General features: G+C 67.4%; 40 protein-coding genes and 1 pseudogene. 6 read left to right on the forward strand and 35 right to left on the reverse strand.

Going from position 1 to position 44,258, the window contains the following annotated elements:
- The first annotated feature begins 324 nt into the window (after window positions 1-324).
- Together WB461_RS09310 and WB461_RS09315 are read left to right on the forward strand one after the other, a co-directional pair.
- Window positions 325-1,878: a protein kinase domain-containing protein gene (locus tag WB461_RS09310; protein WP_423852454.1), complete on the forward strand. Its 1,554-nt coding sequence runs from the start codon at window positions 325-327 to the stop codon at window positions 1,876-1,878.
- 136 nt (window positions 1,879-2,014) lie between these two features.
- On the forward strand, window positions 2,015-2,395 hold the full coding sequence (locus WB461_RS09315; protein ID WP_423852455.1) for a thioredoxin family protein: 381 nt from the start codon (window positions 2,015-2,017) through the stop codon (window positions 2,393-2,395).
- A 60-nt stretch (window positions 2,396-2,455) separates the two neighbouring features.
- Here WB461_RS09315 and WB461_RS09320 read toward each other — a convergent pair whose 3' ends face one another.
- On the reverse strand, window positions 2,456-2,968 hold the full coding sequence (locus WB461_RS09320; protein ID WP_423852456.1) for a hypothetical protein: 513 nt from the start codon (window positions 2,966-2,968) through the stop codon (window positions 2,456-2,458).
- A gap of 156 nt (window positions 2,969-3,124) precedes the next feature.
- Here WB461_RS09320 and WB461_RS09325 point away from each other — a divergent pair, with 156 nt between their 5' ends.
- Complete coding sequence (locus WB461_RS09325; protein WP_423852457.1) at window positions 3,125-4,531, forward strand: GntP family permease; 1,407 nt, start codon at window positions 3,125-3,127, stop codon at window positions 4,529-4,531.
- 11 nt (window positions 4,532-4,542) lie between these two features.
- Here the strand turns inward: WB461_RS09325 and WB461_RS09330 are convergent, their stop codons facing one another.
- Window positions 4,543-5,229 carry a FadR/GntR family transcriptional regulator gene (locus WB461_RS09330; protein ID WP_423852458.1) on the reverse strand — a complete coding sequence of 229 codons (687 nt, stop codon included), beginning with the start codon at window positions 5,227-5,229 and terminating at the stop codon, window positions 4,543-4,545.
- A 44-nt stretch (window positions 5,230-5,273) separates the two neighbouring features.
- Here WB461_RS09330 and WB461_RS09335 point away from each other — a divergent pair, with 44 nt between their 5' ends.
- Both WB461_RS09335 and WB461_RS09340 read left to right on the forward strand, forming a co-directional pair.
- The gene (locus WB461_RS09335; protein ID WP_423852459.1) at window positions 5,274-5,780 is read left to right on the forward strand and encodes a gluconokinase; all 507 of its coding nucleotides are present in this window, start codon (window positions 5,274-5,276) and stop codon (window positions 5,778-5,780) included.
- Between the two features lie 62 nt (window positions 5,781-5,842).
- The gene (locus WB461_RS09340; RefSeq protein WP_423852460.1) at window positions 5,843-8,431 is read left to right on the forward strand and encodes a DEAD/DEAH box helicase; all 2,589 of its coding nucleotides are present in this window, start codon (window positions 5,843-5,845) and stop codon (window positions 8,429-8,431) included.
- 18 nt (window positions 8,432-8,449) lie between these two features.
- Here the strand turns inward: WB461_RS09340 and WB461_RS09345 are convergent, their stop codons facing one another.
- The 11 genes and pseudogenes from WB461_RS09345 to rpsB all read right to left on the reverse strand — a co-directional run.
- Window positions 8,450-9,703, reverse strand: coding sequence for a histidine-type phosphatase (locus tag WB461_RS09345; protein ID WP_423852461.1), 1,254 nt, complete (start codon window positions 9,701-9,703; stop codon window positions 8,450-8,452).
- A 41-nt stretch (window positions 9,704-9,744) separates the two neighbouring features.
- Entirely contained in the window at window positions 9,745-10,656 is a 912-nt protein-coding gene (locus WB461_RS09350) for an alpha/beta hydrolase (protein ID WP_423852462.1), read from the reverse strand.
- Window positions 10,657-10,736: 80 nt separating this feature from the next.
- Entirely contained in the window at window positions 10,737-11,864 is a 1,128-nt protein-coding gene (gene rlmN / locus WB461_RS09355; RefSeq protein ID WP_423852463.1) for a 23S rRNA (adenine(2503)-C(2))-methyltransferase RlmN, read from the reverse strand.
- A 45-nt stretch (window positions 11,865-11,909) separates the two neighbouring features.
- The gene (locus tag WB461_RS09360; RefSeq protein WP_423852464.1) at window positions 11,910-12,893 is read right to left on the reverse strand and encodes a zinc-binding metallopeptidase family protein; all 984 of its coding nucleotides are present in this window, start codon (window positions 12,891-12,893) and stop codon (window positions 11,910-11,912) included.
- A gap of 66 nt (window positions 12,894-12,959) precedes the next feature.
- Window positions 12,960-13,820 (reverse strand): transglutaminase family protein, encoded by an 861-nt coding sequence (locus tag WB461_RS09365; protein WP_423852465.1) that lies wholly within the window; start codon window positions 13,818-13,820, stop codon window positions 12,960-12,962.
- A gap of 32 nt (window positions 13,821-13,852) precedes the next feature.
- A complete protein-coding gene (locus tag WB461_RS09370) occupies window positions 13,853-16,312 on the reverse strand; it encodes a circularly permuted type 2 ATP-grasp protein (RefSeq protein WP_423852466.1) in 2,460 nt (819 codons plus the stop codon).
- 19 nt (window positions 16,313-16,331) lie between these two features.
- Window positions 16,332-17,159: a phosphatidate cytidylyltransferase gene (locus WB461_RS09375; protein ID WP_423852467.1), complete on the reverse strand. Its 828-nt coding sequence runs from the start codon at window positions 17,157-17,159 to the stop codon at window positions 16,332-16,334.
- A 28-nt stretch (window positions 17,160-17,187) separates the two neighbouring features.
- Entirely contained in the window at window positions 17,188-17,742 is a 555-nt protein-coding gene (gene frr, locus WB461_RS09380) for a ribosome recycling factor (protein WP_423852492.1), read from the reverse strand.
- 35 nt (window positions 17,743-17,777) lie between these two features.
- The gene (gene pyrH, locus WB461_RS09385; RefSeq protein WP_423852468.1) at window positions 17,778-18,533 is read right to left on the reverse strand and encodes a UMP kinase; all 756 of its coding nucleotides are present in this window, start codon (window positions 18,531-18,533) and stop codon (window positions 17,778-17,780) included.
- A 35-nt stretch (window positions 18,534-18,568) separates the two neighbouring features.
- Window positions 18,569-19,390 (reverse strand): translation elongation factor Ts, encoded by an 822-nt coding sequence (gene tsf, locus WB461_RS09390; protein WP_423852469.1) that lies wholly within the window; start codon window positions 19,388-19,390, stop codon window positions 18,569-18,571.
- Window positions 19,391-19,694: 304 nt separating this feature from the next.
- Window positions 19,695-20,606 (reverse strand): annotated as a pseudogene (rpsB, locus tag WB461_RS09395) (30S ribosomal protein S2); the annotation flags it as partial.
- Between the two features lie 298 nt (window positions 20,607-20,904).
- Between rpsB and WB461_RS09400 the strand changes: the two are divergent.
- Window positions 20,905-21,789 carry a M23 family metallopeptidase gene (locus tag WB461_RS09400; RefSeq protein ID WP_423852470.1) on the forward strand — a complete coding sequence of 295 codons (885 nt, stop codon included), beginning with the start codon at window positions 20,905-20,907 and terminating at the stop codon, window positions 21,787-21,789.
- A 5-nt stretch (window positions 21,790-21,794) separates the two neighbouring features.
- Here WB461_RS09400 and WB461_RS09405 read toward each other — a convergent pair whose 3' ends face one another.
- From WB461_RS09405 to smc, 22 genes are all read right to left on the reverse strand, one after another.
- Window positions 21,795-22,727, reverse strand: a complete 933-nt coding sequence (locus tag WB461_RS09405) for a tyrosine recombinase XerC (RefSeq protein ID WP_423852471.1) — start codon at window positions 22,725-22,727, stop codon at window positions 21,795-21,797.
- 26 nt (window positions 22,728-22,753) lie between these two features.
- A complete protein-coding gene (gene dprA / locus WB461_RS09410; protein ID WP_423852472.1) occupies window positions 22,754-23,893 on the reverse strand; it encodes a DNA-processing protein DprA in 1,140 nt (379 codons plus the stop codon).
- Window positions 23,890-25,470: a YifB family Mg chelatase-like AAA ATPase gene (locus tag WB461_RS09415; protein ID WP_423852473.1), complete on the reverse strand. Its 1,581-nt coding sequence runs from the start codon at window positions 25,468-25,470 to the stop codon at window positions 23,890-23,892. The genes dprA and WB461_RS09415 overlap by 4 nt, the downstream gene beginning before the upstream one ends.
- Window positions 25,470-25,832, reverse strand: coding sequence for a YraN family protein (locus WB461_RS09420; protein ID WP_423852474.1), 363 nt, complete (start codon window positions 25,830-25,832; stop codon window positions 25,470-25,472). The genes WB461_RS09415 and WB461_RS09420 overlap by 1 nt, the downstream gene beginning before the upstream one ends.
- Window positions 25,833-25,947: 115 nt before the next feature.
- Window positions 25,948-26,259, reverse strand: a complete 312-nt coding sequence (locus WB461_RS09425) for a DUF2469 domain-containing protein (protein WP_423852475.1) — start codon at window positions 26,257-26,259, stop codon at window positions 25,948-25,950.
- Between the two features lie 21 nt (window positions 26,260-26,280).
- Entirely contained in the window at window positions 26,281-26,931 is a 651-nt protein-coding gene (locus WB461_RS09430; RefSeq protein WP_423852476.1) for a ribonuclease HII, read from the reverse strand.
- A gap of 52 nt (window positions 26,932-26,983) precedes the next feature.
- Complete coding sequence (gene rplS / locus WB461_RS09435; protein WP_423852477.1) at window positions 26,984-27,334, reverse strand: 50S ribosomal protein L19; 351 nt, start codon at window positions 27,332-27,334, stop codon at window positions 26,984-26,986.
- A 157-nt stretch (window positions 27,335-27,491) separates the two neighbouring features.
- Window positions 27,492-28,178 carry a tRNA (guanosine(37)-N1)-methyltransferase TrmD gene (trmD, locus tag WB461_RS09440; protein WP_423852478.1) on the reverse strand — a complete coding sequence of 229 codons (687 nt, stop codon included), beginning with the start codon at window positions 28,176-28,178 and terminating at the stop codon, window positions 27,492-27,494.
- A complete protein-coding gene (gene rimM, locus WB461_RS09445; protein WP_423852479.1) occupies window positions 28,175-28,690 on the reverse strand; it encodes a ribosome maturation factor RimM in 516 nt (171 codons plus the stop codon). Before rimM ends, trmD begins: the two co-directional genes overlap by 4 nt.
- Before the next feature lie 4 nt (window positions 28,691-28,694).
- Window positions 28,695-28,934 (reverse strand): RNA-binding protein, encoded by a 240-nt coding sequence (locus WB461_RS09450; protein ID WP_423852493.1) that lies wholly within the window; start codon window positions 28,932-28,934, stop codon window positions 28,695-28,697.
- Window positions 28,935-28,945: 11 nt separating this feature from the next.
- Window positions 28,946-29,440, reverse strand: a complete 495-nt coding sequence (gene rpsP, locus WB461_RS09455; protein ID WP_423852480.1) for a 30S ribosomal protein S16 — start codon at window positions 29,438-29,440, stop codon at window positions 28,946-28,948.
- Between the two features lie 293 nt (window positions 29,441-29,733).
- Complete coding sequence (locus WB461_RS09460; RefSeq protein ID WP_423852481.1) at window positions 29,734-30,504, reverse strand: crotonase/enoyl-CoA hydratase family protein; 771 nt, start codon at window positions 30,502-30,504, stop codon at window positions 29,734-29,736.
- Window positions 30,505-30,553: 49 nt separating this feature from the next.
- Window positions 30,554-31,465 carry a sterol desaturase family protein gene (locus WB461_RS09465; RefSeq protein WP_423852482.1) on the reverse strand — a complete coding sequence of 304 codons (912 nt, stop codon included), beginning with the start codon at window positions 31,463-31,465 and terminating at the stop codon, window positions 30,554-30,556.
- Window positions 31,466-31,582: 117 nt separating this feature from the next.
- Complete coding sequence (gene ffh / locus WB461_RS09470) at window positions 31,583-33,118, reverse strand: signal recognition particle protein (RefSeq protein ID WP_423852483.1); 1,536 nt, start codon at window positions 33,116-33,118, stop codon at window positions 31,583-31,585.
- A 113-nt stretch (window positions 33,119-33,231) separates the two neighbouring features.
- A complete protein-coding gene (locus WB461_RS09475; protein ID WP_423852484.1) occupies window positions 33,232-35,523 on the reverse strand; it encodes a [protein-PII] uridylyltransferase in 2,292 nt (763 codons plus the stop codon).
- A 3-nt stretch (window positions 35,524-35,526) separates the two neighbouring features.
- Complete coding sequence (locus WB461_RS09480; RefSeq protein ID WP_423852485.1) at window positions 35,527-35,865, reverse strand: P-II family nitrogen regulator; 339 nt, start codon at window positions 35,863-35,865, stop codon at window positions 35,527-35,529.
- Between the two features lie 11 nt (window positions 35,866-35,876).
- On the reverse strand, window positions 35,877-37,157 hold the full coding sequence (locus WB461_RS09485; protein ID WP_423852486.1) for an ammonium transporter: 1,281 nt from the start codon (window positions 37,155-37,157) through the stop codon (window positions 35,877-35,879).
- A 138-nt stretch (window positions 37,158-37,295) separates the two neighbouring features.
- On the reverse strand, window positions 37,296-37,634 hold the full coding sequence (locus WB461_RS09490) for a P-II family nitrogen regulator (protein WP_423852487.1): 339 nt from the start codon (window positions 37,632-37,634) through the stop codon (window positions 37,296-37,298).
- A gap of 2 nt (window positions 37,635-37,636) precedes the next feature.
- A complete protein-coding gene (locus tag WB461_RS09495; protein ID WP_423852488.1) occupies window positions 37,637-38,887 on the reverse strand; it encodes an ammonium transporter in 1,251 nt (416 codons plus the stop codon).
- Between the two features lie 154 nt (window positions 38,888-39,041).
- Window positions 39,042-40,196 (reverse strand): signal recognition particle-docking protein FtsY, encoded by a 1,155-nt coding sequence (gene ftsY, locus WB461_RS09500; protein WP_423852489.1) that lies wholly within the window; start codon window positions 40,194-40,196, stop codon window positions 39,042-39,044.
- A gap of 83 nt (window positions 40,197-40,279) precedes the next feature.
- The gene (locus tag WB461_RS09505; protein ID WP_423852490.1) at window positions 40,280-40,759 is read right to left on the reverse strand and encodes an acyl-CoA thioesterase; all 480 of its coding nucleotides are present in this window, start codon (window positions 40,757-40,759) and stop codon (window positions 40,280-40,282) included.
- Window positions 40,759-44,258, reverse strand: a 3,500-nt coding sequence (smc, locus tag WB461_RS09510; protein ID WP_423852491.1) for a chromosome segregation protein SMC, incomplete at its 5' end; no start/stop codon positions are given. The genes WB461_RS09505 and smc, both read right to left, overlap by 1 nt.

Raw genomic sequence — 44,258 nt, forward strand, 5'->3', positions numbered from 1 at the left:
CGCCCTCGTCCCATGCGTGCCTGCCGAACTCCGCGCCGGGGGCCGTGGCGAGGTAGCCGATGTCGGTGTGGGCAACGGTGTGGCGCGGGGCGAGTCGGTGTGCGGGGAATCGCTGGGAAGTCTCGGCGATCTGGTTGGAGTCGATCTCGAATGACGATTCGTCCATGGGGGTCTCCTCTGCTCGATCGGTCTTACCTGAGGATATCCTCATGTTTGTTCGCACGGGAAGCCTTACCCATCGGTAGTTTCTGCCATCACATGACGTGTGCAGGGCGAGCGGGGTCTCGGCAGGAGAACTCAGCTGACCCCCACTATCCTGAGGGGATGCCCACCACGCTCATCGGTCGCTACCGACTCGACTCGTTGATCGGGGGCGGGGGCATGGGCGAGGTCTGGCGATCGCACGACGAAGTTCTGAGCCGCACCGTCGCAGTCAAGGTCATCCGCCCGCACCTCGCCGAGGACGCCGACGTCCGGGCCCGACTCCGGGTGGAGGCTCAGCTGGCCGGGTCGCTGCACCACCCCGGGATCGTCGATGTCTACGACTACGGTGAGGACGAGCGCGACGGCCGGCCCGTTCCCTTCCTCGTGATGCGGTTGATCGAAGGCGCACCGCTGTCGAAATTGCTGGCCGAGCGGGGGACGATTTCCAGCGGAGAGACGATGGCGATCGTCTCCGAGGTCGCTGCTGCGCTGCGCGCTGCCCATGAGGCCGGCATCGTGCACCGCGACCTGAAGCCGGGCAACATCTTGATCACCCCCGATGACCGCGTGATGCTTGTCGACTTCGGCATCGCCCACTCCTCGGGTGGCGAGCCGCTGACCCAGACCGGAGCGCTGATCGGCACCTCGGACTACCTGAGTCCCGAGCAGGCGGCCGGCCGCTCCGCCACGTCAGCCTCGGACCTCTACTCCCTGGGTGTCGTGGCCCACACCTGTCTGACGGGCACCGCACCGTTCCACCGCGACAGTGACATCGCGACAGCACTGGCTCACCTCCAGGACGATCCGCCGCCGCTCCCGGATTCCACACCTCACGACGCGGCCTCCCTCGTGCTCGCGCTCCTCGCCAAGGATCCCGACAACCGACCGCCGTCGGCCGGTGCTGTCGCGGACGCTGCGGCCGCACTGGCTACATCAGTACCTCGCCCGCCTGCACCGTCCTCGTCCGTCGGCCCGTCCAGCAACCCGTCCAGCACGGGCAACGACAGCTCGAGCACGCCGGGCAACGTCACCTCAGTGATGCCAGCGACGGGTTCTGGTGGAACCGCCAGCGGCACTGCCGCGGTGGTTGCCACCAAGGACAGCCGCTTCTCCCGGCGTTCGGTTCTGCTGAGCTCGGCGCTAGTCGTCCTGGTCGCTGCAGCCCTCGGCTGGTTGATGATTCGCGACAACTCCATCCTCGTACCGGACCTCGACGGCACCACGCAGACGGTTGCAACGGCACAGCTCAGGAAGGCGGGACTCGTCGTCGCAGTGCGTGACGTCAACGTTGCTGGCCACAAGGCGGGCGAAGTCGTCGGGCAGGATCTCGCTCCAGGTGAGGAGGTGGACGCGGGGTCGACCATCACGATTCGCGTCGCTACCGGAAGAGTCGCCATACCCGTCAAGGAGTTGTTGGGGGCCAGCTACAAGTCCGCATCGTCCCGCCTGCAAAAGCTCGGGCTCAAGGTCGCTCGCGTCGATTCACCGTCCAGCAGGCCCACCGGCACCATCACGAAGGTTGCTCCCTCATCGACTGCGGAGACAGGCGACACCGTCACGCTGACCGTCGCGGCCGCCATCGCAGCTCCACCCCCGCCACCCGCCAACACCTCCGGCCCGACCAAGAGGGGCGATCCCAAGAAGGACACGAACAAGGGGAAGGGCAAGAAGTAGGCGGGCGCCGAATGCGCCGACCGCCGTCGGCCGGGCTGCCTTCGGCGAGGCAACCGGCCCTGTCGGCGGGGCCGGGAATGCGAGAGACGCTCGATCGGTTGAACCTGACGCAAGGATTTCTCGAGAAAGGCAGCCCATGAGCACCGTCTCCCTGACCAAGGACACCATCGACGACGTCATCGGCGGCGAGGGCATCACGCTCGTCGACTGGTGGGCCGAGTGGTGTGGTCCGTGCAAGCAGTTCGGCCCGGTCTTCGAGGCCGCGAGCGAGCAGCACACCGATGTCGTCTTCGGCAAGATCGACACCGAAGCGCAGCAGGAGCTTGCCTCCGCAGCGCAGATCACCTCGATTCCGACGCTGATGGCATTCCGCGATGGAATATTGGTCTTCTCGCAGCCCGGCGCCCTTCCGGCCGCCGGTCTCGAACAGATCATCACGGCAGTCAAGGACCTCGACATGGACGACGTCCGTCGTCAGATGGCCGAGCAGGACTCTTCCGAAGCGCAGCAGGCCTGATTCAGCCCAGAGCCCGCCGACCTCCATGGTCGGCGGGCTCTGCTGTGTTCGGAGCCGACCTCACCACCGAGGACCGGGCTGCCGGCGAAACCGAGCCGGTATCTCCCGCGCTCCCACGCCAGGTCCCTGCGCAGCCGAGCGCGCCGCGAGATCGATCCGCGCCTTCCCGACTGCGGCCTCGGCATCCCGGTAGGTGCCACCGGTGAGCGAGCGATCAAGAAGCTGGTGACGAACGAGGTGCTTGAGCAGGCGCGACACCAGGCTGATCTGGGTGCGCGACTCCCCCAGGCCCGCGGGCAGCCACGGTGCCAGCAGGAACCCCGGGAGCACGCTGACCAGCTCGTCGGGCCCGAACAGTAGCCAGAACGCACCTCGATCATGGAACTCGCGTTCTGCAGACAACAGGGTCGCCTGCTGCGAGCCGAGACCAGCCCCCAGCTCAGCAGTATCGAGATAGTGGGTGAGCCGCCCGCGAACTCGGACGTAGCGGCGCTCGGTGGGGGTCGAGCGGCCGGCCGCCTCGGCACCGAAGAAATCGTCCACCAGAGGCCAGCCGGGCTCGTCGTGGTCCATGTCTCGACCCAATCATCAAGGTCAGACAATCAGAATGCGCCGATGAGCATGCCGACCAGCGCACATCCAACGCGCTCCTCGGGGATTTGCAAACGTAGTACCTTTGCGGAACACTGGCGGCGACCTCGTGACCCACCTCACAATCAGGAGTTGACCGTGGATCCCATCGATCCTGCTTACGGGACGACAACGTTGCTGCTCATTGCGGCAGCCGCTGTGGCCCTCTTGCTGTTCCTCATCATCAAGCTCCGCCTGCACGCCTTCATCTCGCTGGTTCTCATCAGCGTCCTCACCGCCGTCGTGGCGGGGATACCCCTCGTGGACGTTCCGACCGCACTCACGTCGGGATTCGGCAGCACCCTGGCCTCCGTCGCCCTGCTGGTCGGCTTCGGCGTCATGATCGGCCGCCTGCTCGAGGTGACCGGTGGGGCGCAAGTCCTCGCGGACACCCTGGTCGGGCGATTTGGCGAGAAGCGAGCCCCCTTCGCGCTGGGCGTGGCCGCGCTGATCTTCGGCTTCCCGATCTTCTTCGACGCGGGGCTGGTCGTGTTCCTGCCAATCATCCTGACCGTGGCCCGTCGATTCGGTGGCTCGGTTCTCTACTACGCTCTGCCAGCCGCTGGTGCCTTTGCTGCCATGCACGCACTCGTCCCACCGCATCCCGGTCCGGTCGCCGCCGGCACTGTCCTCAATGGCGACATCGGAATCATCCTGCTCGTCAATCTGCCGATCGCACTGATTGCCTGGTATGTCGGTGTCTTCCTCGTCTCGCGCGCTCTCGGCTCTCGGTTCGACGTCGCCGTCCCGGACCTGCTGTTCGGTGAGCTCAACGATGGCACCGATGGCACCGGTGGCACCGGTGACACTGCCATCAAGACCAGTGCGCCCAGCTTCCCGACCGTCATCAGCCTGCTGGCGATCCCGCTGGTACTGATCTCGTTCAACACTGTGCTGACGACCCTGGTCGCCAACGGGACGATCGGCGAGGGCCACCGGCTCGTCGAGCTGCTCGTCCTGCTCGGCAACACCCCCATCGCCCTGCTCATCACCCTGCTGGTGACGATCTGGGTGCTGGGAACCCGCGATCGAACACTCGGCGAGACGACGGAGCTGCTCGACAAGTCGCTCGGCCCGATCTGCTCGATCATCCTCATCACGGGTGCCGGCGGCATGTTCGGCGGCGTCCTGCGAGCCAGCGGCATCGGCGGTGCGCTGACCTCGTCGCTCTCCGATCTCGGCATCCCGCTGCTGCTGCAGGCGTTCCTCATCGCCACCGCGCTGCGCGTCGCCCAGGGTTCGGCCACCGTGGCCCTGACGACCACGGCCGGGCTGGTCGCTGCACAGGCCGGCGACCTGGGCGACCTGCGGATCGCTCTGCTGGTCACTGCCATCGCTGCCGGTGCGACCGTCCTGTCCCACGTCAACGACTCCGGTTTCTGGCTGGTCAGCCGCTTCTTCGGCATGGACGAGAAGACCACCTTGAAGACGTGGACAGTGATGGAAACGACGCTGGGGCTCTCGGCATTCGCGGTCGCCGCGGTGCTCTGGCCGATCGCCGGCTGACGATGGGCGGCTCAGCGGCGACGTTGCATCTCGGAGACGACTTCGACACAGATCGCGTGCATCGCGGCGCGTGCGACGTCGGCGTCGCCGCTGGCCACCGCCTCGGCAACCATCAGGTGCAGTCTCCTGGCCTCGGGCTTGGGTACTCGTGGCATGAGGTCATGATCGGTGCGCCCGCGAAGGACCTCCTCCACCACGTCCCCGAGCGCCGCGAACATGGCGTTGCCCGACGACCGGAGCAGGAGTCGGTGGAAGGCCACGTCGAGGTCCGCGAACGTGGTCAAGTCCCCCGCCGCGCCTGCCGTCTCCATGGCCTCGGCGAGGCGGACGATCTCGGCTCGTTCGCCGGCGTCGGCGTGCTCGGCGGACAAGGCCGCGGAAGGGGGCTCGACCGCTGCGCGCAGCTGAGACAGCTCGTGGAGACAGCCGGCGCGGTCATCTCCCTCGAGACGCCACCGGATGATGGCGGGATCGTAATGATCCCACTGGTTCTCCGGCCGGACCCGGATCCCGGTCCGGCGCCGACTCTCGACCAGGCCCATCGACGCGAGCACCTGTACGACCTCGCGAGCGATCGTCCTGGAGACCGCATATTCGGTCTGCACCCAGTCCAGGGTCAGCGTGGACTCCGGGGCGAGTCGCCCGTCCACGATGCGCAGCCCGAGCTCGGCCAGCACCCCGGTGTAGACGTTCGACATGCGGGTCAGCCTAGTCACGTGACCGATCTTCGGGGGTGTGCCACGTGACCGCCGCGCACCAGATCGTCGTGATGGGGGTGTCGGGCACTGGCAAGAGCGCGATCGGTGAGGCGCTCGCCGAGCGGCTCGGCTACGCCTTCATCGAGGGCGACGCGTTCCACCCCGCAGCCAACATTGCCAAGATGTCGGCGGGGAAACCCCTGGACAGCGAAGATCGGCGGCCGTGGCTGGAGGATCTCGCGGACAAGCTCGCCGCGAGTCGGGAGGCAGGGATCGTCTCGGTACTCGCCTGCTCCGCGCTCAAGCGCGAATATCGCGACATCCTGCGTAGCGGAGATTCCGAGGCCTTCTTCCTCCACCTCGACCTTCCGTTCGACGTCCTGCGCGACCGGATGGAACGACGGGAGCACTTCATGCCTGCTTCTCTGCTCCAATCGCAGTTCGACACCTTGGAACGCCTCGAAGACGACGAGCGCGGCCACGTCCTTGACTTCGACGCCCCGATAATCGAGGTCGTCGATGCGGCGGAAGTTGCCGTCTCGCGATCCTGAGCCGGCCATCGCTCCCCAGACCTCGACGACTGCTTCTTGGACCGGTGAGGGACAATGGAGGGATGCCCACCAGCACGGATCTGCGCCGACTTCTGCGCCATCCGGTGGAGTTCGTGGCGGCGGAGGACCCGGCCGAATCCAGGTTCGTCTTCCACGCTCCCGATGGCGACCACCCGGCCACTGCGAATGATGCGATCGGGGCGCTCAGCCAGGGCATCCGCGTCATGGCCGCCGACCCCACCGTGCGCGCATGGGCGACGCCGGCCATCCTCGCCCTGCGCATCATGGCGCGCGGGGCGCTGGGCTCCCCGGACTCGACCGAGCTCAACCAGCTGCAGGCCGCCGCCATCGGCATCGACACCAATGTCGGGCGAGGCCAGGCGACGATCAACGCCTTCCTGAAGGCCCTCGCCGTTGACGCGCCGGCAGCAGCATCGACCCCGCAGCGCCAGACCTATGTCTCGCCCCACGCCTCGCAGCCCCGCAAGCGCGAGACGACGTTCTCGTGGTCGTTCATCGTGTCGTTCCTCGAACAGCCGACGGCAGACCAGGCTGCGGTCGTACGCCTCAGGGTGCATCCGCGATCAGGTTCGTGGGCGGCCTTCGACGCGAACGACCTGTTCAACGGCTCATCGCATCCGCTCGCCACTGACGCCAAGGAGCCCACGAGCGCGATGCTCCGCCGGATCGAGAGCTGGTGGCCGGCCGCCGAACGACTCCGCGACCCGCATTCACGCGGCGCTGTGACCGTCGGCCCCGACGAGCTGGCCCGGCTCGGCGATCGCTCGCTCGCTCCGACGCTGATGGCCAACCGGATCGAAGTTCGCTGGCCTCCTGAGCTCGTGCGCGAGCTCTCGACGACGGCCGTCGTGCGTCGCGAGGAGACACCCCGCTCGGATCGCCCCTCGGCCTTCACGCAGGGCCAGCTCTTCTCGTTCGACTGGCAGGTCGCGCTCGGCGACGATGTCCTGTCGGCGGCTGAGCTTGATCAGCTGGCCGGATCGCAGAGCGGCCTGCTGCGCCTGCGGGACCGCTGGATCTTCGTCGACAAGAGCCGCCTGCAGAACGTGCTGGACCGGCGTTCTCGTGAGATCTCCCCGCTGGAGGCGCTGCGCGCCACTGTCACCGGAGAGCTCGAGGTCGACGGCCGGATGACCGAGGTCGACACGGTCGGCTGGCTCGAGGACGTCCGCAGACGGCTCGCGGTGCAGGACCGCGACATCGCCCCGGCGGTGCAGCCGGACGATCTCGAGGGCACCCTGCGCGACTACCAGCTGCAGGGGCTGCGCTGGATGACGCAGCTGGTCGACCTCGGACTGGGCGGAATCCTCGCCGATGACATGGGCCTCGGCAAGACAGTCATGCTGATCGCTCTGCACCTCCAGCGCTCTGTCGACACCTCGGCGCCAACACTCGTCGTGTGCCCCGCCTCGGTGCTGGGTAACTGGGTTCGTGAGATCGAACGCTTCGCGCCGGGGGTCAACGTCCGCCGGTATCACGGGCCCAGGCGCCGGCTCGACGACGTCAAGGACGGCTTCCTCGTCACGACCTACGCCACGATGCGATCCGACGTGATCGACCTGTCGGAGCACGAGCCGGGCTGGGGTTTGGTGGTCGCGGATGAAGCACAGAACATCAAGAACCCACACGCCCGCACCGCGCAGGCGATTCGTGACATTCCCGCCGTGGCGCGGCTCGCGCTGACCGGTACTCCGGTCGAGAACAACCTTGCCGAGCTCTGGGCAATCCTGGACTGGACCACACCGGGCCTGCTGGGTACCTACCAACAATTTCGCAACACGTGGTCACGCGCGATCGAGTCGCGCCGCGACTCCGGCAAGGCCGCCGGGCTGTCCCACCTCATCCGGCCCTTCGTCCTGCGCCGCCGCAAGTCTGATCCGGGCATCGCTCCCGAGCTGCCGCCCAAGATCGAGACCGACCACCGGATCAACCTCACCCGCGAGCAGGTCGGACTGTACGAGGCGGTCGTGCGCACCACGATGAGCCAGATCGAGAGCGCCCAGGGGATCCAGCGCCGCGGGCTCGTCGTCAAGCTGCTGACCCAGTTGAAGCAGATCTGCAACCATCCGGCCCAGTTCTTGCGCGAGCCGGATTCACGCCTCACGGGTCGCGCCGGCAAGCTCGGGGTGTTCGACGAGCTGGTCGAGGAGATCGTCGCAGAGGGCGGCGCGACGCTGGTCTTCACGCAGTACGCCCAGATGGGCCGGTTGCTCACCCGTCACCTCGAGGAGAAAAAGATCCCCCACCAGTTCCTGCACGGCGCGACCACCATCCGCGCGCGGGAGAAGATGGTGCATCGCTTCCAGAGCGGCGAGATCCCGGTGTTCGTGCTGTCCCTCAAGGCAGCTGGCGTCGGTCTCAACCTGACTCGCGCCGACCATGTCATCCACTACGACCGGTGGTGGAATCCCGCCGTGGAGGATCAGGCCACCGATCGCGCACACCGCATCGGACAGACCAAGAACGTGCAGGTCCATCGGCTCATCAGCGAGGGAACGATCGAGGAGTCCATCGACGAGCTGATCCGTTCCAAGCGGTCCCTGGCCGATGCGGTGGTCAACGGCGGCGAAGGAGCGCTGACCGAGCTCTCGGACGCCGCGTTGGCCGACCTGGTGCGGCTGCGCAAGTAGCGCGGCCGCTGTGCCACGTCACCCCAAGCACCGTTTGAGGCTGCTCACGCTGTAGAAGTACGAGCCCGGGCTCATCGGTGAGCACCTGCTGCTGAACTTCGCGGGCTGCTCGTTGTACCGCATGGTGACCAGTGCGTCGCCGCTCGCGTCGCGGTACAGCGCCCACTCGATGTTGCCCGCCATCCGGCCGGCGACAAAGCCGCGCCATGGGTTGGACCCATATGAGTACGTCCTGTTCCGCGGCACCTGTGTCTGGCTGCCCGGCGCCTTGATGAGCGCCGCGAACGGCATCGTGGTCTCTCCGTGCCCGATCCTGAACACGGCCGCAGTGCGACCTCCTGCGAGCCTCTGGTCGATCTGCGCGAAGAAGTCCTGCAGCAACGGGCGGACCTGACGGTAGGAATTGGTCTGCCCCGCGACGCCGGGTCCGTAGCGGTAGAAGTTCTTCGCATCCTTGGCGTACCCGAGCACCTTCGCATCCGCGACCGGCACGTAGCGAGAGAACGTCAGCGCCGTCTCGCCCCGCAGCCCCGGAGCGATGGAGTACAACGAATAGATGTCGAGCGCCTTGCCCACCGGATTGGTGAGGCCATCGACGTAACGGCGGGTGTAGAGCCGTCGCAGCACGTGATCTGCGGCCCTACGAACGGCGTTGGTGCGATGGGCTCGTTTGATCGCTGCCCGACCCGCGGCCGTCGAGCCGTTGACCACCAGCAGGCCGGGGTCGGTCGCGCGTGGCTGGAGATCGAGACCTGGCGCAGCGGCATCGAGTCCCGAGCGCAGCGCAGCCGAGCTCTGCTTGGTGCGATGGATGGGCGAGGAGGTGAACGCGACGGCATCACCGGCGGCCACCGCTCGGTTCCAGAACTCGCGGTAGTTGGCTGCAGTGCGGCGGCCGATGCCTGACCACTCGATGGCCCCGATCGCGCTGAGCTTGCCGTAGCCGACCCGCCGCTCGACCTTCTGAAAGGCTGCGAGGTCGTCGTCGAATCGCTTGCCGTTCTTCGTCAGCGCGCCCTTGCGCGAGGCCGCCCGCCACACCGACAGCGCGCGCCGCTCCCCATCGTCGCTCGTCTGGCTACGCGACCCGTGGCGGCCGATGGTCTCCAGCAGGACCAGCTCGTAGCCGCTGGGCGGCTGCATGATCGGCGTACTTGACGGATTGCCGTACGGGGTCTGGTTGGAGTAGTGGCGCGAGTCGCTGACCTGACTGGCCTGTGCGGCTGACACGCTGGTCAGCAATGCCACCACGAGCGAGATGATCTTCAGCATGTTCCCCGAATCCCCGATCCACGAGCTGTGATCGGCTCAGTCTAGAGGCGAACGGGCGCAAGTGACCGGAGAAATTGAACCTGCGCGGCGACGGACGTGGCGAAGGTTTGGCCGTCGTAGATCTCGAAGTGCCCGACGTCGAAGCGCTCGACGTGCACGAGTCCGCGGACGCGGCGGCCCACCCGCTCGACCGCGCCAACCGGCGCGATCGTGTCGCGACTGGCGACCACGAGGAACACCGGCATGTGCAGTCGCTTTGCCAGCGTCACCGGACGATTGGCCAGGATCGTCAAGATGCCACGCGCCTGCATCTCGTTGCGGAAGGTCGGGCCCATGATCGAGGCGTAGCCGGACTCGCCATCCGGCGACGAGATTGCAGCGAGCGAACCCGGCGGACCCACGATCGGGATGAGATGCGGCGCGCGACGCAACATGGCATGAACGACGTCCCGGAGTGCGTGCCCGGTCAGCTTCAGGAGCTGCGCCGGGCCGGCATAGCCCAAGATCAGCAGGACCGCGGCCAGGCCGTCCATCGCTGCACCCTGTGAGATGACCCCCGCGATGTGTGGATCCTTCGCCGCAACCGCAATGACGTGCCCTCCGGAGTAGGAGCTCCCCCACAGGACGATCCGGTCCGGGTCGACGCCGTCGAGCGTGCGAGCATGGGCCACTGCCGAACCGTAGTCCTCTCGGTGACGACGGTGGTCCACGTTCTGCCGGGACCCACCGTCGGAAAGGCCGAATCCGCGGTAGTCGAACACCAGCACGTCAGCACCGGCCCGCTGGAACTCCAGCGCGAAAGGCGCGAGTCCGGCGTCCTTGGTGGCGCCGAATCCATGCGCCATGACAACGCATGGCCGGCCGCGATCGCCAGTCAGGCCGGCTCCCACACCCGGAAAGTGCCAGCCGGACAGACTCGTGCCGTGGGAGTCAAACGTGACATCGGTATGCATGGGTCGAGTGTGCGTGCCGCAGGTGGGTCCGGCCACCTGAATTTGCCCGGCGGCAACATCGACCAACCCCAGGGAGCGGGTCAGCCGTCGATCGCGGCGAGCTGGCCGCAAGCGCCATCAATGTCGCTGCCGCGGGTGTCGCGCACTGTCGTGGGAATGCCCTTGGCAATCAAGCGACGAACGAACTCGCGCTCGTCCTCGGGCCGCGACGCAGTCCACTTCGATCCCGGCGTCGGGTTGAGCGGGATCAGGTTGACGTGCACCCAGCCCCAGTCGCCGTACGACTGCAGGACATCGCCGAGCAGGTCCGCGCGCCACGCCTGGTCGTTGATGTCCTTGATCATCGCGTACTCGATCGAGACCCGCCGCTTGGTCTTGTTGGCGTAGTCCCACGCCGCCTCGACCGCCTCGTGCACCGACCAGCGAGTGTTGATCGGGACGAGCTCGTTGCGCAGCTCGTCGTCCGGCGCGTGCAGAGACAGCGCCAACGTGACCGGGATGCCCTCGTCGGCAAGCTGCTTCATGCGCGGTACCAGTCCGACGGTGCTGACGGTGATGTTGCGGGCCGACATGCCGAGGCCGTCAGGGGCCGGAGCGACCATGCGGCGCACGGCCCCGATGACGGCCTTGTAGTTGGCCATTGGCTCGCCCATGCCCATGAACACGACGTTGGACAGGCGACCGGGTCCACCTGCGACCTTGCCGGTCGCCATGGCACTGGCGCCGTCGACGACCTGGTCGACGATCTCAGCGGCACTCATGTTGCGCTCCAGCCCGCCCTGACCTGTCGCGCAGAACGGGCACGCCATGCCGCAGCCAGCCTGGCTCGAGACGCAGATCGTGGCTCGGTCGGCGTAGCGCATCAGCACCGACTCGACCAGGGCCCCGTCGAACAGCCGCCACAAGGTCTTGCGGGTCGTGCCCTTGTCAGCCTCGAGCGTGCGCACGGGGTTGAGCAAAGTCGGCAGGAGCTCCGCGACGATGCGGTCGCGGCTGGTGGCCGGCAGATCCGTCATGTTGGCCGGGTCGCGCTCAAGACGGCCGTAGTAGTGGTGCGCGACCTGCTTGACGCGGAACGCAGGCTCACCGAGGCTCTCGGCGACCGCCGTGCGCTGCTCGGCAGTCAGGTCGGCAAGGTGGCGCGGGGGCTTCTTGCGTCCCCTGGGCTGCTCGAAGACGAGCGGAAGACTCTTCGGGGACTCAGACATCATCCCATTCTCGCATTCCGGGCCCCATGCCCCGAAATCGTCGCCTCACAGTCGCGGCAAGCGAGCCACGAACTCGAGCTTGTCGAGGACCGGTGAGGGGATCACGAAGGGGTACAGCGGGCCCTTGCCCATGCTGCGATTGATCTGGTTGAGCGCGATGCTCAACGGAATCCACACTCCGTTGACCAGGTCCCTGAAGGAGGTGAACGCGGACGGCGCCGACACCGTCGCCAGGCCGTGAGCGGACGCGGTCTCGATCGTGTCGCAGATGTGGAGGTAGTGGGCGAAGGTCTCGGCGAAGTCCTCCCACGGGTGCATGGTGGCGTACTGACTGATGTAGTCGTCCCGCCAGCCCGCTGGCGCGCCCGCGCTGTAGTGCCGATCGACCGCATCCGCATAGCTGGCGCGATCATCCCCGAACAGCTCGCGGAACTGCGTGAGCAGGTCGCCGGTCACCAGCTGCTGCCAGAAGAAGTGTCCGATCTCGTGCCGGAAGTGCCCCAGCATCGTTCGGTAGGGCTCATCCATCGAGACCCGCAGACGCTCACGATGGACATCGTTGCCTTCGGCCAGATCGACCGTGATGATGCCGTCGGCGTGACCCGTGACGACCTTCTCCTGGACGCTGGACAGCAGGTCGAAGGCCAGGCCGGTATCCGGATCGTCGGCACGAGCACGAATCGCGAAACCCAAACCGTCCAGCTCCACGATCAGCCGCCGCTTGGCGGTTTCGGCGATCGAGTACTCGGTCAGCCCCTTGATGTCGTCGTCGGAAGGGCGGGTGCGGGTCAGGTCACAGCTGAAGCATCGGCCGCCCGGCACGTCCGTGAGCCACGTGCATCCCGACAGCGAGAGGTTGGCGCAGACGTGCCAGACGCTGCCCGTCGCGTCGGCGTACTGCCCGTGCTGGTCGACCGGCACGATCGTCTTCTCCTCCCGGGAGAATCCGAGGTGGGACGAGCACGACATGCAGATCGAGTTCTCGAAGTACAAGGCGTTGCCACACACGCGGCAGGAGAAGGCTTTCACCGGACAAGTCTGTCAGGGTCGCTTCAGAAGGCCAGCTGCGCGGTCGTCGCTTCTCCGACCGACGGACTACATCGGCGCGACGTCGACCTCGACAGCGAGTGAGGACGCCTTCGCCTCGGTGAAGATGACGCCCTTGACCGGGGGGACGTCGGCGTAGTCCCGGCCCCACGCGAGAGTGACGTACCGGTCGTTCGCCCACTGGTCGTTCGTCGGGTCGATCGCAAGCCAGCCGCCGTAGGGGATCCATACCGCGGCCCAGGCATGTGTCGCGTCGGCCCCGACGATCCGTTCCTTGCCCGGAGGAGGCGTCGTCGCGAGATAGCCGCTGACGTACCGGACCGCCATCCCGTGAGCCCGCAGGCAGGCCAGGGTCAGATGGGCAAAGTCCTGGCACACGCCAGCGCGCTGACGAAAGATGTCGTCGATCGTCGTGGTGACTGTCGTGGCGGTCTTGTCGTACGCGAAGTCGGCGTGAATGCGATGCATGAGCTCCGTCACCGCCTCGCCAACCGGACGTCCGCGGGTCAGCGACTCGGCGGCATAGGCGTGCGCCTCCGGGGTCTGGTCGGCCAGCGACGAGGCAAGCGCGAAGTCCTGGGCGCGCCACGCGTCGTGGACGTCGGTGCGCTCGATTGGGCGGGCAGCCTCCCACGGCGTCGCCAGGGCTGCTTCGTCGTACTCAGGCAGGGCCACCTCTACGTCGCTCGTCGCCACGATGTCGAGCACCCGGTGCGGAGAGGTGATCTGGAAATAGGTCGCGGTGTTGCCGTAGTAGTCCACATCGTGGGTGCAGTCGTCGGTCGCGGGGTCCAGGGTCATCTCATGGCAGAACACGTGCTGCCACGGCAGCTCACGCGGCACCAGGTAGGTGATGCCGAGACTGTCGGTGACGTTCTCGTCGTACGAGTACCTCGTGCGGTGCGACACCCGAAATCGGCGAGTCTGCGGTGGTGAGGCGTTCACTCCCGCACTCCCGTCGCGAAGCCGAACGATCGTGCCGTCGGCCCAGGTGCGAAGTGCAGCTCGCCCACGGCGTCGGCGAGCCGTGTGAGCTGGGCCAGGTAGCCGTCGAGGAATCGTTCGAGATTTGGCCGATTCTCCCCTTCGATCGCAGCCAGTGCGGCAATGTCCGCGCGGTCCAGCTCCGCGGCCAGGTCGTCAAGCAATCGTTCGGGGCGGGTCGAACCGGTCGAGCCGGGCATCGCAGCAAGGTGCTCCCTCAGCTCGCCGATGCCGAAAGCCAGGGACCGCGGATTGTCTGCGTCAGTCAGCAACAGCTCCAGCACGCCCGCGAGTCGGACGTAGCCGCGGTAGCGACGACGATGCGTCACCGCACTCTCGGAGACCGCCAGCACGGCGTTGTTGACATCACGATCGACATCGATGCCGCGACGCACTGTGGTCGTCGACCGCAACAGGTGGCACAGCTGCAGACCCCGTTCGAGCGCCCGCCCTGCGCCGATCATGTGCCAGCCCGCGTCACGGATCATGCTCGCTGTGACACCTTGCAGCGACAGGATGCCGGTCAGCATGCGGCCGGCGCTCTCGGACACCTGATGGCTGTAGTGATAGCTCGCCAGCGCCGATGCCGCGCGGTCAGTCGATCCGAACGCCTGCCAGGTGTCGGGCGAGAGCTGGTCACGCATGCTCTGTGCGGCCCCACGCAACGCGCTGACCGACTGCGCGACCGAACCAGGACGGTGTGCGTCCAGCAGCAAGGAGCGGAAGTTGTCGTCGAGCCGACCGGGCTCGAAGGATGAACCGCTGAGCCGAGCGATGGCGTCCATCAGAACTGCCAGGCTCACTCCACCCGCTGTGTGCGGGCGAGAACTGAAGTCGTCGGCGCTCGCATGCGCTGCCAGGACGAGCCGCAGCATGTCCTCGGCCCGCTCGGCGTAGCGGCCGAACCAGAACATGTCATCGAGAACGCGGGGCACCATCGATGAGGACGCCCGCACGTTCGTGAGGGGCAGCACGTCCGTCAGGCCCTGATCGGGGTCCTCCGCCCTCTCCTTGATGACCCAGACGTCCTTGCTGGATGCTGGCAGACCGGCCTCGAAGACGCTGGCCAGGCCGCCGACCAGCGGTCGGTAGGTCGAGCCGTAACGAAGCGTGAACGTGCGCAGGGTGAGCGCCTGCGGCCGAACGCCCCGGGTGTGCAGGGTCGGCGACTGGGACAGGATCAGCTGCTCCTGCCCTACGTAGCGATGAGGTGCAGCCAGGATCGCCGCGCGTACCTGATCTGTCGACTGGTCCGCCAGCTCGGTCGGGTGGTCGATCGAACGGATGATCAGCTCGTCCAGGTGCTCCAGCACGTAGGCCCGCGAGCGTGGATCACCGGTCCAGTAGGTCTGCACGGACGGTAGGCGCAACGGCTCGTCGAGCAGCATCTCGCACATCGCCGACATGAACGGCAGCAGACCGGGATTCTCGAGCACGCCGGCACCCAAGCCGTTGACGACCCGTACGGAGCCGCGGCGGACCGCCTCCGACAGGCCAGCCACGCCCAGCTGGGAGTTCTTGCGCAGCTCCAGCGCGTCGCTCCACGCAGCGTCGACGCGACGAAGGATGACGTCTACTCGTTCGAGCCGGTCGAACACCCGCATCCACACGGCGCCGTCACGCGTCACGAGGTCACTGCCCTCGACCAGCGGGAAGCCCAGGCTCGACGCGACAAAGGCCTGATCGTAGGCCGTCTCGGACTGTGTGCCCGGTGAGAGCACCACGACCCGGGGGTTGGGACGATCGCTGGGCGCCGAGTCGATCAACGTCGACCGGAGCGCCTGGAAGAACGGCGCCATGCGGTGGAGCCCAGCCTGTCGGTAGAGCTCGGGGAGCACCCGCGAGATGACCCGGCGATTCTCCATCGCGTACCCAATGCCAGAGGGCGCCTGCGCTCGGTCAGCGAGCACCTGCCACTCCCCTGCTGCATTGCGGCCGAGGTCCGCGGCGGCAAGGAGCAGCGGCCGCGAGTCGTGGACCGAGGCCCGCGCCGAAACCCGAAGAAATCCCTCATGACCGAACACGACCGAAGCGGGCAGGAGGCCGGACGAGAGCAGTCGCTGCGGGCCGTAGAGATCGACCAGGATTGCGTTGAGCAGTTCGGTCCGCTGCGCCAGGCCAACCGCGAGCGGAGCCCACTCGGCCGCGTCGATGATCAGCGGAAACGGGTCGAGGCGCCACGGACCTGCGCTCTGCTCGGGCGGGGTGTAGGTGACGCCGTCGTTGGCCAGGAACCGATCGATGTCACCACTGACTCGGCGGAGGTCGGCCTCGGTGAGCTGAACGGCGCTCTCGGCCAGCATCTTCCACGCTGATCGCAGACTGCCGTCGGGGGCGACGACCTCGTCGTACCGCGCCGGATCCTCCGACAGGGTGGGCTGCGTGACCGCCGCGGAGTAGTCGCGCAGCGCCGTCATCGACGGGCCGACGTCATGGTCAGGTGACCGGGACCAGAGCGTGGAGGATCAGCCACGCGATCGGCGCCACCGCGATCAGCGAGTCGAGTCGATCCATCAGGCCACCGTGCCCGGGCAGCAGATCGCCCATGTCCTTGATGCCGAGATCGCGCTTGATCAGGGACTCGGACAGGTCTCCGAGGGTTGCGAAGACGACACCCGCCACGCCGAGAACGATGCCGACCCACCAGTCGCCGTCGAGCGCGTAGGTGATGGTGACGATGCCTGCCGCGATGCCGAAGAGCAACGAGCCGGCAAAGCCCTCCCAGGACTTCTTGGGACTGATCGTGGGGGCCATCGGGTGCTTGCCGAACAGCACGCCGGCCGCATAGCCCCCGATGTCCGAGGCGATCGTCGCCACGATGAACGCAACGATCCGCCACGGTCCGTCGTCCTCCACCAGCATCAGGATGACGAACGTGCCCATCAGGAACAGATAACCCAGCACGAAGACGCCCGCGCTGCTGTCGCGGACGAATCCCTCGGCCCCATCAGACAGCCGCCACACCAACGTGCCGATGACGGTCAAGGCGAGCGCCACCGACGCCGTCTCCATGCCGCCGAAGTAGGTTCCGATCAGCATGATCGTGCCGCCGACCAGCACCGGCGCCACCGGGATCCGAATTCGTGCGGTCGAGAAAGCCCTGGTCAGCTCGAACAGACCAATTCCGAGCGCGACGGCGACGACCCCGAGGAACACCTGTTTCTGGATGAAGAGCGACGCGAGGACCATGGCCACGAGGCCCACGCCCACCGCGATCGAGGCCGGCAGGTTGCGACCCGCTCGACCGGACTTCGGTGCGGCCACGGCGTGATCCGGTGTCTCCCCAGGAGACTCAGATGTCAAGGAGCTCGGCCTCTTTGTTCTTGAGCATCTCGTCAACCGTCTCGACATACTTCTTGGTGAGACCGTCAAGGCGCTTCTCAGCACCGACGTTCTCGTCCTTGCTGATCTCGGAGTCCTTCTCGGCGCGATCGAGAGCCTGCTTGGCGTTGCGCCGCTGATTGCGAACGGCCACGCGTCCCTCTTCGGCCTTGCTCTTGGCGAGCTTGATGTACTCCTTGCGACGGTCCTCGGTCAGCTCGGGCAGCGTCACACGCAGGACCTTGCCGTCGTCGCTTGGGTTGACCCCGAGGTCGGATTCGCGGATGGCCTTCTCGATCGCTGGCTTCGCGCCGGCATCGTACGGCTGGATGATCACGGTACGCGGCTCGGGAACCTGGAATCCCGCAAGCTGGTTCAGTGGCGTCTGCTGGCCGTAGTACTCGGCCGTGATCTGGGCGAACATCGCCGGGTGGGCACGACCGGTGCGGATCGCCGCGAACTCCTCACGCGTGTGCTCCACGGCCTTGGCCATCTTGGTGTCGGCTTCACGCAGGGTCTGGTCAATCACGATGTCTCCATCCGGTTCTGGGGGTCCGACGCCTAGGCGGCGTGGACCAGCGTTCCGATCTTCTCACCACGGAGGACGCGTGCGATGTTTCCCTCGCCCTCCATGCCGAACACGATCATGGGCAGGTCGTTCTCCATGCACAGCGCGAATGCGGCAGCATCGACAACCTTGAGGCCCCGTCGCAGGGCCTCGTCGAAGGTGATCTCGTCGAACTTGTGCGCGGCGGGATCAGTCCGCGGATCGGCGGAGTAGACGCCATCGACTCCGCTCTTGGACATCAACACCGCATCGGCACCGATCTCGAGAGCTCGCTGCGCCGAGACCGTGTCGGTCGAGAAGTACGGCATGCCGGCGCCGGCTCCGAAGATCACGACCCGGCCCTTCTCGAGGTGGCGGATCGCCCGTCGCGGGATGTAGGGCTCGGCCACCTGACCCATCGTGATCGCTGACTGCACGCGGGTCTCGATCCCCTGCTTCTCGCAGAAGTCTTGGAGTGCGAGGCAGTTCATCACGGTGCCCAGCATGCCAATGTAGTCGGCACGCGAGCGGTCCATCCCACGCTGGCTCAGCTCGGCTCCGCGGAAGAAGTTCCCTCCGCCGACCACGATCGCGACCTCGACGCCGCTGGCCACGGCCTCGGCGACCTGCTTGGCGATCCCGTTGACGACGTCGGGGTCGATACCGATCTTCCCGCCGCCGAAGACTTCGCCCGACAGCTTGAGCAGCACGCGCTTCAGCTCATGTCGAGAGGCCGGACCATCGACGTCCTGAGCGGTGTCAGTGTCCATGTTCCGGCCTCCGATGTTGGTCGTACGAACGGGTGTCAGGCGCCGATCTCGATGTGCGCGAAACGCTTGAGCGTCACGCCAGCCTCATCGAGCAGTGCCTTGACGGTCTTCTTGCTGTCCTGAACCGATGACTGGTCGAGCAGCACGGTGTCCTTGTAGAACCCATTGAGGCGCCCCTCGGTGATCTTGGCGATGGCCTGCTCAGGCTTGCCCTCTTCGCGAGCAGTTGCCTCAGCGATCTCGCGCTCCTTGGCGACGACGTCCGCGGGGACCTCGTCACGAGTGAGGTAGCGAGGGCGCATCGCGGCAATCTGCATCGCGACACCGCGGGCGACGTCGTGACCGGCCTCGTCGCCCTCAAACTCCACCAGCACGCCGACGGCGTGCGGCAGGTCGCTGGCGCGACGGTGCATGTAGGTCGCGACGTTGCCGTCGAAGCTGGCGACGCGCCCCAGCTCGATCTTCTCGCCAATGACCACGGCCAGGTCGGCCACAGCTTCAGCAACGGTCTTGCCGCTGGCCAACTTCGCCGAGGCGAACGCCGCCGCATCGGCCGGCTTGAGCTCGTCCGCCAGGACCGCGAGCTCCTCGGCCAACGCGATGAACTGGTCGTTCTTGGCGACGAAGTCAGTCTCGGAGTTGAGCTCGACGATCGCGTTGCCATAGTTGGCGACGAGCCCGGCTGAAGCCTCACGCTCTGCGCCGCGCTTGGCAGCCTTCGCTGCGCCCGAGATGCGGAGCACCTCGATTGCCTTGTCGAAATCGCCGTCAGCTTCGGTGAGCGCCTTCTTGGCGTCCATCATTCCCGCGCCAGTCGCGTCGCGGAGCCTCTTGACCTCTGTGGCGGTGATAGCCATTGTTTTCTTCTCGCTTCTCAGTTGAGTGATGTCGCCTGAGTCACTCGGCGGTCTTGGCCGGTGCCTTCTTGGCGGCGGGAGCCTTCTTGGCCGGCGCCTCGTCAGCAGCAGCGTCGTCAGCGGCAGCGTCGTCGGCGGCAGCAGCCTTCTTGGCCGGTGCCTTCTTGGCGGCAGCAGCCTTCTTGGCCGGAGCCTCGTCAGCAGCAGCGTCCTCGGCGGCAGCCTTCTTGGCCGGAGCCTCGTCAGCAGCAGCGTCGTCGGCGGCAGCCTTCTTGGCCGGTGCCTTCTTGGCGGCAGGAGCGTCGTCGGCGGCAGCAGCCTTCTTGGCCGGTGCCTTCTTGGCGGCAGGAGCCTCATCAGCAGCACCGGCGACCTCGGCGGGCGCCTCTGTCGCGGCGTCGGCAGCAGGTGTCTCGGCCGCGGCGGCCTCGGCGGCCTTCGACTCCAGGAGCTCACGCTCCCAGTCGGCGAGGGGCTCCTCGGCACCGAGCTCGGCGCCGGGCTCCTCTTCACCGGTCTTGCTGCCACCACGGGCGATCAGGCCCTCAGCCACAGCGTCGGCGATGACGCGGGTCAGCAGGCCAACCGAACGGATCGCGTCGTCGTTGCCCGGAATCGGGAAGTCGACGTCGTCGGGATCGCAGTTGGTGTCCAGGATCGCGATGATCGGAATGCCGAGCTTCTTGCACTCGTCGACCGCGAGGTGCTCCTTCTTGGTGTCGACGATCCAGGCGGCCGCCGGTGTGCGGCCCATGTCCCGGATACCGCCCAAGGTGCGCGAGAGCTTCGCGTACTCGCGGCTCATGTGCAGGAGCTCCTTCTTCGTGCGGTTGGAACCCGCGACGTCGTCGAAGTCGATCTCCTCGAGCTCCTTCATCCGCTGAAGGCGCTGGTGCATGGTCTGGAAGTTGGTGAGCATGCCGCCGAGCCAACGCTGGTTGACGAACGGCATGCCGACACGCTTGGCCTGCTCCTCGATCGGCTCCTGCGCCTGGCGCTTCGTGCCGACGAACAGGATCGTGCCGCCGCGGGCGACGGTGTTCTTGACGAAGTCGTAGCCGGCATCGATGTAGGCCAGCGACTGCTGGAGGTCGATGATGTAGATGCCGTTGCGCTCGGTGAAGATGAAGCGCTTCATCTTGGGGTTCCAACGTCGGGTCTGGTGCCCGAAGTGAACGCCGCTCTCGAGCAGCTGGCGCATGGTGACGACGGCCATGGTCGTATCTCCTTGTGGCACACGTGTGCCGTTCCTGGTTGACTCACCGCCGATTGGCGATGACCTGGCGCCTGCCGCGTGCGGCCCACTCCCACGGGAGACCAGGACCACATCCGTATTCAACTCTCGCGTCATACGGAAACAGGCGCGCGAATTCCACCTCCGGAGAAGTGGTTGTCTCAGTCTAGGGCACCGCACCGCCGCGGAGGAAATCCACACGGTTCGGGCGGCCGGAGCGTGTCCCCAGCACCGTCCCGCAGCAGGGCGCGAAGCCCACACACGGGAGTTGGCTGGACGCATGATCCGTCGATGTGCCACCGTCACGCTCCTGCTCGCGCTCGTCCCGGCGGCCGCGGCCGCGGCGGTCCAGGAGTCCTGGGAGTGGCCCCTGGACCACCACGCCGTCGGGCAGCGCTTCGATCCGCCTTCCGGCCCGTACGCGGCGGGCCACCGGGGGGTCGACATCGCGGCCGCGCAGGGTGATCCCATACGGGCCGTGGGGGCGGGCCTGGTCACGTTTGCCGGGAGGGTGGGCGGTACTGGCGTCCTCACGATCGACCACGGCCGCGAGCGTTCGACCTATCAACCGGTGCGGGCCCAGGTTTCGATCGGCGAGGCCGTTCACGCCGGGCAGGTCGTCGGCACGCTGCTCGGCGCCCCGAGCCACTGCGCCGACGCGTGCCTGCACCTGGGCCGGGTGGTCGCCGGGGAGTACCTCGACCCGCTCGACCTGCTCGGCGGAAGACGCTTTCAGCTGATCGACCCGACCGGCACCCCACCGGCGCCTCCGGCTGGAGCCGGGGGCGTCCTGGAACGGCCCGTCGGTGGTCCCATCACCTCGGCGTACGGGATTCGAGTGCACCCGGTCACCCGGCAGCGCAAGCTGCACGACGGCACTGACTTCGGTGCTGCGTGCGGCACGCCCGTGCACGCCGCGGAGCAAGGCACGGTGATCGGTCGCTCGCACCGCGGCAGCTACGGCAAGCAGATCGTGATCCGCCACAAGCCCGGCCTCGAGACGTCGTACAGCCACCTGAGCGTTCAGTCGGTCGATCTGGGGGAACGCATCGACTCGGGCGACATCATCGGGCGCTCCGGCAGCACCGGACTCTCCACCGGGTGTCACCTGCACTTCATGGTCATCGTGTCTGGCGACCCCGTGGACCCCCAGGATCTGCTCTAGGCGGGTCAGGCGCGAGGGTGGGCGAGCTGGTAGGCCGATCGAAGTCGCTCGGTGCTGACGTGGGTGTAGATCTGCGTCGTGCCCAGCGAAGCATGGCCCAGGATCTCCTGAACGCTGCGCAGATCGGCGCCTCCCTCCAGCAGATGGGTCGCCGCGGTGTGCCGCAGCCCGTGCGGCCCCATGTCGGGCGCACCATCGACCGCAGCGATCCGCTCATGGACCACCCGGCGGACCGCTCGCTGGTCGATCCGACCACCACGCATCCCCAGCAGCACTGCCGCACCACTGCTATCGGTCATCAGCGCAGGACGACCGTGCTCGAGCCACAGCTCGACGGCCTCGGACGCCGGTAGACCGTACGGCACGGAGCGCTCCTTGCTTCCCTTGCCGAGCACTCGCACGACCCGCCGACCACGATCCAGGTCGTCGATGTCGAGGCCGACCAGCTCGCCCACCCGAATCCCGGTCGCGTAGAGCAGCTCGAGGATCACGAGATCGCGCAGCCCACGGGCCCCGTCGTCGACCAACGAGGCGATGGCCACGTCAAGGAGCGCTCTGACCTCATGCTGAGTCAGTGCGACCGGTAGCTCGCGATGTGCCTTGGGACTGGCCAGAAGGGCTCCCGCGTCCTGTGCTGCCTGTCCCGTGCGAGCCAGCCAGGCTGTGAACACCCGTGCCGTCGTCGCTCGACGGGCGATAGTGGTCCGGGCCCTGCCCAGCGTCTGGAGGTTGGCCAGCCAGCTGCGCAGCGTGCGGAGCGACAGCTCGGCCGGGCCTGTCACGCCGAGCCGCTCAGCGTGGGTCGCGAGGCTCTCCAGATCGGTCAGATAGGCACGCACCGAGTGGCTCGACAGACCGCGCTCGGCCCGGAGGTGCTGCTCGTACGCGGCCAGTGCCGCCGACCACGCCTCGCTGAGGACCTCCGACTGTGCTGTCATCGACTCCAGTCTCACCGCTCCGCGCTTCACCCCGCGTCGGCGCGCCGAGAGAGCACCCATCCCGTCCCCACTCGCGTGGCTATTCGACCCCGCTCCAGCAAGCTCAGTGCGCTGCGGACGTCGCGGACCGTGAGCCGCACGATCGACGCGACCTCGGCGACCTGCCGTGGCGTGTGCCAGTCGAGGCCGTCCACGGTGGTGCGCGCCTCAGGGCTCAGCCGGTCGAGATCGGTCATCGGCATCGTCGGATCCTCGTCGAGCGCGGCGCCAAGTCCGGACAGCTCGGCCACGGCCTCTCGCCCACTGGTGACGAGCACGGCCTTGCCTGCCCGCACCGCTGCGTGGGCGCCAGCCGATTGGCGCGAGGTCACCGGACCGGGCAGAGCCATCGTCGTGCGGCCGAGCTGATCGGCCCAGTTGAGGGTGTTGAGAGAGCCGCTACGCACTGCGGCCTCGACGACCAGTGTCCCGCGGGTCGCGGCGGCGATGAGCCGGTTGCGAGACAGGAAGCGCTGCTTGAGCGGCGACTCCCCCGGCGCCTGCTCGCTCAGAACGACTCCTGCCTCGGCGATTCGAGCGAGCAGGGCCGCGTGTGACCGGGGGTAGTCCACGTCGACACCGCACGCCAGCACCGCAGCGGTGGATGCGCCCATCAGGAGCGCGCCGCGGTGTGCGCAGCCGTCGACGCCGTAGGCGGCTCCGCTGATCACGGTCCACCCCGCATCGGCACAATCTGCCGCGAGGTCGGAGGTGCACTCGGCGCCGTACGTCGTGCAGTCCCGCGCGCCGACGATCGCGATGCTCCGGTGGCACAGCTCACCGAGATGCCCGGCGCCCCGGAGCCACAAGCCGACCGGCGCGCCAGTCACGCCCTGCAACGGCTCGACGTGATCGAGGTCCGCCAGCCCGGGCGGCCACTCCTCGTCACCGAGAGTGATCCATCGCAGGCCCGAGGCCTTCGCCCTTGCGGCGGCCGCGTCAACCAATGACTCGATCGCCCGCCCCCGCTCCACCCATGCCTCGGGGATGACGGTGTCCGGCAGCCGGTGACGACCGAGCACCGCTGCGAGTATCTCGGTCGGATCGTGGGCCAGCAGCAGGTCGCGCAGTCGTGGGTCGCCTGGTGCAGCGATCAGGCTCAGACCGAGCCGATCCTGCCGGGTCACGACGCCTGCACCAGGTCGCGCAGCGCACTGCCCAGCGGTGTGCCTCGCCGCAAGGACAGTGCGGTGTCGACGTCATCGCCCGTCGGCACCGCATGACCGTGCAGATCGGCGATCGTCCAGCAGAGCCGAAGGATCCGATCGGCGGAGCGCGGATTGAGCTTGGCGCTGCGCAACTGCTGATCGACCAGCAGCCGTCCCTGGTCGCTGATCGGCCACCGTTTGCGCAGCTCCACCCCGGGGATCTCGCTGTTGAGCCGCCACGACGTGGCCTGCAGCCGGTGTCGCTGCCGCTCGCGCGCCTCGGCCACGTCGACAGCAAGAGCGGCGGTCGACCGACCACCTGAGAGGACTTCGACCAGCTCGGGGCGCGAGAGCGGTGACAGAGAGCGATGGATGTCGATCCGGTCGCGAATCGGGCCAGATAGCCGGTCGGCGTAGCGGCGCCGCATCAGAGGCGTGCAGCGACACTGGTCGCTGACTGCCGAGCTCAGTCCGCATGGGCACGGATTGGCCGCGAGCACGAGCTGGAACTGCGCCGGATAGGCGGCGGTCATCGCGGCCCTGGACACCACGACGTGACCGCTCTCGAGCGGTTGGCGCAGCGCTTCGAGCACATTCGATGCGAACTCAGGCGCCTCGTCGAGGAACAGCACGCCGTGATGGGCCAGCGACAACGCACCGGGCCGGACCACTCGACTCCCCCCTCCCACGATCGCCACGGCGCTGGCCGTGTGGTGCGGGTCGAGAAACGGCGGCCGATGGAGCAGCGGTGCGTCACTGGGGAGCACCCCGGCAACCGAATGGACCGCGCTGACCGCGAGCGCCTGCTCATGGGTCAGGTCGGGAAGCAAACCCGGGAGGCGCTGCGCCAGCATCGTCTTGCCGATCCCGGGTGGGCCGGTCATGAGCAGATGATGGCCGCCAGCCGCAGCGACCACCAGCGCCATGCGGGAGTCCTCTTGACCGGCAATGTCTGCCAGGTCCAGATGTCCCAGCCGGTCCGCGGACGTCCACGACGTGCTCGGCGTCTGGTCGAGCGGCGGAACGGGCGGGTCGTCGGGCTCATCACCTCCGGTCAGCAGCGCCACGGTCTGCCGCAGGGATCGGACGCCGATGACCGACGCCCCTCCGACGAGCTCGGCCTCCGGCGCGTTGACCTCGGGGACGAAGATCCGGTCGAACCCCGCCTCGACTGCCGCAAGGGTGGCCGGCAGCACACCCCGGATGGCCCGCAACCGGCCGTCCAGGGCCAGCTCACCGAGAAACACCGCGTCGGCCAGTCCCTCGGTCGGCACGAGGGACTTGGCCGCGAAGACCGCGAGCGCGATCGCCAAGTCATAGTGCGAGCCGGATTTGGGCAGGGTGGACGGGGCGAGATTGATCGTCACGCGCTGATCGGGCCAGGTGGTGCCCGAGTTCGAAACCGCCGAGCGGCACCTGTCACGGGCCTCGTTGACCATCGTGTCGGCCAGACCCACCAGCACGGTGGCTGGCAACCCTCCAGATATGTCGACTTCGACCTCGATCGGTCGGCCCGACAGCCCGTCCAGCGTCACGGAGTGGGTCGCGGCGGCCATCAGGCGACGCCCGTGATGCGGGCAACGATGGGAGCCCCGCGCGGTGGCACGACGACCGAGACCACATCGATGCGGACGCTGGGGGGCTCGATGTCGTGGACCTCGAGCCACTGCGTCGCGAGACGTCGTAGCCGCGCCGCCTTGCGGCCCGTCACGGCCTCGAACGGACCACCATGGCGTGTCGAGGTGCGGGTCTTGACCTCGCAGATGACCAACGTCGAACCATCCCGGGCCACGATGTCGACCTCACCGAAGCGACACGTCCAGTTGCGAGCCAGCAGCACCATGCCCAACGATTCGAGATGGTCGGCGGCGATCCGCTCGCCGTAGGTGCCCAGGGCCTTGTTGCGCGCGTACGTCATGGCCCCAGCGTCGACCGGGTCGGCCGTCGGTGTCCCGCGCATCCCCCACGCTGTGGACAGGCGAATCGCGGGTGGGGCCGTGTGGAAACTCAGGCCCGCCGGTCGGAGGTCGGGCTCAGTCGGTGCCAGGCACCTTGAAGTCCGAGCCCTGCAGCTCCTCGACGTTGACGTCCTTGAACGTCAGCACCTTCACGGTCTTGGCGAACCGCGCCGGGCGGTAGATGTCCCACACCCAGGCATCGTTCATCGAAACCTCGAAGTACGCGTCCCCAGTCTCGGACCGGACCTTCACGTCGACCTGGTTGCACAGGTAGAAACGACGGTCGGTCTCGACGACGTACTTGAAGATCGACACCACGTCCCGATACTCGCGATACAGCGCGAGCTCCATCTCCGACTCGTATCGATCCAGATCCTCAGAACTCATGGTTCACTCGCTGTCGCTCGCTCATGCCGGGCGCCCTTCCATTGCAGCTCGTACGTTGACATAGCGTCGGCGGTGCTCGGGGCACGGACCGTGCAGCTCAAGCGCCCGCTGGTGCACCGGGGTGCTGTAGCCCTTGTGCGTGGCGAAGTCGTAGACCGGGTGCTCCTCGTGAAGTCGCAACATCATCCGGTCGCGGGTCACCTTAGCGATGACCGACGCGGCCGAGATCGACGCCGCCACGCGGTCACCCTTCCACATCGCGAGCCCCGGGGCACCCAGACCATCGACGGGAAAGCCGTCAGTCAGGATGTATCCCGGCCGCACGGCGAGGCGCGCCAGCGCGCGGCGCAGCGCCGCGATGTTGGCCACGTGCAGCCCCATCCGGTCGCACTCGGCAGCGGGGATCACCACGACCGATACGTCCACCGCTCGATCGATGATCAGGTCGAAGCAGGCCTCGCGACGCTTCTCGGTCAGCAGCTTGGAATCCGCAAGGCCCGCGATGGGACGATCCAGGATCACCGCAGCCGCGACCAAGGGACCGGCGCAAGCACCCCGGCCAGCCTCGTCCACGCCGGCAACTGGGTGCAGACCCTGACGGGCGAGCGCTCGCTCGAACCCGTAGAGCCCGGCATCACGCCGGATCGTCGAACCCTTGGCCAGCCGTGTCACGCAGTGAGCCTAGCCGCAACCGACAGCGCTGCGACGACGGACGCGCAGGGACTCAGACGTCGCGCTTTTCCTTGATCTTGGCGGCCTTGCCACGCAGGTTGCGGAGGTAGTAGAGCTTGGCCCGGCGGACGTCGCCGCGGATGGCGACCTCGATCTTCTCGATCACCGGGGTGTGCAGCGGGAACGTACGCTCCACGCCGACGCCGAAGCTGAACTTGCGCACGGTGAACGTGCGGCCGATGCCTGAGCCCTGAACCTTGATGCAGACACCCTTGAACACCTGGACACGCGACCGGCTGCCCTCGATGACCTTGACGTGGACATCCAGCGTGTCGCCGGCCCGGAAGTCAGGAAGATCGGTGCGCAGTGCGGCGTTGCCGACCTGATCGACGATGTTGGTCATGGTCTACTCCTCGCTGGTGCCACAGGTCACCGACGGATAGCTTGCGAAAAATGATGGGGCAAAGCGGCGATGATCGAGATTCCCCTGAGGCAGAATCGTCGGCGCCAAGGGTCAATGTTGCCACATTCGGGCACCCGGAGGAAATCGGCTCCTCGGCTCAACCCAGCAGGTCAGGCCGACGCAGTCGCGTGCGTTCCAGCGCCTGCTCGCGACGCCAGGCCCCGATGGCCGCATGATTGCCCGACAGCAGGATCTCCGGCACTTCCAGCCCGCGCCAGCTGGCCGGTTTGGTGTAGACCGGGTACTCCAGCAGGCCGTCGTCGCCGTGCGACTCCTCGACCAGCGAATCCGGATTGCCCATGAAACCCGGGATCAGACGCACGATGGCCTCGATCATCGCCAGGGCGGCCACCTCGCCCCCGTTGAGCACGAAGTCGCCCAGCGAGACCTCCGCGACCTGCCACCGGCCCGTCGCGTGGTCGATGACCCGCTGGTCGATGCCTTCGTAGCGGCCACAGGCGAACACCAGGTGGCTTTCGCTGCTGAGCCGTTCGGCGGTGCGCTGGGTGAACAGGTCGCCAGACGGCGTCGGTACGACGATGACGCAGTCGGGGGTGGCCAGCGCGTCGAGCGCCTCACCCCAGGGCTCGGCCTTCATCACCATGCCGGCGCCGCCGCCGTACGGAGTGTCGTCGACGCTGCGGTGCTTGTCGGAGGTGAAGTCCCGCAGGTCATGGGTCGTCACCTGCAGCAGGCCCGAGGCCTGGGCCTTGCCCGTCAACGAGAGCTGGAGCGCGTCCAGATATGCCGGGAAGATGGACAGGATGTCGATCTGCACGGTCATTCGCTCGTCTCGGCTCGCGCCGGATCGAGCAGACCCTCGATCTCGTTGATCGTGACGAAGCCGCCCACGACGTCCACGACCGGCACGATCTCGGTGACGAACGGCACGAAGACCTCGCGCTCGTCGATGCGGACCGTCAAGGTGTCCTGGTGTGGTCCATGAATGATGCCGGTGACTGCGCCCACGACGACGTCGCCAACGCGCGCCTGGAGGCCGACCAGCTGGTGATCGTAGAACTCGTCCGGATCCACCGGCACGTCGTGCGGGTCGACGACTGCTTCGAGGATCGTGCCGTGGATGGCCTCGGCCGCGTTGCGATCCGGAATCTCCTTGAACGCCACGACCAACCGGCCGCTGTGGTGTCGCGCCGACGCGATGGTGAGGGTCCGGCTGCCGCAGATGACCGACGAGCCCGGAGCGAAACGTCGCTCGGGCTCGTCGGTACGGATGTCGACGTTCAGCTCACCGCGGATGCCATGGGCCCGGCCGATACGACCGATGACGACCTGCACGGAATCAGTTCCGGCGATCGACGTCCACGAAGTCGATGCGCGCGCCGCCACGTCCGGCGATCGCGCCCGCGACCTTGCGGATGGCGGTGGCCGTTCGGCCCTGACGGCCGATGACCTTCCCCAGGTCGTCCGGGTTGACCCGCACCTCGAACAGCTCGCCGTTACGCGTCTGCTTGGCACGCACGTTGACATCGTCAGGACTGTCGACGATGCCGGAGACGAGATGCTCGATGACCTCGATGATGGGCGCCACGGTCAGGCCTTGGCCTCGTCGGCCTTGGCCTCGTCAGCCTTCGGCTCCTCAACCTTGGCCTCGTCAGCCTTGGGCTCCTCAGCCTTGGCCTCGTCGGCCTTCGGCTCGTCGGCCTTGGCAGCGGCCTTCTTGGCGGCGGCGGCCTTCTTGGTCGTCGCGTCGGCCTTGGGCTCGTTGTGGAGCTCCTTGAGCGCGTCCTGGAAGATGTCTTCCTTCGAGCGCTTCTCCTCGGCGAACTTCATGGTGTTCTTGCCACCGATGTCACCGGTGATCTTGAGCAGCGCAGCGACGGCCTCCGTCGGCTGAGCGCCGACTCCGAGCCAATATTGTGCGCGCTCGCCGTCGACCGTGATGATCGAGGGCTCGGCCTTGGGGTTGTACGTGCCGATCTCCTCGATGACGCGTCCGTCGCGCTTGGTGCGCGAGTCGGCAACGACGATGCGGTAGAAAGGCGTACGAATCTTGCCCATGCGCTTCAGGCGAATCTTGACTGCCACGAGTGTGGTGTCTCCTCAGATGTATGAATGTGGTGACCTACCGGTGTCGCGTGGGGACACGGCCGACAGGATCGGTGAGCCGGACTGCACGGAGATGAGAGGGTCTCCGACGCGTACCGGACGCAAGGAGTCATTCTGCCAGATCACCCGCCATCGCTCCAATTCGGTGGCGGGCAAGCGGTCAGATGCGCGGTCTGCTGGCCCTGACCCTGCAGGGCACGCCACAGGCCCACCGGTTGAACGAGAACTCCCAAACCAGTCCGGTCGAGGGTCGCAACTGGCGTCCACACGGGTCAGAACGCGCCGTGGCGCCCCTCGCCATCGGTGAACCGCTTCGCCCCGTCGGCTCCCTCAGCGCGAACGATTGGGACGCCATGGACACCTTCGGAGCGAAGCGCGATGTCGAGGGGAAGGTCCCACTGCCGGTAGGTCGACGCCCGGTCGACCTTCATGCACTCGGCAGGGAAGGCAGCGATCTGCTCGGCGAGGCCATGCGCGACAGTGAGTGACTCCCCCACCGGAACGACGCGGTTCGCCAGGCCCATCTGAAGGGCTTCGTGCGCTCCCACCGGCCGGCCGGTGAGGATCATGTCCAGAGCGCGCCCCTGGCCGACGATCCTCGGGAGGCGGACAGTGCCGCCGTCGATGAGCGGGACCCCCCACCGACGACAGAACACGCCGAAGATGGCGTCCTCGTCGACGACCCTCAGGTCCGCGATCAGCGCGAGCTCTAGCCCACCGGCCACGGCATGTCCCGACACCGCGGCGATGACCGGCTTGCTGAGCTCCATCCGACTCGGACCCATGGGCCCGCTGCCCAGACCGTCCGGGTCGAGCTGATGGCGCCGCTGCGGATCATCGACCGCCGAAAGGTCCGCGCCGGCACAGAACGTCCCACCGGCACCAGTGAGGACAGCGACGGAGAGCGCGTCGTCTTCCTCGAAGCGTTGGAACGCCTCACGCAGCTCCGCCGCCATCGGGCCGTCGACCGCGTTGCGTACCTCTGGCCGGTCCATCGTGATCGTGCAGATGTCCTCGTCGACATCGAAGCGAACATGGGTCATGGGGCCATTCTTGTCATACCGGTGATCGACACAGCCGACGCGGCCATGCCTAGTGGCGCCTCGGAGCCCAACCAGGGGGCGCCAGCACATAGCCGACCTTGTCGCGCAGGCGCGGTGCTCGCCGGACGTCGTTCCAGATTCGCGCGTACTCGCCGTACTGCAACGACCACACGTTGTACGTGTCGACGGGATGCGTCAGCCCGTACGTCGGACGATGCTGCTCGATCTGGAAGCTTCCGAACATGCGGTCCCAGACGATCAGGATGCCGCCGTAGTTGCGGTCCAGGTAGATCGGGTCCGATCCATGATGGACGCGGTGGTGCGAGGGCGTGTTGAAGACCGCCTCCCACCACCGCGGGAACCGGTCGATTCGCTCAGTGTGGAGGTGAAACTGCCAGATCAGGTTGATCGAGAAGACGAAGTAGATCATCCACGGCGGAACGCCCAACAGCGGGAGGGGCAACCAGATCAGGACCTCGAACCACTGGTTCCACTTCTGTCGCAGTGCGGTCGAGAAGTTGAAATAGATGCTCGAGTGGTGCGCCTGATGCCCGGCCCAACCGAGACGGACCCGGTGCGAGAACCGGTGGTAGGTGTACCACAGCAGATCCACCCCGATGATCACCCCGACCCAGGTCCACAGGTTGCTCGCCGACAGGTGCCATGGCGCCACATGGACGTAGAGCACGGTGTACAGCAGAAACGCCGCCGTGCGGAATGCGACCGAGAACGCCAGCGATCCCACGAACATCGTCAGGCTCGCTCGAGTGTCCTCCCTGAGGTAGCCCATGGCCGGCCGATCCTGCTCACCGCTGGCCTGTGCACCGCTCGCGCCCGCCTCCAGCCGGTCGTGGGAATCCTCCCGACGTACCGCCGCCATCTCGATCAACATGAACAGCACGAAGAACGGCACGGCCGCTCCGGCCGGGTCATTCAAGTTGTGCTGGAACGCTTCCCACATCGGCTCATCGTGACACGCCAGCGGGTCTCGAGGGAGTCGATCCAACGAGATGTCCGGCCCGGCGATTCACCACCACATCGCGAGCTCGGCGCACCGATGTGGGTCTTCACGCCGGCGTCACAGCAGGTCCTTGAGCTCCTTGGGCAGCTCGAAGTCCTCGGTGCCGCCAGCCGGGAAGCCGAAGGCATTGGCGCCATCGCTCTTGGGTGCCGCTCCGGCCGCCTCGGCCGCGCGCTTGGCCGGATTGCCCGACACCCGCTTGCCCTTCTTCTTCTGCTGCGGCTTCTGCTTGGCGCCGGTTCGCTTGCCTGCACCGGGCAAGCCGGGCATGCCCGGCATCCCGGGCACCCCGCCACCCTTTGCCATCTGCTGCATCATCTTCCGGGCGTCGAAGAAACGATCGACAAGTCCATTGACGTCCTTGACCTGGGTGCCGGATCCGTTCGAGATTCGAATACGGCGGGAACCGTCGATCATCTTGGGATTGGCCCGCTCGGCCGGAGTCATCGACAAGATGATCGCCTTGATCCGGTCGACGTCGCGCTCGTCGAAGTTGGCGAGCTGATCCTTGTACTGGCCCATGCCCGGGATCAGTCCCATGATCTTGGACATCGAGCCCATCTTGGAGATGGCTTCCATCTGCTTGAGGAAGTCGTCGAGCGTGAACGAACCCCCCATGAGCTTTTCGGCGTCCTTGGCCGCCTGCTCGGCATCCATGACCTTCTCGGCCTGCTCGATCAGGGTCAGCATGTCGCCCATGTCGAGGATGCGGCCGGCCATCCGGTCGGGATGGAACGCATCGAAGTCGGTCAGCTTCTCGCCGGTCGACGCGAACATGATCGGCCGGCCCGTGATCGAACGGACGGACAGTGCCGCACCACCGCGGGCGTCACCATCGAGCTTGGTCAGCACGACACCGGTGAAGTCGACTCCCTCGAGGAACGCTTCAGCCGTGACGACGGCGTCCTGACCGATCATCGAGTCGATCACGAACAGGACTTCGTCCGGATCGATCGCGGCGCGGATGTCAGCAGCCTGCTGCATCAGCTCGGCGTCGATGCCCAGACGACCTGCGGTGTCGACGATGACGACGTCGTGCAGTGTCCGGCGGGCCTCGGCGAGGCCGTTGGTCGCAACCAGGACTGGATCGCCGACACCATTGCCCGGCTCAGGAGCGAAGACCGTGACACCGGCCTGCTCCCCGACGACCTGGAGCTGGGTGACCGCGTTGGGACGCTGGAGGTCGGCCGCGACGAGCATCGGCGACTTGCCCTGCGACTTGAGCCACAGACCCAACTTGCCGGCCAGCGTCGTCTTGCCGGCTCCCTGGAGCCCGGCGAGCATGATGACGGTCGGCGGATTCTTGGCGTATCGAATCCGCCGGGTCTCGCCGCCCAGGATCCTGACGAGCTCGTCGTTGACGATCTTGATGACCTGCTGGGCAGGGTTGAGCGCCTGACTCACCTCGGCGCCGCGGGCCCGCTCCTTGACGTTCGCGATGAACTCGCGCACCACCGGAACAGCAACGTCGGCGTCGAGCAGCGCGACACGAATCTCACGCGCGACCGCATCGATGTCGGCCTCGGAGAGTCGACCCTTGCCGCGCAGGTTCTTGAACGCTGACTGCAGTCGGTCTTGCAGGGTGTCGAACATACGTCGGTCGTCGTCCTCGGATGGAAGAATGGGGTCTGGTCAACTCTAACCGAGAGACATTCGCGGCTCTCCCGCGTGGGCGGTCGGGCCGTCTCTCAGGGCCGCCCCTCAGATCAGTCCAGGGCTGCGGTCAGCCCGTCTCGCAGGGCCGTCGCGGTTGCGTCGTCCAGCGGGAGACCGCCATCGTCGACGACGTAGAAGACATCCCGGACCTCCTCGCCGTACGTCGACATGTGCGCCGACCGGATCGAGAGGCCCCGTGAAGCGATCTGGTCGCACACGGTCCAGACCAGCCCGCGCCGGTCCTGCGCGCGAACTTCCAGCAGCGTCGCCGTGTCGGACAGCTTGTCCAGCACGCGGACTCGGGCATCCGGGGCGTCCGTGATCGAGGTCAGCTCGAGTCGACCGGCAAGGTCGAGGTCTCCGGCCATCGCCGGACGCAGACGATCGGTCAGGCGGGCCGGGTCGACGTCAGGTCGGGAGACCTCCCACAGCGACACCGCCGCGTCGCCTCGGGTCACCGTTCGGGCGGAGCGGATCGCGATTCCCGCCAACGCCAGTCCCCCGGCAAGATCGGCCATGACCCCCCGCCGGTCGGCCGTCAGGATCGTCAGCAGGGAGCCGCCCTGGTGCGGCTCGACGGTAAGCGTGAAGTCACTCGGACCGAGCGCGCCGAGATCGGGGATGGGCACGGTCGCCGGCCAGCCCTCGTACTCGTCGGCCTGGGGCACGACGGTGCCGTCGAGGATTCCGCGCACCTTCTGGACGAGCCCGTCGACCAGGCCTCGTCTCCACGCCGACCACGCCGAGGGGCTGGTCGCCTGGGCATCCGAGGCCGTGAGCGCCGCGAGCAGATCGAGGAAGTCCTCGGTGCCGACGATCTCGGCGACATTGGCCGCAGTTGAAGGATCCTCGATGTCGCGCCGGGTCGCGATCGTCGGAAGCAGCAGGTGCCAGCGCACCAACCTGCCGACGACCGCCGCGTCAGCACGGTTGAATCCCCACCGCTGGGCGATCCCGGCAGCCATCGGTTCACCCACTTCGGAATGGTCGCCCTCCACACCTTTGCCGATGTCGTGCAGCAGCGCCGCCACCGCGAGCAGGTCGGGACGCGCGACGTCGCGCTTCACCGCCGAAGCGAAGACACAGGTCTCCAGGCTGTGCCGGTCGACGGTGAATCGGTGCACAGGCGAGGAGGAACCTCGTAGCCGGATCGCGCTCCACTCAGGCAACAGCGCATCGATGACACCGGCGAAGTCGAGCTCGTCCCACACCCGGATGAGCCCCGTCCCAGCGGACAGCAGGTCGACCATCAGTCGCGACGTCGACGGCGGCCATGGGTCGGACAGCTCTCCCATCGAGCGCGCCAGCCGTGCCGCCGAGCCGGGACTCAACGGCAGCCCTGCCCGGGCCGCGGCGGCTGCCGCCCGCAGGGCAACCTCGGGATCGGCGGCCGGGTCGGCCTTGGCCGTGACGATGACCTCGCCGTCGAGCACGCCGACGCCGTCGGCAAGCGGCGCCACCAGCGGCCCGGTCGCAGTGATGGCGCGGGGGCGCGCCGGGGTCAGCGCAGCGTCGATCTTGTGCCAGGACAACGCCGCGAGGTGCGCGATGCGTCGCCCGATCTCGCGCGCGTGCAGATCGAGCTCACTGGCTCCCATCCCCAGGTAGCGGGCCACATCGGGGATGTTCTCGGCAGTCAGCCGGTCTGCGCGCCGGCCACTGGTCTCGTGCAGCGCATCTCGAACGTCGAGCAGATCCGACCGCAACGACTCGGACTCCCCATGTGGCACGTCGATCAGCCAGGTCGCGACGAGCGCACGCAGGATGACGCTGTCGCGCAGGCCGCCGCCTGATTCCTTGAGATCGGGAACTGCGGCGTGCGCCAGCCATCCCGCCCGATCGATTCGGTCACGACGCGCTTGGCGCACCTCCTCCACCCGAGCCCGCGCATCGCGTCGCCAGTCGGCCAGGACCTGCGATCGCAGCGTCAGCACGAGCCCGGCGTCGCCGGCCACCGTTCGGGCGTCGAGCATGCCCATCGCGGCACGATGATCCGTCGCAGCGGCCGCCCTCATCTGGACCGTGTCCCGGACCGAGTGGTCCAGCGCGACACCGTCGTCCCACAGCGGATACCAGATCGCCTCCGCAACCTCGCGCACGACCGCCTCGTCGATCGACGGGTCGTGCAGCAGGACCACGTCGAGATCACTGAACGGCGACAGCTCCGAGCGGCCGTATCCGCCGACCGCGACCAGGGCCAGACCGGGGCCTTCACGCGGATCGCTGCCGTCGGCGGGGACTGCGGTCGAGAACAGCCCCCGCAGACGCCGATCGGCGGCGAGCGCCCGGTCGCTGCGTCGCTGGGCCAGTTCCCGCAGGGACCCGACGCCGTGGTCGGTCACGGCCTAGAGCGCCGACTCATCGGTCTCGCCGGTGCGCACCCGCACGATCGACTCGACCGGCAGGACCCAGATCTTGCCGTCACCGATCTGCCCGGTCCGGGCAGACTCGGCGATCGTCGACGTCACGGACTCCACATCTGCATCGTCGACCACGACCTCGATCCGGACCTTCGGGACGAGCGACACGTCGTACTCGACCCCGCGGTAGACCTCGGTGTGACCCTTCTGCCGGCCGTAGCCGCTGACCTCCGTCACCGTCATGCCGGCGATCCCCGTGGCGGCCAGCGCCTCGCGGACGGATTCCCACAAGTGCGGCTTGATGACCGCGGTGACAAGCTTCATGTGTCGGACTCCTAGCCGAGGTGAGGGCCGCCGGGCGACGATCCCGTGTGATCGTATGCGGTTTCGAGGTGCTCGACCTGATCGATACCGGTGACTTCGTCCTCTTCGGTGACACGGAACCCGATCGTTCGCTGGATCACCGTCCCGATCGCGTAGGTCACGCCGAACGAGTACAGCAGCACGACTGCGACTGCCACCACCTGCCGACCGAGCTGGTCCAGGCCGCCGCCGTAGAACAGGCCGGGGCTGCCGAATCCCAATGCCTCGACGTTCGTGCCGGTCGCGAGCAGTCCGATCAGCAGCGTCCCGACCAGTCCGCCGACGAGGTGGACTCCCACGACGTCGAGGGAGTCGTCGAAGCCGAGTCGGTATTTCAGCCCGATCGCGTACGCGCACACAGCTCCCGCAACGAGGCCCACGACGATCGAGCCGAGGGGTGAGATCGAGCCGCACGCGGGGGTCACCGCAACCAGACCGGCAATCGCGCCCGATGCGGCGCCGAAGCTCGTCCCCTTCTTGTCCCGCACGACCTCGACGACGAGCCAGCCGAGCATCGCCGCTGCGCCGGCTCCGGTGGTGTTGATCAGGGCGAGCCCCGCCAGGTCTCCGGCTGCAAGTGCTGAGCCGGCGTTGAATCCGTACCAGCCGAACCACAGCAGCCCGGCTCCGAGGAGCACCGACGGGAGATTGTGCGGCCGCATCGGCTCACGCCTCCACCCGACCCGTCGACCGACGATCAGCGCGAGGGCCAGTGCAGCGCCACCGGCGTTGATCTCAACCGCTGTGCCACCCGCCAGGTCCAGCGCACCCAGGCGGTTGGCGATCCAGCCACCCGTGACGACGCCCCCGTCGAAGGCGAAGACCCAGTGTGCGACCGGGAAGTAGACCAGTGTCAACCACACCGGGACGAATACCGCCCAGGCAGAGAACTTGACCCGGTCGGCGACCGCTCCGCTGATCAGCGCGACGGTCACGATGCCGAACAGCAGCTGAAAGACCACGAACACGTACGTCGGGATGGTTCCCGTCAGCGAGTGCTGGTCCATGCCACGCAGGCCGAGCTGCCCGAACCCGCCGATCAGGCCGCCGCCGACATCGTCACCGAAGGTCAGGCTGTACCCGTAGACGATCCAGATCACCGGGGCGATCGCGAGCGCCAAAAAGCTCATCATCATCATGTTCAGGACGCTCTTCGCGCGCACCATGCCGCCGTAGAAGAACGCGAGTCCCGGCACCATCAGCATGACGAGTGCCGATGCGGCCAGCATCCACGCCGTGTCTCCTGAGTTCATGACTGCCTCCGGCTCCGAGCAGGGCGTAGCGACGTCGTCGCGAATCATCTCCCGCGTCGCTGGCGGAGACTACCGCAACATGGCGACGGCGCGGCACCTCAGTCGGTGCCGCGCCATCGCTGAACTATTCCCGAACGGCTAGAGGGCCGCCTCGTTGGTCTCGCCGGTGCGCACGCGCACGACCGAGTCCACCGGGATGACCCAGACCTTGCCGTCTCCGATCTTGCCGGTCTGCGCTGCACCGGTGATCGTGCTGACCACGCTGTCCACATCGGCATCGTCGACGACGACCTCGAGGCGGATCTTGGGGACCAGGGAGACGTCGTACTCAGCACCGCGGTAGACCTCGGTGTGTCCCTTCTGCTGGCCGTAGCCGCTTGCCTCGGTCACCGTCATGCCGGCGACCCCGGCGGCAGCGAGCGCCTCACGGACTTCTTCCCACTTGTGCGGCTTGATGACCGCTGTGACGAGTTTCATGTTCAGAGCTCCTTCAGGATGCTGGAACCGCCGGTGGCGCTCCCGGCGTAGTCGTAGGCCGTCTCGAGGTGCTCGACCTGGTCGATGCCCGTGATCTCGTCTTCCTCGCTGAGGCGGAACCCGATGGTCACATCGATCAACTTACCGATGATGTACGTCAGCACGAAGGAATAGCCCAGGACGGCGAACGCGGCAACAGCCTGCTTGCCGAGCTGGCTGAGGTCCCCACCGTAGAAGAGACCCACGTCACCCGTCGCGAGAAAGCCGATCAGCAGCGTGCCGACCAGACCACCGACGAGGTGGACGCCGACGACGTCGAGCGAGTCGTCGAAGCCGAACCGGTACTTGAGGCCGACCGCAAGGGCGCACAGCGCACCGGCGATGACGCCCAGGATGATCGAGCCGAATGGTGACAGCGCACCGCAGGCCGGCGTGATTGCGACGAGACCGGCCACAGCGCCAGACGCGCCACCGAGGCTCGTTGCCTTGTTGTCGCGGACGACCTCCACGAGCATCCAACCGCCCATCGCGGCTGCCGTCGCGACCGCTGTGTTGACGAACGCGAGACCCGCCAGGCCATTCGCGCCGACGGCGGAGCCGGCGTTGAAGCCGAACCAGCCGAACCACAGGAGACCGGCACCCAGCAGAACGAACGGCAGGTTGTGCGGACGCATCGGGTCCCGCTTCCAGCCGACTCGCTTGCCGAGAACCAGCGCGAGAGCCAGACCGGCAGCGCCGGCGTTGATGTGGACCGCTGTGCCGCCGGCGAAGTCGAGTGCCTCCAGCTTCGTCGCGATCCAACCGCCGTTGTCGCCGAAGTCGAAGACCCAGTGCGCCACCGGGAAGTAGACCACCGTGACCCAGATGGCGGTGAACAGCGCCCAGGCGCCGTACTTCGCGCGGTCAGCGATCGCGCCGCTGATCAGCGCCACCGTGATGATCGCGAACATCAGCTGGAAGGCGACGAACACATACTCGGGGATCGTGCCGTATGCCGTGTCGACGCCGATGTTGTCCAGTCCGAGACGCTTGAAGCCGCCGAGCAGGCCGTTGCCGTCCGGGCTGAAGGCGAAGGAGTAGCCGTACAGGACCCAGAGCACGGGCACGATGGCGAGTGCCATGAAGCTCATCATCATCATGTTGAGCACGGTCTTGGAGCGGACCATGCCGCCGTAGAAGAACGCCAGTCCTGGCGTCATGAGCAGAACCAAGGCCGAGCTGGCCAGGATCCATGCAGTATCGCCGGTATCCATGAAACCTCCGGTTGAAAGTGTGCGTGACAGCAGGCAGAGGAACTGCCTACCGGACTACACCTTGGGCTCCGGGGGTTTCGGTGTGCGGGCATTGATGTTGCCCTCAGGTCACAAATACCGCCGCTGCGTTAACAGCGTGTTACTCAGGCGGGGGCTAGCCCAGCAGGGCGTCGACGAACTCGTTGGCATCGAACGGCGCGAGATCGTCTGCTCCTTCGCCGAGGCCCACGAACTTGACCGGGACCCCGAGCTCGCGCTGCACCGCGATCACGATGCCGCCCTTGGCAGTCCCGTCGAGCTTGGTGAGCACAATGCCGGTGACATCGACGACCTCGCCGAACACCCTGGCCTGGGTCAGCCCGTTCTGACCCGTCGTGGCGTCGATGACGAGCAGGACCTCGGTGACCGGGGCCTGCTTCTCGATGACCCGCTTGACCTTGCCAAGCTCGTCCATGAGTCCGGCCTTGGTGTGCAGACGCCCGGCGGTGTCGACCAGCACCACGTCCGTGCCGTCCGCGATCCCGCGCTGCACGGCCTCGAAGCCGACGCTCGCAGGATCGCCGCCCTCGGGGCCACGGACGGTCGGGACTCCGACCCGCTCGCCCCACGTCTGCAGCTGGTCGGCCGCTGCGGCACGGAACGTGTCCGCGGCACCCAGCACGACGGTCTTGTTCTCGGCGACGAGGACGCGGGCGAGCCTACCCACCGACGTCGTCTTGCCGGTGCCGTTGACGCCGACGACCAGCACGACACCCGGCTTGCCATCTGTTCCTGTCGACACGAGCGAGCGGTCCAGAGACGGGCCGATCAGCCCGATGAGCTCTTCGCGAAGGGCCGACTTGGCCCTGGCAGGATCGTCGATGCCCTCGACCCGCATCCGAGTCCTGAGGTTGGCGACCAGCTGATCTGTCGCGGTCACACCGACGTCAGCGGCGAGCAGGGTGTCCTCGATCTCCTCCCACGCGGCGTCGTCGAGCGTCGACCGGCTGAGCACCGCCAGCAGCCCCTTGCCGAGCGAGCCCTGCGATCGAGCCAGTCGGGCGCGCAGACGAACCAGGCGGCCCTGCGGCGATTCGGGACGATCGATGGTGTCGACAGCCGCTTCGGGGATCGGCGGCTCGGCTGGACCGTCCTCATCCCCCAGATGCGGTTCGGGGTGCTCCGGGTGCTCGATGACCTCCTCGGTCACCCGATCGAGATCGGCTGGCGGCGGAAGCTCCCTGCGGCCACGGCCGATGACGAGGGCGGCGCCGGCGCCGAGCACGACGACGGAGGCGAGGATGGTCAGCAGCAGCACGGTCAGAGTCACCCGACGATCCTATGCAGATCGCACCACTGTTCCGTCGCACCGTCCCGATCGTGGTGAAACTTCTGTCGGACTGACCGTCAGGTCTAGGCCGATCCGCTGGTCGTTGCATCCGGCTCGACGAGCAGGGGGCTGACCGCTGCCCTGACAGCCTCGGGAATCGGCGTCACCACTCGCGTCGCCGCGTCGACGTAGACATGGACGAATCGTCCGATTGCTGCGGGCTCGGGCGATTGGCCCTGGAACAGCCCGATCCGGTAGACGATGCTCGAGGTGCCGATCCTGGTGACGGCCAGCCCGGCTTGCACGTCGTCCGGGAAGGCCAGCTCGCGCAGGAACTCGCACTGGGTCTCCGCGACGAGCCCCACGGCATCCAGTCGCCGAATGTCGGTGCCGGTCGCGTCGATCAGGTGGCCGTTGACCGCCGTGTCGAAGAACGAGTAGTAGACGACATTGTTGACGTGACCGTAGACGTCCTCGTCCTCCCACCGGGTCGTGATCGTTCGAAGCACGTCGAAGTCCGCACGACGGAACGGCGCCGGCTGCCCGCCGTCCGGTCCCGTCATCAGGCGGAATCTTCTTCGCGAAGTCGCTGGCTGATGACTGCCGACACTCCGTCGCCGCGCATCGAGACGCCGTACAGCGCGTCGGCGACCTCCATCGTCCGCTTCTGGTGGGTGATGACGACGAGCTGGGAGTTGGCCCGCAGCTCCTCGTAGAGGTCCAGGAGCCGGCCGAGGTTGGCGTCGTCGAGCGCAGCCTCGACCTCGTCGAGTATGTAGAACGGGCTGGGCCGGGCCTTGAACAGGGCCACCAGGAAGGCCACCGCGACGAGCGATCGCTCCCCACCGGACAGCAGTGAGAGCCGTTTGACCTTCTTGCCCGGCGGTCGCGCCTCGACGTCGATCCCGGTCGTCAGCATGTTCTGCGGATCGGTGAGGATCAGGGCGCCCTCACCACCGGGGAACAAACGGGCGAAGACATCCTGGAATTCCCGCTCGACGTCGTACCACGCCTCGGTGAAGACCTGTTCGACCTTGGCATCAACCTCCTCGACGATCTCGAGCAGGTCCTGGCGGGTCTTGCGCAGATCGTCGAGCTGCTCGGAGAGGAACTGGTGGCGCTCCTCCAGCGCCGTGAACTCCTCCAGCGCCAGCGGGTTGACCTTGCCGAGCATCGCCATCGAACGCTCCGCGGAACGCAGGCGTTTGATCTGCGCCTCACGCTCGTACGGCACAGGCTCGCCGGGCTCGGCGTCGTCCTCGGTGATCGGCGGCACCAGCTGCTCGGGCCCGTACTCTGCCACCAGGGTGTCGACCTCCAGCCCGAGCTCGTCGAGCGCCCGACCTTCAAGTCCCTCGAGTCGCAGACGCATCTCCGCGCGTGCCATCTCGTCCTTGTGCACTGAGTCGGTCAGCCCGTCGAGCTCGGCGATCTGCTCCCGCAGCTGCCCGCGTACGTGGCGCAGCGTCTCCTCGCGACCCGTGCGGGACTGCTCGATCTCGGCACGAACCGCGGCCGCGCGGGTCACCGACTGCTCAAGGAGCACGAGCACCTGGTCGCTCGCGGCGATCACGGCTCTGGCGGTCTCGGCCTCGCGCAACTGACGCTCGCGCCGCTCCGTGGCCTTGATCCGCTCCTCGCGCTCGGCCTGGGCAGCCTCGAACAGGGCAGTGACCTGACCTGCGAGGGCGCGGGTTCGTTCTTCGTTGGTCCGCAACGACAGTCGGGCGTCGGTCTCGGCGCGGCGCAGAGTCGATGCGGCGTCAGCGAGCTCCTCGAGCAGGGCGGTGTCCGGCTCCTCCTCGGGAGCCGCCTCCGCCTGGGCCAAGCGGTCTTCGAGCTCGATCAGGCCCGACAGATCTTTTGCTTGTGACTCCTCGGCCTTGGCGATCGCCACGGCCAGCCGGTCGGCCTCGCCGCGGGCAGCCCTTGAGGTTGCGCCCAGGTGCCCGAGGTTCTCGGCAACAGCCGCCATCGTGGCGTCGGACTCATGGAGACGGCCGAGCGCGGCATCGACACGACCTTGGGCATCGGCACGGGTGGTCTCGGCAGTCTCCTGCTCGAAACGCAGTCGCTCCAGAGTGTGGACCGCCCGAGCGAGGTCGTCCGTCGCCTGGGTGATCGCGGCCTGGACCTCGATGAGGCTTTGTGTGGACGTGGAGCCGCCTGCGGCAAAGTGAGCGCCGAGCACGTCCCCGTCCTGGGTCACCGCTGTCACGTCCGGTGCGTGCCGGATCAGCTCCTGGGCCTGCTCGAGGCTCTCGACCACCGCGACCTTGAACAGCAGCCGCCGCAGGGCGCCTTCGAGCGGGGCAGGTCCATCGACGACGTCGATCGCGTACGTCGCCGAGTCGGGCAGGCCGGGCCAGGTGGAGTCGTCGACCTCGCCACCGCCGAGCAGCATGCCGGCGCGTCCGAGGTCCTCGGACTTGAGCTTCTCCATCGCCGAGACGGCCGTGTCGAGGTGGTCGACGGCCACGGCGTCCGCCGCTGAGCCGAGAGCCGAGGCGATGGCGGTCTCGAATCCCGTTCGAACCGTCACCAGCGCGGCGACCGAGCCCAGGAGCCCGCTGATCTGGTCCGTCGCGGCCAGGAGCGCCCCGGCGCCGTCCTTGCGAGCGAGTCCGAGCTCGAGGGCCTCCTTGCGGGCTGCCAAGGCCGCTTGTTGCCGTTCGGCCTCCTGCGACTGGGTTCCGAGAGAAGCAAGCCGCTCGGTGATCTCTGCCAGCGTGTCCTCGGCGCCTTCGAGCTCCTCATCGAGGCCAGACTCACCCGCGTTGAGGCCAGCGATCTTGTTTTCCAGGGCCGTGAACTCGCGCTGCGCCTCGATGTTCCGCGACTCGGCTTCGAGGCGCGCTGCAGTGAGCCGGCCGATCTCCTCGCCGGCTGCGGTCGACCGGCTTCTGAGGGCATTGACCTGACCGTGCAACCTGGCCAACCCCTCTCGCTGATCGGCGGCGGCCCTCAGCAGGCCTGCGACGCGGCGCTCCTCGGCGGTGTACGCGGTCTCGGCCTCGTTGCGCTCGGCGATCACGGTCTCGAGCGCCAGACTCGACTCCTCGACGCCGGCGCTCAGCTGCTCGAGCTGTGCCTGGGCACGACGCGCATCGGCCTCGAGCTCCTCGGGTTCGCGTCCCATCCGGCGATCCTCTGCCTCGACGGCCGCGAGGCGGACCCGTTCGTTCGCGAGACCGGCAGTGCCCCGAATGCGCTCCCGCAATCCCGAGAGGCCGTACCAGGTCTCCTGGGCGGTGGACAACCGCGGCGAGTCCTCGCGAAGCTGGTCCTCCAGCTCGGTCTCCTGCTGGCGGGCCGCCGCGATCGACTGGTCGACGGCCTGGCGTCGCTCCTTGAGTGCGGTCTCGTCGGCGAGCTCCTCGGCGATGACCGATCGGGCGCTGACGATGTCATCGGCCAGGATGCGGGCCCTGGCGTCGCGGACATCGGCCTGGATCACCGCAGCGCGGCGGGCGACCTCGGCCTGGCGGCCGAGCGGCTTGAGCTGGCGGCGCAGCTCGGTGAGGACGTCGTTGAGACGGGTCAGGTTGCCCTGGGTCGCATCGAGCTTGCGGAGCGCCTTCTCCTTGCGCTTGCGGTGCTTGAGGACCCCGGCAGCCTCCTCGATGAACCCGCGGCGCTCCTCCGGGGTGGCGTGCAGGATCGCGTCGAGCTGGCCCTGACCCACGATGACGTGCATCTCGCGGCCGATGCCGGAGTCCGAGAGCAGCTCCTGGACGTCAAGCAGGCGGCAGGAGCTGCCGTTGATGGCGTACTCGGACCCGCCGCTGCGGAACATCGTGCGGCTGATCGTGACCTCGGCGTACTCGATGGGCAGGGCGCCGTCGGAGTTGTCGATGCTCAGCACGACCTCGGCCCGACCCAGCGGCGGGCGGCCCGACGTGCCGGCGAAGATGACGTCCTCCATCTTGCCGCCGCGCAGGCTCTTCGCGCCCTGCTCGCCCATGACCCAGGCCAGGGCGTCGACGACGTTCGACTTGCCCGAGCCGTTAGGCCCCACGATGCAGGTGATCCCCGGCTCGAGCTGGAGGGTCGTGGCCGAGG

This window comes from Aeromicrobium sp. (genome assembly GCF_049587115.1).
Classification (GTDB): Bacteria; Actinomycetota; Actinomycetes; order Propionibacteriales; family Nocardioidaceae; genus Aeromicrobium.

Bases quoted from the DNA above. Each gene is read 5' to 3' on its own strand.
- rplS (WP_423852477.1), bottom strand. From the start codon at position 27,334: ATGACCAACATCGTCGATCAGGTCGGCAACGCCGCACTGCGCACCGAT.
- WB461_RS09415 (WP_423852473.1), bottom strand. From the start codon at position 25,470: ATGGCCGCCGCGACCCACTCCGTGACGCTGGACGGGCTGTCGGGCCGA.
- ffh (WP_423852483.1), bottom strand. From the start codon at position 33,118: ATGTTCGACACCCTGCAAGACCGACTGCAGTCAGCGTTCAAGAACCTG.
- trmD (WP_423852478.1), bottom strand. From the start codon at position 28,178: ATGACCGTGCAGATCGACATCCTGTCCATCTTCCCGGCATATCTGGAC.
- WB461_RS09490 (WP_423852487.1), bottom strand. From the start codon at position 37,634: ATGAAACTCGTCACAGCGGTCATCAAGCCGCACAAGTGGGAAGAAGTC.
- WB461_RS09350 (WP_423852462.1), bottom strand. From the start codon at position 10,656: ATGCATACCGATGTCACGTTTGACTCCCACGGCACGAGTCTGTCCGGC.
- WB461_RS09345 (WP_423852461.1), bottom strand. From the start codon at position 9,703: ATGCTGAAGATCATCTCGCTCGTGGTGGCATTGCTGACCAGCGTGTCA.
- WB461_RS09425 (WP_423852475.1), bottom strand. From the start codon at position 26,259: ATGAGTTCTGAGGATCTGGATCGATACGAGTCGGAGATGGAGCTCGCG.
- WB461_RS09330 (WP_423852458.1), bottom strand. From the start codon at position 5,229: ATGTCGAACGTCTACACCGGGGTGCTGGCCGAGCTCGGGCTGCGCATC.
- tsf (WP_423852469.1), bottom strand. From the start codon at position 19,390: ATGGCTATCACCGCCACAGAGGTCAAGAGGCTCCGCGACGCGACTGGC.
- rlmN (WP_423852463.1), bottom strand. From the start codon at position 11,864: ATGTCTGAGTCCCCGAAGAGTCTTCCGCTCGTCTTCGAGCAGCCCAGG.
- WB461_RS09315 (WP_423852455.1), top strand. From the start codon at position 2,015: ATGAGCACCGTCTCCCTGACCAAGGACACCATCGACGACGTCATCGGC.
- WB461_RS09340 (WP_423852460.1), top strand. From the start codon at position 5,843: ATGCCCACCAGCACGGATCTGCGCCGACTTCTGCGCCATCCGGTGGAG.
- WB461_RS09505 (WP_423852490.1), bottom strand. From the start codon at position 40,759: ATGACGGGACCGGACGGCGGGCAGCCGGCGCCGTTCCGTCGTGCGGAC.
- WB461_RS09400 (WP_423852470.1), top strand. From the start codon at position 20,905: ATGATCCGTCGATGTGCCACCGTCACGCTCCTGCTCGCGCTCGTCCCG.
- WB461_RS09480 (WP_423852485.1), bottom strand. From the start codon at position 35,865: ATGAAGCTTGTCACCGCGGTCATCAAGCCGCACTTGTGGGAATCCGTC.
- WB461_RS09420 (WP_423852474.1), bottom strand. From the start codon at position 25,832: ATGACGTACGCGCGCAACAAGGCCCTGGGCACCTACGGCGAGCGGATC.
- WB461_RS09310 (WP_423852454.1), top strand. From the start codon at position 325: ATGCCCACCACGCTCATCGGTCGCTACCGACTCGACTCGTTGATCGGG.
- WB461_RS09405 (WP_423852471.1), bottom strand. From the start codon at position 22,727: ATGACAGCACAGTCGGAGGTCCTCAGCGAGGCGTGGTCGGCGGCACTG.
- WB461_RS09370 (WP_423852466.1), bottom strand. From the start codon at position 16,312: ATGACGGCGCTGCGCGACTACTCCGCGGCGGTCACGCAGCCCACCCTG.
- WB461_RS09460 (WP_423852481.1), bottom strand. From the start codon at position 30,504: ATGACCCATGTTCGCTTCGATGTCGACGAGGACATCTGCACGATCACG.
- WB461_RS09485 (WP_423852486.1), bottom strand. From the start codon at position 37,157: ATGAACTCAGGAGACACGGCGTGGATGCTGGCCGCATCGGCACTCGTC.
- WB461_RS09495 (WP_423852488.1), bottom strand. From the start codon at position 38,887: ATGGATACCGGCGATACTGCATGGATCCTGGCCAGCTCGGCCTTGGTT.
- pyrH (WP_423852468.1), bottom strand. From the start codon at position 18,533: ATGGACACTGACACCGCTCAGGACGTCGATGGTCCGGCCTCTCGACAT.
- WB461_RS09465 (WP_423852482.1), bottom strand. From the start codon at position 31,465: ATGTGGGAAGCGTTCCAGCACAACTTGAATGACCCGGCCGGAGCGGCC.
- WB461_RS09320 (WP_423852456.1), bottom strand. From the start codon at position 2,968: ATGGACCACGACGAGCCCGGCTGGCCTCTGGTGGACGATTTCTTCGGT.